Annotated in this window: 58 protein-coding genes (2 of these 58 cut by a window edge); 35 read left to right on the top strand and 23 right to left on the bottom strand. The window is 58.6% G+C overall.

Going from position 1 to position 55,765, the window contains the following annotated elements; translation table 11 throughout:
- On the bottom strand, positions 1-76 hold the 5' end (the start) of the coding sequence (locus BLO49_RS10280) for a 2OG-Fe(II) oxygenase family protein (RefSeq protein ID WP_090647945.1). 605 nt of this gene lie to the left of the window's left edge; 76 of the gene's 681 nt are visible here — the first part of the coding sequence; its start codon is at positions 74-76; its stop codon lies off the left edge, out of view.
- Positions 77-256: 180 nt separating this feature from the next.
- The gene (purB, locus tag BLO49_RS10285) at positions 257-1,558 is read right to left on the bottom strand and encodes an adenylosuccinate lyase (protein ID WP_090647948.1); all 1,302 of its coding nucleotides are present in this window, start codon (positions 1,556-1,558) and stop codon (positions 257-259) included.
- Between the two features lie 234 nt (positions 1,559-1,792).
- On the opposite strand from purB, the gene BLO49_RS10290 reads away from it, so the two are divergent.
- The 4 genes from BLO49_RS10290 to BLO49_RS10305 all read left to right on the top strand — a co-directional run bounded on the left by BLO49_RS10290 (position 1,793) and on the right by BLO49_RS10305 (position 6,975).
- A complete protein-coding gene (locus BLO49_RS10290; RefSeq protein WP_090647951.1) occupies positions 1,793-3,082 on the top strand; it encodes a peptidoglycan-binding domain-containing protein in 1,290 nt (429 codons plus the stop codon).
- A gap of 89 nt (positions 3,083-3,171) precedes the next feature.
- Complete coding sequence (galA, locus tag BLO49_RS10295) at positions 3,172-6,036, top strand: beta-galactosidase GalA (RefSeq protein WP_090647953.1); 2,865 nt, start codon at positions 3,172-3,174, stop codon at positions 6,034-6,036.
- Between the two features lie 65 nt (positions 6,037-6,101).
- Positions 6,102-6,545, top strand: a complete 444-nt coding sequence (locus tag BLO49_RS10300) for a hypothetical protein (protein ID WP_090647956.1) — start codon at positions 6,102-6,104, stop codon at positions 6,543-6,545.
- Between the two features lie 166 nt (positions 6,546-6,711).
- Positions 6,712-6,975 carry a hypothetical protein gene (locus BLO49_RS10305; RefSeq protein WP_090647958.1) on the top strand — a complete coding sequence of 88 codons (264 nt, stop codon included), beginning with the start codon at positions 6,712-6,714 and terminating at the stop codon, positions 6,973-6,975.
- On the opposite strand, the gene radC is transcribed toward BLO49_RS10305, so the two are convergent.
- Genes radC through map form a run of 3 tightly spaced genes read right to left on the bottom strand, consistent with a single transcriptional unit; the run spans position 6,972 to position 8,720 of the window.
- On the bottom strand, positions 6,972-7,715 hold the full coding sequence (gene radC / locus BLO49_RS10310; protein ID WP_090647961.1) for a RadC family protein: 744 nt from the start codon (positions 7,713-7,715) through the stop codon (positions 6,972-6,974). The two genes, BLO49_RS10305 and radC, sit on opposite strands and share 4 nt — an antisense overlap.
- Complete coding sequence (locus BLO49_RS18415) at positions 7,715-7,882, bottom strand: hypothetical protein (RefSeq protein ID WP_170828293.1); 168 nt, start codon at positions 7,880-7,882, stop codon at positions 7,715-7,717. Before BLO49_RS18415 ends, radC begins: the two co-directional genes overlap by 1 nt.
- Positions 7,883-7,901: 19 nt before the next feature.
- Positions 7,902-8,720, bottom strand: a complete 819-nt coding sequence (gene map / locus BLO49_RS10315; RefSeq protein WP_090647964.1) for a type I methionyl aminopeptidase — start codon at positions 8,718-8,720, stop codon at positions 7,902-7,904.
- Between the two features lie 160 nt (positions 8,721-8,880).
- On the opposite strand from map, the gene BLO49_RS10320 reads away from it, so the two are divergent.
- Both BLO49_RS10320 and BLO49_RS10325 read left to right on the top strand, forming a co-directional pair.
- Positions 8,881-9,732, top strand: a complete 852-nt coding sequence (locus tag BLO49_RS10320) for a division plane positioning ATPase MipZ (protein ID WP_090648311.1) — start codon at positions 8,881-8,883, stop codon at positions 9,730-9,732.
- Positions 9,729-10,187: a J domain-containing protein gene (locus BLO49_RS10325; RefSeq protein WP_090647966.1), complete on the top strand. Its 459-nt coding sequence runs from the start codon at positions 9,729-9,731 to the stop codon at positions 10,185-10,187. The genes BLO49_RS10320 and BLO49_RS10325 overlap by 4 nt, the downstream gene beginning before the upstream one ends.
- 165 nt (positions 10,188-10,352) lie before the next feature.
- Here BLO49_RS10325 and BLO49_RS10330 read toward each other — a convergent pair whose 3' ends face one another.
- The gene (locus BLO49_RS10330; RefSeq protein ID WP_245678976.1) at positions 10,353-11,765 is read right to left on the bottom strand and encodes an SPOR domain-containing protein; all 1,413 of its coding nucleotides are present in this window, start codon (positions 11,763-11,765) and stop codon (positions 10,353-10,355) included.
- A gap of 552 nt (positions 11,766-12,317) precedes the next feature.
- Here BLO49_RS10330 and BLO49_RS10335 point away from each other — a divergent pair.
- The 3 genes from BLO49_RS10335 to clpA all read left to right on the top strand — a co-directional run bounded on the left by BLO49_RS10335 (position 12,318) and on the right by clpA (position 15,847).
- The gene (locus tag BLO49_RS10335) at positions 12,318-12,755 is read left to right on the top strand and encodes a phasin family protein (protein ID WP_090647971.1); all 438 of its coding nucleotides are present in this window, start codon (positions 12,318-12,320) and stop codon (positions 12,753-12,755) included.
- 275 nt (positions 12,756-13,030) lie between these two features.
- Entirely contained in the window at positions 13,031-13,360 is a 330-nt protein-coding gene (gene clpS, locus BLO49_RS10340; protein ID WP_090648314.1) for an ATP-dependent Clp protease adapter ClpS, read from the top strand.
- A gap of 174 nt (positions 13,361-13,534) precedes the next feature.
- Positions 13,535-15,847, top strand: coding sequence for an ATP-dependent Clp protease ATP-binding subunit ClpA (clpA, locus tag BLO49_RS10345; RefSeq protein WP_090647974.1), 2,313 nt, complete (start codon positions 13,535-13,537; stop codon positions 15,845-15,847).
- 193 nt (positions 15,848-16,040) lie between these two features.
- Here clpA and BLO49_RS10350 read toward each other — a convergent pair whose 3' ends face one another.
- Complete coding sequence (locus tag BLO49_RS10350; protein ID WP_090647976.1) at positions 16,041-17,354, bottom strand: hypothetical protein; 1,314 nt, start codon at positions 17,352-17,354, stop codon at positions 16,041-16,043.
- Positions 17,355-17,483: 129 nt separating this feature from the next.
- On the opposite strand from BLO49_RS10350, the gene BLO49_RS10355 reads away from it, so the two are divergent.
- Positions 17,484-18,479 carry an LLM class flavin-dependent oxidoreductase gene (locus BLO49_RS10355; protein WP_090647979.1) on the top strand — a complete coding sequence of 332 codons (996 nt, stop codon included), beginning with the start codon at positions 17,484-17,486 and terminating at the stop codon, positions 18,477-18,479.
- On the opposite strand, the gene BLO49_RS10360 is transcribed toward BLO49_RS10355, so the two are convergent.
- On the bottom strand, positions 18,476-20,251 hold the full coding sequence (locus BLO49_RS10360) for a DUF4153 domain-containing protein (RefSeq protein ID WP_245678977.1): 1,776 nt from the start codon (positions 20,249-20,251) through the stop codon (positions 18,476-18,478). The genes BLO49_RS10355 and BLO49_RS10360 overlap by 4 nt on opposite strands.
- Before the next feature lie 109 nt (positions 20,252-20,360).
- On the opposite strand from BLO49_RS10360, the gene BLO49_RS10365 reads away from it, so the two are divergent.
- Complete coding sequence (locus tag BLO49_RS10365) at positions 20,361-20,975, top strand: hypothetical protein (protein WP_139159666.1); 615 nt, start codon at positions 20,361-20,363, stop codon at positions 20,973-20,975.
- Positions 20,976-20,987: 12 nt separating this feature from the next.
- Here BLO49_RS10365 and BLO49_RS10370 read toward each other — a convergent pair whose 3' ends face one another.
- Positions 20,988-21,614, bottom strand: coding sequence for a histidine phosphatase family protein (locus tag BLO49_RS10370; RefSeq protein ID WP_090647987.1), 627 nt, complete (start codon positions 21,612-21,614; stop codon positions 20,988-20,990).
- Positions 21,614-22,045 (bottom strand): HIT family protein, encoded by a 432-nt coding sequence (locus tag BLO49_RS10375; RefSeq protein ID WP_090647990.1) that lies wholly within the window; start codon positions 22,043-22,045, stop codon positions 21,614-21,616. The genes BLO49_RS10370 and BLO49_RS10375 overlap by 1 nt, the downstream gene beginning before the upstream one ends.
- 76 nt (positions 22,046-22,121) lie before the next feature.
- On the opposite strand from BLO49_RS10375, the gene BLO49_RS10380 reads away from it, so the two are divergent.
- Genes BLO49_RS10380 through BLO49_RS10395 form a run of 4 tightly spaced genes read left to right on the top strand, consistent with a single transcriptional unit; the run spans position 22,122 to position 24,970 of the window.
- The gene (locus BLO49_RS10380; RefSeq protein WP_090647992.1) at positions 22,122-22,526 is read left to right on the top strand and encodes a fluoride efflux transporter FluC; all 405 of its coding nucleotides are present in this window, start codon (positions 22,122-22,124) and stop codon (positions 22,524-22,526) included.
- Positions 22,523-23,527, top strand: coding sequence for an RluA family pseudouridine synthase (locus tag BLO49_RS10385; RefSeq protein WP_090647995.1), 1,005 nt, complete (start codon positions 22,523-22,525; stop codon positions 23,525-23,527). Before BLO49_RS10380 ends, BLO49_RS10385 begins: the two co-directional genes overlap by 4 nt.
- Positions 23,524-24,222 (top strand): HAD-IA family hydrolase, encoded by a 699-nt coding sequence (locus tag BLO49_RS10390; RefSeq protein ID WP_090647998.1) that lies wholly within the window; start codon positions 23,524-23,526, stop codon positions 24,220-24,222. The genes BLO49_RS10385 and BLO49_RS10390 overlap by 4 nt, the downstream gene beginning before the upstream one ends.
- A 1-nt stretch (position 24,223) precedes the next feature.
- Positions 24,224-24,970, top strand: coding sequence for an ATP12 family protein (locus tag BLO49_RS10395; RefSeq protein ID WP_090648000.1), 747 nt, complete (start codon positions 24,224-24,226; stop codon positions 24,968-24,970).
- 60 nt (positions 24,971-25,030) lie between these two features.
- Here BLO49_RS10395 and BLO49_RS10400 read toward each other — a convergent pair whose 3' ends face one another.
- Genes BLO49_RS10400 through BLO49_RS10410 form a run of 3 tightly spaced genes read right to left on the bottom strand, consistent with a single transcriptional unit; the run spans position 25,031 to position 27,050 of the window.
- The gene (locus tag BLO49_RS10400; RefSeq protein WP_090648003.1) at positions 25,031-25,360 is read right to left on the bottom strand and encodes an Mpo1-like protein; all 330 of its coding nucleotides are present in this window, start codon (positions 25,358-25,360) and stop codon (positions 25,031-25,033) included.
- A 31-nt stretch (positions 25,361-25,391) separates the two neighbouring features.
- Positions 25,392-26,534 (bottom strand): GNAT family N-acetyltransferase, encoded by a 1,143-nt coding sequence (locus BLO49_RS10405; protein WP_170828294.1) that lies wholly within the window; start codon positions 26,532-26,534, stop codon positions 25,392-25,394.
- Between the two features lie 45 nt (positions 26,535-26,579).
- Positions 26,580-27,050, bottom strand: coding sequence for a RidA family protein (locus BLO49_RS10410; protein ID WP_090648008.1), 471 nt, complete (start codon positions 27,048-27,050; stop codon positions 26,580-26,582).
- 246 nt (positions 27,051-27,296) lie between these two features.
- Here BLO49_RS10410 and BLO49_RS10415 point away from each other — a divergent pair, with 246 nt between their 5' ends.
- Together BLO49_RS10415 and BLO49_RS10420 are read left to right on the top strand one after the other, a co-directional pair.
- A complete protein-coding gene (locus tag BLO49_RS10415) occupies positions 27,297-27,665 on the top strand; it encodes a response regulator (RefSeq protein WP_090648316.1) in 369 nt (122 codons plus the stop codon).
- A gap of 9 nt (positions 27,666-27,674) precedes the next feature.
- The gene (locus BLO49_RS10420) at positions 27,675-29,048 is read left to right on the top strand and encodes a PleD family two-component system response regulator (RefSeq protein WP_090648010.1); all 1,374 of its coding nucleotides are present in this window, start codon (positions 27,675-27,677) and stop codon (positions 29,046-29,048) included.
- 283 nt (positions 29,049-29,331) lie between these two features.
- Here the strand turns inward: BLO49_RS10420 and rpmG are convergent, their stop codons facing one another.
- The gene (rpmG, locus tag BLO49_RS10425; protein WP_018079812.1) at positions 29,332-29,499 is read right to left on the bottom strand and encodes a 50S ribosomal protein L33; all 168 of its coding nucleotides are present in this window, start codon (positions 29,497-29,499) and stop codon (positions 29,332-29,334) included.
- A 212-nt stretch (positions 29,500-29,711) separates the two neighbouring features.
- Here rpmG and BLO49_RS10430 point away from each other — a divergent pair, with 212 nt between their 5' ends.
- The gene (locus BLO49_RS10430; protein WP_090648013.1) at positions 29,712-30,281 is read left to right on the top strand and encodes a hypothetical protein; all 570 of its coding nucleotides are present in this window, start codon (positions 29,712-29,714) and stop codon (positions 30,279-30,281) included.
- 366 nt (positions 30,282-30,647) lie between these two features.
- Here BLO49_RS10430 and rnr read toward each other — a convergent pair whose 3' ends face one another.
- Positions 30,648-33,041, bottom strand: a complete 2,394-nt coding sequence (gene rnr / locus BLO49_RS10435; RefSeq protein ID WP_090648015.1) for a ribonuclease R — start codon at positions 33,039-33,041, stop codon at positions 30,648-30,650.
- Between the two features lie 51 nt (positions 33,042-33,092).
- Positions 33,093-33,563 (bottom strand): response regulator, encoded by a 471-nt coding sequence (locus BLO49_RS10440; RefSeq protein ID WP_090648017.1) that lies wholly within the window; start codon positions 33,561-33,563, stop codon positions 33,093-33,095.
- A 188-nt stretch (positions 33,564-33,751) separates the two neighbouring features.
- Here BLO49_RS10440 and BLO49_RS10445 point away from each other — a divergent pair, with 188 nt between their 5' ends.
- The gene (locus BLO49_RS10445; RefSeq protein WP_170828295.1) at positions 33,752-35,257 is read left to right on the top strand and encodes a sensor histidine kinase; all 1,506 of its coding nucleotides are present in this window, start codon (positions 33,752-33,754) and stop codon (positions 35,255-35,257) included.
- 23 nt (positions 35,258-35,280) lie between these two features.
- Positions 35,281-35,736, top strand: a complete 456-nt coding sequence (locus BLO49_RS10450; protein WP_090648019.1) for a response regulator — start codon at positions 35,281-35,283, stop codon at positions 35,734-35,736.
- A 2-nt stretch (positions 35,737-35,738) separates the two neighbouring features.
- Here BLO49_RS10450 and BLO49_RS10455 read toward each other — a convergent pair whose 3' ends face one another.
- The gene (locus tag BLO49_RS10455) at positions 35,739-36,014 is read right to left on the bottom strand and encodes a hypothetical protein (protein WP_090648022.1); all 276 of its coding nucleotides are present in this window, start codon (positions 36,012-36,014) and stop codon (positions 35,739-35,741) included.
- A gap of 60 nt (positions 36,015-36,074) precedes the next feature.
- On the bottom strand, positions 36,075-36,770 hold the full coding sequence (locus BLO49_RS10460; protein WP_090648025.1) for a DUF1345 domain-containing protein: 696 nt from the start codon (positions 36,768-36,770) through the stop codon (positions 36,075-36,077).
- Positions 36,771-36,866: 96 nt separating this feature from the next.
- On the opposite strand from BLO49_RS10460, the gene BLO49_RS10465 reads away from it, so the two are divergent.
- From BLO49_RS10465 to BLO49_RS10485, 5 genes are all read left to right on the top strand, one after another.
- Positions 36,867-37,313: an SRPBCC family protein gene (locus BLO49_RS10465; protein ID WP_090648027.1), complete on the top strand. Its 447-nt coding sequence runs from the start codon at positions 36,867-36,869 to the stop codon at positions 37,311-37,313.
- 306 nt (positions 37,314-37,619) lie between these two features.
- Entirely contained in the window at positions 37,620-39,722 is a 2,103-nt protein-coding gene (locus BLO49_RS10470) for a S9 family peptidase (RefSeq protein WP_090648030.1), read from the top strand.
- Positions 39,719-40,666 carry a class A beta-lactamase gene (bla, locus tag BLO49_RS10475; RefSeq protein ID WP_090648032.1) on the top strand — a complete coding sequence of 316 codons (948 nt, stop codon included), beginning with the start codon at positions 39,719-39,721 and terminating at the stop codon, positions 40,664-40,666. The genes BLO49_RS10470 and bla overlap by 4 nt, the downstream gene beginning before the upstream one ends.
- A gap of 2 nt (positions 40,667-40,668) precedes the next feature.
- Positions 40,669-41,592 (top strand): glutaminase, encoded by a 924-nt coding sequence (locus BLO49_RS10480; RefSeq protein ID WP_090648035.1) that lies wholly within the window; start codon positions 40,669-40,671, stop codon positions 41,590-41,592.
- A 114-nt stretch (positions 41,593-41,706) separates the two neighbouring features.
- Positions 41,707-42,369 (top strand): hypothetical protein, encoded by a 663-nt coding sequence (locus tag BLO49_RS10485; protein ID WP_090648038.1) that lies wholly within the window; start codon positions 41,707-41,709, stop codon positions 42,367-42,369.
- 58 nt (positions 42,370-42,427) lie between these two features.
- On the opposite strand, the gene BLO49_RS10490 is transcribed toward BLO49_RS10485, so the two are convergent.
- Both BLO49_RS10490 and BLO49_RS10495 read right to left on the bottom strand, forming a co-directional pair.
- Positions 42,428-43,813 (bottom strand): protein adenylyltransferase SelO family protein, encoded by a 1,386-nt coding sequence (locus BLO49_RS10490; protein ID WP_090648040.1) that lies wholly within the window; start codon positions 43,811-43,813, stop codon positions 42,428-42,430.
- Positions 43,813-44,181 carry a cystatin domain-containing protein gene (locus tag BLO49_RS10495; RefSeq protein WP_090648043.1) on the bottom strand — a complete coding sequence of 123 codons (369 nt, stop codon included), beginning with the start codon at positions 44,179-44,181 and terminating at the stop codon, positions 43,813-43,815. The genes BLO49_RS10490 and BLO49_RS10495 overlap by 1 nt, the downstream gene beginning before the upstream one ends.
- A gap of 56 nt (positions 44,182-44,237) precedes the next feature.
- Between BLO49_RS10495 and nhaA the strand changes: the two genes are divergently transcribed.
- Positions 44,238-45,449 (top strand): Na+/H+ antiporter NhaA, encoded by a 1,212-nt coding sequence (gene nhaA, locus BLO49_RS10500; RefSeq protein ID WP_245678978.1) that lies wholly within the window; start codon positions 44,238-44,240, stop codon positions 45,447-45,449.
- A 213-nt stretch (positions 45,450-45,662) separates the two neighbouring features.
- Here nhaA and BLO49_RS10505 read toward each other — a convergent pair whose 3' ends face one another.
- Positions 45,663-47,468 (bottom strand): long-chain-acyl-CoA synthetase, encoded by a 1,806-nt coding sequence (locus BLO49_RS10505; protein ID WP_090648048.1) that lies wholly within the window; start codon positions 47,466-47,468, stop codon positions 45,663-45,665.
- Positions 47,469-47,674: 206 nt separating this feature from the next.
- On the opposite strand from BLO49_RS10505, the gene BLO49_RS10510 reads away from it, so the two are divergent.
- The 5 genes from BLO49_RS10510 (at position 47,675) to BLO49_RS10530 (ending at position 50,315) form a co-directional block, all read left to right on the top strand.
- Complete coding sequence (locus tag BLO49_RS10510; RefSeq protein WP_170828296.1) at positions 47,675-48,106, top strand: glycine zipper domain-containing protein; 432 nt, start codon at positions 47,675-47,677, stop codon at positions 48,104-48,106.
- Positions 48,107-48,367: 261 nt separating this feature from the next.
- Complete coding sequence (locus BLO49_RS10515; protein WP_090648053.1) at positions 48,368-48,775, top strand: helix-turn-helix domain-containing protein; 408 nt, start codon at positions 48,368-48,370, stop codon at positions 48,773-48,775.
- A gap of 76 nt (positions 48,776-48,851) precedes the next feature.
- Positions 48,852-49,511: a response regulator transcription factor gene (locus BLO49_RS10520; protein ID WP_090648056.1), complete on the top strand. Its 660-nt coding sequence runs from the start codon at positions 48,852-48,854 to the stop codon at positions 49,509-49,511.
- Positions 49,512-49,519: 8 nt separating this feature from the next.
- Positions 49,520-49,870, top strand: coding sequence for a hypothetical protein (locus BLO49_RS10525; protein WP_245678979.1), 351 nt, complete (start codon positions 49,520-49,522; stop codon positions 49,868-49,870).
- Positions 49,871-49,880: 10 nt separating this feature from the next.
- Complete coding sequence (locus BLO49_RS10530) at positions 49,881-50,315, top strand: hypothetical protein (RefSeq protein WP_090648060.1); 435 nt, start codon at positions 49,881-49,883, stop codon at positions 50,313-50,315.
- Here the strand turns inward: BLO49_RS10530 and BLO49_RS10535 are convergent.
- Entirely contained in the window at positions 50,273-50,605 is a 333-nt protein-coding gene (locus BLO49_RS10535; protein ID WP_139159667.1) for a hypothetical protein, read from the bottom strand. The genes BLO49_RS10530 and BLO49_RS10535 overlap by 43 nt on opposite strands.
- Positions 50,606-50,784: 179 nt before the next feature.
- On the opposite strand from BLO49_RS10535, the gene BLO49_RS10540 reads away from it, so the two are divergent.
- Positions 50,785-52,542 carry an ATP-dependent nuclease gene (locus BLO49_RS10540; protein WP_090648064.1) on the top strand — a complete coding sequence of 586 codons (1,758 nt, stop codon included), beginning with the start codon at positions 50,785-50,787 and terminating at the stop codon, positions 52,540-52,542.
- Between the two features lie 49 nt (positions 52,543-52,591).
- Positions 52,592-54,094 (top strand): Asp-tRNA(Asn)/Glu-tRNA(Gln) amidotransferase subunit GatB, encoded by a 1,503-nt coding sequence (gatB, locus tag BLO49_RS10545; RefSeq protein ID WP_415499972.1) that lies wholly within the window; start codon positions 52,592-52,594, stop codon positions 54,092-54,094.
- Positions 54,095-54,270: 176 nt separating this feature from the next.
- Here gatB and BLO49_RS18175 read toward each other — a convergent pair whose 3' ends face one another.
- Positions 54,271-54,489: a hypothetical protein gene (locus tag BLO49_RS18175; RefSeq protein ID WP_139159668.1), complete on the bottom strand. Its 219-nt coding sequence runs from the start codon at positions 54,487-54,489 to the stop codon at positions 54,271-54,273.
- Positions 54,490-54,645: 156 nt separating this feature from the next.
- On the opposite strand from BLO49_RS18175, the gene BLO49_RS10555 reads away from it, so the two are divergent.
- Together BLO49_RS10555 and BLO49_RS10560 are read left to right on the top strand one after the other, a co-directional pair.
- Positions 54,646-55,566: an ABC transporter ATP-binding protein gene (locus tag BLO49_RS10555; RefSeq protein WP_090648073.1), complete on the top strand. Its 921-nt coding sequence runs from the start codon at positions 54,646-54,648 to the stop codon at positions 55,564-55,566.
- Positions 55,559-55,765, top strand: partial view of an ABC transporter permease gene (locus BLO49_RS10560; protein WP_090648076.1) — the beginning only. The gene runs 1,131 nt beyond the window's last position; 207 of the gene's 1,338 nt are visible here — the first part of the coding sequence; it begins with the start codon at positions 55,559-55,561; the stop codon falls past the right edge of the window. Before BLO49_RS10555 ends, BLO49_RS10560 begins: the two co-directional genes overlap by 8 nt.

The following is a 55,765-nucleotide window of genomic DNA, read 5'->3' on the forward strand; positions in this document are numbered from 1 at the left end:
GACGAATACGGCCCTTGCCGGTGAAGCGGCTTTCATAACCTTTGATATCGTACTGATCGGTGAGCAGGGTGGGCATGGGATGATCTCGCGTGGGTGGTCCCCTCCGTCTCGACGCGGCCTTCGGCCTTGCGCGACACCTCCCCCGTACGCTGCGCTACAGGGGAGGAGGGGGGGGATTTCTCCTCCCTTGCAAGCCCTTGGGCGAAGCGGGGGAGGTGGCGCGGCGCAGTCCGCGACGGAGGGGGCCTCTTTAAGCTTACCCAAACACGCGGGCGAAAATCGTATCGACGTGTTTGGTGTGGTAATCGAGATTGAAGAACGGCTCCAGTTGCGAGCGGGTGAAGAACTTCGACACGTCTTCATCGGCGGCCAGGAAATCGAGGAAATTGCCTTCGCCGCGCCACACCTTCATGGCGTTGCGCTGGACGGCCGCGTAACTATCCTCGCGCGACATGCCCTTCTGGGTCATGGCCAGCATGACGCGCTGGCTGTGCACTAGGCCGCCGAGACGGTCGATATTCTTCTGCATGTTTTCCGGATAGATCAGCAGGTTATCGACCACATTGGCCAGGCGGCGCAGGGCGAAATCGAGGTGGATGGTGGCATCCGGCGCGATGCCGCGCTCGACGGAAGAGTGCGAGATATCGCGTTCGTGCCACAGGGCGACGTTTTCCATGGCCGGCACCACGGCCGAGCGGACGAGACGGGCGAGGCCGGTCAGGTTTTCGGTCAGGACCGGGTTGCGTTTGTGCGGCATGGCCGACGAGCCCTTCTGGCCAGCGGAGAAGAATTCCTCGACTTCCAGGACTTCGGTGCGTTGCAGGTGGCGGATCTCGGTGGCCAGGCGCTCGACCGACGAGGCGACAACACCTAGGGCGGCGAAGAAGGCGGCGTGGCGGTCGCGCGGGATGACCTGGGTCGAGACTGGCTCGATTTCCAGACCCATCTTTTCGGCGACGTAGGCTTCGACTTCCGGCGAGACATTGGCGAAGGTGCCGACGGCGCCGGAGATGGCGCAGGTCGAGATTTCCTCACGGGCCACCACAAGGCGCTTACGGGCGCGGGTAAATTCGGCATAATAGCCGGCCAGCTTGAGGCCGAAGGTTACCGGCTCGGCGTGGATGCCGTGCGAGCGGCCGACAGTGGGGGTCAGCTTGTGCTCCATCGCGCGTTTTTTCAGCGCGGCCAGGACGAAATCGACATCCTCGATCAGCAGGTCAGCCGACTTTTGCAACTGCACTGCAAAGCAGGTGTCGAGCACGTCCGACGAGGTCATGCCCTGGTGCAGGAAGCGCGCTTCCGGGCCGACGATTTCCGATACGTGAGTAAGAAACGCGATGACGTCGTGCTTCACGGTGCGCTCGATCTCGTCGATGCGGTCGGCATCGAACTGCGCGTCCTTGCCCTTGGCCCAAAGAGTTTCGGCGGCCTCTGTCGGGATGACGCCGAGTTCGGCCATCTTGGTGGCGGCGTGGGCTTCGATCTCGAACCAGATCTTGTACTTCATCGCCGCATCCCAGATGGCGGCGGCTTCCTTGCGGGCATAACGGGAGATCATGGGCGATACCTTTGGGCTTGAAACGATGGTCTTGAATTATTGTGGGGTGGCAATGGGAATATGGGGCGGCAATGTCAAGCCCAAAAGCATCCGCAGGGCATAAACAGCAGGCGTCTGATACGCCAGCCAAACACGGTTAATTTACGCGTTGCGGGTGTGCGGACTTGGCGCAGGGGTTTATAAAGGGTTAATTTTCGGGCTGATTGCGAATCTGAGAAACTTGAGGGTGCTGCTGTGCGTAAGCTTTTTCTGAAAACGGGTGTGGCCTGTCTGGTGGTGGCCGGCATCGGTATGGCCATGCCGGTCATGGCGCATACGCACAAGCCGGCGCATAAGCCGACCGTTAGCCCGGTATCGAAACAGTTCGACCAGGCGTCGCGCGTCACGGCTGAGCGGACCGTCACGGTCATCCAGACCGGCACCAGCGCCGCGGAGCCGGCGCAAGGCGATATCGGACAGATCATCACCATGAGCGAAGCGGTGCCGGTGGCCTGCCCCAGCGGCCCGGTCGGCTCGCCCGAATGGGAGCAGGTGCCGGAAGAACTGCGCAAGCACGCCATTCCCGGCCAGTGTTTCTCGCGGCTGCTGATGCCGCCGAAGACCGAACGCTATGTCGAGCATGTCATGGTGTCGCCGGAGCGTGTGGAGACCCGCCGCATCCCGGAGGTTGTCGATATGGTCGATGAAGACGTCATGGTCCGGCCCGAACGCGTCGAGCGCCGCCTGATCCCGGCCGTCACCCATGTCGAGACAGTGACCGAGGTCGTGCGTCCGGCCAGCTTCCGCGAGGAACGCATTCCGGCGCAATACGAGATGCGTACCGAACATGTGATGGTGCGGGATGCGCGCCGCGAATGGGTGCGCACCGATGGCATCCCGACCGATGCCCCGATGGTGACCGCCGGCGATCATCAGCCGGTTGATTATCGCGCCGATGGCAGCCTGAGTTGGCCGGGCAAATATGCGGAAGGCACGCCGGAAGACGCCTATTACGAGCGCGATCCCTCGATCTGGTGTCTGAAAGTGGTGCCGGGCGTCTATGAAGATCGCAGCTACCGCGTTGAGGTCGCGCCGGCCAGCGTGCGCCGCATCGAGATTCCGGCCGAGACGCGCCAGGTGCGCCGGACGGTGATCGACCGGCCGGAGCGCTATGAGCAGGTGGTCATTCCGGCTGTGATGGAACAGCGCCGCATCCGCAAGGTGATGCAGGAAGCGCGTACCGAAACCTATACCGTTCCGGCCGTTTATGATGACGTGACGCGCGAACGCGTCGTCGGGGCGCCGCAGTCGGTGTGGCGTGAGGTGATCTGTGGCAAGAACACTTCGCAAGCCAAGATCATGGAGGTCCAGCGCGCCCTGGCCGCCAAGGGCTACAACCCCGGCCCGATCGATGGCCAGTTGGGCCGCCAGACGGTCAGCGCCATGCAGAAGTTCCAGGCGGATAATGGTCTGCCGCAGGGCCAGCCTTCGGTGGAAGCCGTACAGATGCTGGGCGTGCCTTTGGTGCCGCTCAATCGAAATTAAATAATACAAAAAAGGGGCGAATGGCGCGTTTTGGGGTTCAAAACGCGCCATTTCCATGTCTAAGCTCTGAAAAAATCGGGAGCGGACATATGAATCGTCGGGAGTTATTCAAAAGCGCCAGCGCGCTGGCGGTGGTGGGTTTACTGCCTCAGGTCGCTATTGCAGGCACCAACGGGCCCGATGCCGCGGATAAGGGGCCGCGCGAAACCCTGTTGCTCGACAAGGGCTGGCGCTTTCACGATGGCGATATCGCCATGCCGGTACTGATTACCCACGACCAGACCTATAATGCCGCCAAGGCCGGACGTGCGCTTGGCGCCGCCAGTCCGGCCTATGACGACAGCGACTGGACGGAAGTCACCCTGCCGCACGATTTCGTCAGCTTCCAGCCGATCGAGAACGGCACCAATGTCGATCAGGGTTATCGCCGGCGCGGCATTGTCTGGTATCGCAATCACCTGAAGTTTTCCGACGCTGACCGTGGCAAGCATATCGAACTGCAACTCGACGGTATCGCCACCTTCGCCACTATCTGGTTCAACGGCACGCTCGTGGCGCGCAACTGGAGCGGCTATAATTCAACCTATATCGACCTGACCCCTTACGTCACCTATGGCGACAGTGACAATGCGCTGGTGGTCCGTGTCGACGCCACGGCGATGGAAGGCTGGTGGTATGAAGGCGGCGGCATCTACCGTGACGCCTGGATCGTCAAGCGCAACCCGGTCCATATCGTGACGGATGGCGTATTTGCGCATCCCGTGAAGGAGGGGGATGAGTGGAAAGTCCCGATTGAGGTGACGCTGAACAACAGTGGAACCAAGGACAAAACCGTTCAGATTGTCTGCACATTGTTGGATGCCGAAGAAAGAAAGATCTCGGAAGGTTTTATAGATTTAACTGTGCCGAAGCTTGGAAATGCCGTCGGCAAGGCATCCATGCCGGCCCTTTCCGATCCTGAACTCTGGTCAATTGAAACGCCTTATCTTTATAGAGTTTTGACGCGTGTCACTGAAGGCGCGGAAGTTTGGGACGAAGTCACCACAACCTGCGGCTTCCGTACCGAGCGCTTTGACGCCCAAACCGGTTTTTATCTCAATGACAAGCCGCTGAAGATAAAGGGCGTGTGCCTGCATCAGGACCATGCCGGGGTTGGTTGCGCGGTGCCGGAAGGCGTGCTCGATTTCCGCCTGCGCAAACTGAAAGAATTGGGCGCCAATGCCATCCGCTTCTCGCACAATGCCCAGAACAAGGCCCTGATGGACGCCTGCGACCGCCACGGCTTCCTGGTCATGGCCGAGAACCGCAATTTCAACGCCTCGACTGACTATCTCGAACAACTTGAATGGCTGGTGCGCCGGGATCGCAACCATCCCAGCGTTTTCCTGTGGTCGGTGTTCAATGAGGAACCGATGCAGGGCACCGAGCAGGGCTATGAAATGGTCCGCCGCATGAGCGCGGTGGTGAAAGCGCTCGATACATCGCGCCCCGTTACCGCCGCCATGAATGACGGCCTGTTCACCGCGCTCAATGTCTCCGATGCGGTTGATGTCGTCGGCATCAATTACCAGCAGCACCAGTATGATGCTTTCCATGCGGCGCACCCGGATATCCCCATGTTTTCATCGGAGGATACCTCGGCCTTCATGACGCGCGGCGAATATAAAACCGATGCTGTCAAGCACATCATGGCCAGCTATGATGATGACGCTGCGCCGTGGGGGGAGACGCATCGTGCCGCCTGGAAGGAAATTTCAGCGCGGCCATTCGTCGCCGGCACTTTTGTCTGGACCGGTTTCGATTATCACGGCGAACCGACCCCGCACACCTGGCCGACCAACAGTTCCTTCTTTGGCATTATGGACCTGTGCGGGTTTGAAAAGACCGCCTTTTACATCCATCAGGCGCAGTGGATCGATGACAGGCCGGTGCTGGGGCTGGTGCCGCACTGGAACTGGCAGAGTGGCGATAAGGTGCGGGTCATGGCCTGCGCCAATCTCGATGAGGTCGAGTTGTTCGTCAACGGCAAGTCGGCCGGCAAACAGGCGGTTGACCGGCTGAATATGAACTATTGGACGGTCGATTATGCGCCGGGCTTTATTGAGGTGCGCGGATATAGAGGCAGCAAGCTTGTCAGCAAGGTGCGTAATGAAACGACCGGCAAGGCCGTTGCCCTGCGGCTGGTAAAGGACCGCCCGACCCTCATCGGCGACGGCCGCGATGCCATGCCGATCCGTGTGGAAGCGATCGACGCCAAAGGGCGCGTGGTGCCTGACGCCAATCACAAGGTCACCTTCGGCGGGACGGCGGCGATCATTGGCCTTGGCAATGGTGATCCCAACTGCCTCGAAGCCGAGAAAGGTGATACACGGTCTCTGTTCAATGGCCTGGCACAGGTTATCATTCAGGCGCCGGAAATGGCGGGTAATGCGGCGGCCGTCATCAATCTCACGGCCAGGGCTGAAAGCTTGAAGCCGGCCAATATCGAAATTCGGCTCGACGCCCCCAAGGCCGCAACCCCGCGCCAGCCGACCATGTTACCGATGATGGTGCTCGATAGCTGGTTCCGTGCCCCGAATGCGACGGCGCATCCTGATCCTAATCAAAGGGCCGCCGATACCGATATGAACTCCTGGGCCTGGTTCCGGCCGGGTGAGCTTTTCGGTGCGGCAAAGACCGATGGATACAGCCTCGTGGCCGCAAATTACACGCCGTTCGCCAGTATTCAGAAAAATGGCGGCAGGGTCGTCTTCACCAGCATTACAGGCACCTGCGACATCTATCTCGATGGCCAGGCCATAGGCCGCAAGGATGATCCGGCGCCGTCAGCGATGACGGTTGCCATACCCCCATTCGGCGGTTCGCGCCGGTTGAGCGTCGTATTCAAACTCAAGGCGGGTGAACCGTTCGGCTTCGGAGGGTTGATCCGCATAGGCGGGCCAGAAAAGACGTAAAACGCATCGCATTTTGACGAATGCCTGCCTTACCCCTGAGGTGTAATACTTAGGGAGTGTAATGCATGTTCGATCTCAGCAGCCTTGATCCGTTCGCCGGATACTGGTCCGGGGAAAGCGTCGTCGGGCCCAATCCGTGGACGAAAAGCGGTCCGAACCTGGGGCGCTGGGGTTTCCGCTTCGATGATGCCCGCAAAAACCTGATTTTCGATTATGAACAAAGCGGGCCGGATGGCTCAGGGTTTGATGGCCACGGGGTTTTCTGCGCCGATCCGGATTCGGAAGACCTGTGCGGGTTCTGGTTCGATGACCGGGGCTTTCCGCCTTTCCATCCGTTACGCGGGCAGTGGAGCGATAACCGCCTGATTCTGCTCAATACCACGCCGCGCGGGCAGGGGCGATGGACGCTTCATATCGAAAATGGCGTGCTGAACTATCTGATCGAGGGGCGTCTGTCGGCCGAAGAGACCTATTCAGCGGTATTAAGTGGCCAGTATCATCTGACGTGATGGCGTGTGAAATGCTATATAATTCAGTATATTGCCGGTAATTTCGGTGCTGCCTTCATGTCCGGGGTGAATTTTTTGTGTCCTGTTTTGGGTGGTTTGGCTATCGCCAGCGCGTCAAATCCGGGCTAAAGTCTGCCTTGCCGGACCAGATTTGATGAGGACGACTGTGAGCACCAGATTATATGATACGGCCTGGGTCAGTGTTGAAGGCGTAGAGCAACCGCTTCAGGTCCAGAAGGACCGGCGCAATCCGGCGGCCTTTATCGTCGGCGATTATCTTTATGATATCGATGGCCGTCCGCTGCCTTCGCAAGGCGTCGTGCCGAAAATCCTAAACCTGCACAGCCTGCAATCGGCGCGGGAAGCCGGCCTGCGGATCAATCTCGATGTTGGTGCCGCCTATCCTGAACCGCGCGAGTTCCTGAGCTAAAAAGCACCTATCTGCTTCAGACTGGCCACGCCTTCGCGGCCGACGATCAGGTGATCATGAATAGTGATCTTGAGCGGCTTGCCGGCCGCCACAATCTGCTTGGTCATATCGATATCGCCCTGCGATGGCATAGGGTCGCCACTTGGGTGGTTATGGACCAAAATAACCGAACTCGATGACAACTCCAGCGCGCGGCGCATGATCTCGCGCGGATAGGCCGGCGCATGATCGACTGTGCCGTGGCCCATGATTTCATCGGCGATCAACTGGTTTTTCTTGTCGAGGAACAGGATGCGGAACTGTTCGCGCGGTTCGTGGGCGAGCGTCACCTTGAGGTAGGAGACCAGAGCCGACCAGGAGGAGATGACGGTGGTGCGCTTCAGCGGCTCGGCCACCATCCGGCGGGTGGCCTCGAACATCAGCGCCAGATCGAGCGCAATATCGGCGGTCATGCGCAGGGCCTTGCCCTTGTTATCCATCGCCGAGACTTGGAGCATGTCTTCCAGCGGTGCCGAAAGCGCGGCCGGCAATGAGCCGAAGCGCGCCAGAAGCGCCTTGGCCAGCGGCTTGACATCGCGCTGCGGGATTGAGCGGAAGAGGAACAGTTCCAGCAGTTCGTAATCGGGCAGAGCGGAGACGCCCCCCAGCCGCGCGCGATGGCGAAGACGGTTACGATGACCGCCATGATCGGGCAGGATCGGATCTGAATTCACATCAAAGGCAACTGAGGCTTCTTCCATCAGAGTTCCGCCTGAGCCAGTTTCAATAAGATGTCCGCTAGCTCAATAGCTTCCGCTTCTGAAAGTTCAGCAGGATCATTGTTCGCATTTTCAATTTTCAGATGAATGCCACCATCCAACCATACGGAGACTTCGCCACTTGATGTTGTGAAAACCTCTCTTTTCATTGTCCCCCCGACTTGATCTTTAACCCAGAACCGGCGCCGGTTTGAACTGACCGGTGGGCGAGGCGGTAAACAACTCCACGCCGTTTTCTGTTACGCCACAGGAATGCTCGCACTGAGCGGTCAGCATCTTGTCGCGCGTCACGGCGGTCCAGCCATCATTCAGCACCTTCACATCCGGGCGGCCGAGATTGATCATCGGCTCGACCGTGAAGAACATGCCTTTTTCGAGACGCGGGCCGGTGCCGGCCTTGCCGAAGTGCAGGACATTGGGATTGTCATGGAAGACGCGCCCGACGCCGTGGCCACAGAAATCGCGCACCACCGACATGCGATGGCTTTCGGCGTATTTCTGGATAGCCGCGGCGATATCGCCAAAGGTATTGCCTGGTTTGATCTGGGCCAGGCCCAGCGCCATGGCTTCGTAGGTCACATCGATCAGGCGTTTGGCCTTGGGCGCCACCTGGCCTACCTCATACATGCGCGAGGTGTCGCCGTGCCAGCCATCGACAATGCAGGTGACATCGATATTGGCGATGTCACCTTCGCGCAGGGTCTTTTCCGAGGGGATGCCGTGGCAGACCACATGGTTGGGCGAGATGCAGACCGTATGCTGGTAGCCGCGATAGAACAGGCAGGCCGACAGCCCGCCATGATCGGCAATGAACTCGCGCGCCAGGTCATCGAGATACGAGGTCTTCACCCCCGGCACCACATAGGGGATCAGTATGTCGAGGCATTCGGCGGCGACGCGGCCGGCCTTTCTCATGCCTTCAAAATCCTCGTCCGTATGGATGCGGATGGTTTCGGAGCGGAGCATATAGTCGGAATCTGTGGTCATGGCGGCAATATAGTCGTGTCGAAGCGCTAAATCCAGTAGAGGATGCGACAACTTACCCACGCTAAAATTTAACCGTTCGTTAACCGGCCTCTGGCGGGAGGACACGGATCAGCCTAAATGAGGCGTTACCACTGGGGAGTAAGGTGGGCGGGAGTGAATGATGTCTGATACGCGTATTCTGGTGTTCGGGAATGAAAAGGGCGGGGCGGGGAAGTCCACCGTGGCCATGCATGTGGCCGTGCATCTGCTGCATCTCGGCAAGCGCGTGGCTTTCATCGATCTCGACCTGCGCCAGCGCTCGCTTGCCCGCTTCTTCTCTAATCGTGCCAAGTGGGCGGCGGCCAATGAAAAGGCGTTGCCGATGGCCTTCGAGCCGCACCTGCATGACAAGCCGGCTTCTCTGCTGACCGTGCCGGAAGCCGAGGCGCGCCAGGCTTTTGACCGCGCGCTCGATGAAGCCATTGAGCAGGCCGATTACATCATCATCGATACGCCGGGCGGTGATCACGTCCTGTCGCGCCGGGCCCACGCCGTGGCGCACCTGATCATCACGCCCATGAATGACAGCTTTATCGATTTCGACCTGCTGGGCGAGGTTGATCCCGTGACGCTGGATGTCAAACGGCCGTCTATCTATGCTGAAACCGTGTGGAATTCGCGCAAGCAGCGCGCCGTGTGGGATGGCAAGTCGATCGACTGGATCGTGCTGCGCAATCGCCTGGCTGCCAATGAGGCGCGCAACCGCAAGCGGGTCGATGAGCGCGTGCAGGCCCTGGGCAAGCGCGTTGGGTTCGAGGTTCTAGCCGGGTTGCGTGACCGGGTCATTTATCGGGAACTGTTTCCGTTTGGCCTGACCGTGGCCGACCTGTCGGCGGAAATCCGTCCGGTAGCCGTATCGCTGACCCATATCGCCGCGCGGGCCGAACTGCGGGCATTGATGGGCTCTCTGGGTCTGGAGGCCGGCGAGGAGGTGCCGCATACCGCCGAAGACCTGGAAACGACGGACGCATGATCTGGGTTGCGGGCGCCATTGCGGTGTTTCTGTTCCTGGCCTGGGTCGGGAAGCAGTCGCGCCTGGGGCGCCTGAAAGCCGGGCCGTGGATAAACCAGTTTCGTACTCTGCGCAGCGTCATCAGCATGGGGCTGGTGGTGCTGGGTATCACAATGCTGTTGCGCGGCCTGGTCTGGCAGGGGCTGGCGGCGTTTCTGGTGTCGTTTATCCTGGGCGGCAGCGTGCGCTACCAGACCTATTTTCGCCAGTCGCAGGAACCGGCCGCCGCCAGCTATAGTTCCGAAGAGATCAGAGCTTACAATACGCTGGGCCTGGCCATTGGCGCGGATCGCAAGGCCATCAAGGAGGCATGGAAGCGGTTGATGAAAGCCGCGCATCCGGATCAGGGCGGGGATGTCAGCCGCGCCAGTGCTCTGAATGCGGCACGGGATGTGTTGTTGAAGCGGAGGCGATAAACTTACGGGGCGTGGGTTTGGCGCCAGCGAAACGCATGACGTTTCGCCAGCCATGGTGACCCCACAAACCTTGCCTTATTCAAAAGAAAAACCCGGCCCTTAAGGGCCGGGTTTTTCTTTTGAAAGAGAGAAGACTTGGGGCCGCAGGCCCCAAACCCCGTAAATTTACGCGTCCGGCTTGATCACCATGCAGTCCAGGTGCTTGGCCGAGATATCCTTGCAGGCGGCCGAAGCCTGCGCCTTGGTCAGGGTGACGAAGCGTGTGCGATACCAGCCATTGTCGTTCTTGCTGATGTCGGTGGTGCCGCTGGCCAGATGGCTGCTGAACTTCGTTTTCATCTTCTTCGCCCAGTCATTGGCCAGGCTCTTGTCCTTGAAGGCGCCGATCTGGATGGCATAGACGGCCGTCGGATCTTTCTTTTTCTTACCCTTAGCCGTCTTGTCGGCCTTGTCCGCCAGCTCAGCTTTCTTTGATTTGGAGGTCGGCTTGTCGGCCGCGGCCACCTTGGTCGCCGGCTTCTTCACCAGCGCGGCCGTGTTGGTGGCGGCGCTAAGGGTCTGAGCCACGTCCGGCGCCTTGATGGTCGCACTGGCGCGCTGAACATCGACATCAGACGCATTGGCCTGTTCGCTGCCCTCAAGCGTTTCGCGCAGTTGCGCGTCGCTGAGCGGCACGTTGCCGCCCACCATCTCGCCATTATCCGCCAGTATGGTGTAGGGTTGCGGACCTTCCGGCATCCGGGCCTCGGCGTCCATGGCGCGGGTGAATTCATTCTGCGCGATCTCGATCCGCTCACCGCGGTCACGGCGGGCAATGACGTCGAAGCCGGTATTCATCAGGGCTGTGACGTGTTCGCGGCGCTGGGTTTTGTTGGAGCCGCCCAGCATGACCGCGATCAGGCGGTGATTGTTGCGCACGCCGGAAGCCACCAGGTTGTAGCCGGCGGCATTGGTGAAGCCGGTCTTCATGCCGTCGATCCCCGGCATACTGCGCAGGGGGTTGTGGTTGACGTAGGTGCGGCCACGGAACTCCTGCGAGGGCAGGTTGAAATAGTCATAATACTGCGGATAGTCGCGCATCACGGCGCGCGCCAAAATCGCCAGGTCGCGGGCCGAGGAAATCTGGCGCGGATCGGGCAGGCCGTTGGCATTGACGAAACGCGTATGGGTCATGCCGAGTTCCTGCGCCTTGATCGTCATCATGGCGGCGAAGCGTTCCTCGGAGCCGCCGCCGATCTTTTCAGCCAGGGCCACGGCCAGGTCATTGGCCGAATAGAGGGCGATCAGACGCATGGCGGTATCGACATCGATGGTATCGCCCGGCCGGAGATAGACCTTCACCGGCGCCTGAGACGTGGCGTGGGCGCTCATGGTGATCTGGTCGGTCGGCTTCAGGGTGCCGTGCGCCAGGGCATCGAACGCCATGTAGAGGGTCATGATCTTGGTCAGCGAGGCGGGATAGCGGGCCGAGTCGGCGCGCTGGGCATAAAAAACCTCGCCGGACTGGGCATCGACGACGATAGCGGCATAACGGGCGTTATCGGTCAGGTCCTGGGCAGCGGCGGGCAAGGCTATCACGAAAACAGCCGAAGCCGTAAGAACAGCGGCTTTCAGCCTCTTGTTCCCGTTTGATAATGTCTCGCCAGCCCGTTTAAATATCCGCCCGATCCTACGCATCAAAAGCTATCCTCAACTCGTTACACACACGATTGCACATTCAGATTGCCGCCGGACGCCCAAATGAGAAACGTAAAAATAAGAAAACAATGTGTTCTCAATGTGAGCGCTATAACATCATAACGTCAGAGACTTAGTCTGTCGTGAATTTTCCTTAAGCAAACCTTAAGCTCACCGTAACGTGACTGTCAGCTTCGCATTTCGCGCTGGTTATGCGCCTTTCACCATGCGAGACAACCAACACGTTCATGAGTATGCCAAGAATCTCCCATATAGGGGGAATTATGTTGTTTCGCCGTTTGTAACATTTTTGTGCAGCGCAACATAAAGCTTGACCATATGCTGCACCTGCGTTATAGAAGCGTCATCCGGGCAGAAGGTCCGATGTCCAAGTTCAAGCGTTCAGGGATGTCGGGGATTGGCCCACGCATCATATGAAAAAAGGAGTTACCCATGTCGGAAGCTGCTGAAACCGTAAAAGCCACTGTCGAAAAGTTCACCACCGCCGGTAACCAGGCGTTCAAGGACACGGTCGAAAAGACCCTGGCCGGCATCAATGAAGCCAATGGCCTGGCCAAGGGCAATGTTGAAGCCGTCGTCGAAAGCCTGACCGCCGCTACCAAGGGCGCGGAAACGGTTGGCGCCCAGGCCATCGCCTTCTCCAAGAAGAACTGGGAAGAAGCCGTGACCGCCGCCAAGACGCTGCAAGGCGCCAAGAGCATCCAGGAAGTCATCGAGCTGCAATCGAAGTACGCCAAGTCCTCGATGGAAGCCTATGTCTCGGAACTGAACCAACTGACCGAAACCCTGTCGGCCTCGTTCAAGGACACCTTCAAGCCGATCAATGCGCGCATGACCGCCGCCGTCGAGAAGTTCCAGTCCTATCGCTAAATAAATCCGGCCTTCGGGTCTGATGATTTTTTAAAACCCCGTGCCATCAGGCGCGGGGTTTTTTCATTTGGCGGCGCCGCAAAAAATCCGCCTGCCGTTTTTAAATTTTGACTCTTAACAGGCGCTCAATTGGACTATCTTGTGCTGTGGTTCGTATTGCGGCTTGCAATCAGGCGACTCCGTCATATCTATTAGCGGAGAGTGCGCAAAGCACCGAAGGCACAGAACGTATTGAGATGAGACGGATTTTGACAGACCTACAGCAACAGGTGGTCATGGCGGCCGACAAGGGCACGGTGACTCGCCCCGGACAGACGCCCGGCCTGCTGATCGACACCAAGCCGAAGGCGCAAAAGCCCTCACTTTATCGTGTTTTGATCCTGAACGACGACTACACGCCAATGGAGTTTGTCGTTTACGTGCTTGAGCGATTCTTCAATAAATCGCGTGAGGATGCCACCCTGATCATGCTGCACGTCCATCAAACCGGAGTGGGGGTCTGCGGCGTATATACCTACGAGGTGGCGGAAACCAAGGTGGCGCAGGTCGTGGATATGGCCCGCCGACACCAACACCCGTTGCAGTGTACGATGGAGAAGGACTGACGGAGGGGGTTAAGGACGGCCGGGATTTTATCTGAGTTCTGAAGGGAGAATTCAGATCAGGTTCAGACTGAAGGGACCAGAATGAGCATGGTTAATTTTCTAAACCACGCGTTAAGAATTCGGGTCCAGAGTTTGAGTTGAGTAAAGCGTTTTCAAGTTTTATCGGAGGTCGTCATGCCGTCATTTTCCAGCGCATTAGAAGAGACCCTGCATCGCGCAGTCGGTCACGCCAATGCCCATCATCATGAATATGCGACGCTTGAGCACCTCCTGCTGGCCCTGATCGACGATGTCGATGCCGCGGCCGTCATGAGTGCCTGCAACGTCGATCTGCCCAAGCTGCGCACCGCGCTTGACGCCTATATCGAAACCGACCTGAAATCCCTGGTCGAGCCCAATTCGGAAGAGGCCAAGCCGACCGCCGGCTTCCAGCGCGTCATCCAGCGCGCGGTGATCCATGTCCAGTCGTCCGGCCGCGATGAAGTGACCGGCGCCAATGTGCTGGTCGCCATCTTCTCCGAGCGCGAATCGCACGCCGCCTTCTTCCTGCAGGAACAGGAAATGACGCGCTATGACGCGGTCAACTATATCGCGCACGGTATCGCCAAGAAGCCGGGCGCTTCCGAACCGCGCGTCGTGCGCGGCGCCACAGAAGACAATGCCGGCACGGAAGAGAAGGGCAAGGGCGGCTCCACGGATGCGCTCGCCGCTTACTGCGTCGATCTCAACGAAAAGTCGCGCCACGGCAAGGTCGATCCGTTGATCGGGCGTTCGGCCGAGGTCGAGCGCGCCATTCAGATACTGTGCCGCCGCACCAAGAACAACCCGCTGCTGGTCGGCGATCCGGGCGTCGGCAAGACGGCCATCGCCGAAGGGCTGGCCAAGAAGATTGTCGATGGCGAAGTGCCGGACGTTCTGGCCGGCGCCACCATCTACAGCCTGGACATGGGCACGCTTCTGGCCGGCACCCGTTATCGCGGTGATTTCGAAGAGCGCGTCAAGCAGGTCGTCAAGGAACTGGAAGCGCACCCCAATGCCGTCCTGTTCATCGATGAAATCCACACCGTTATCGGCGCCGGCGCTACCTCAGGCGGGGCGATGGATGCCTCGAACCTGCTGAAGCCGGCGCTTGCGGCCGGCACCCTGCGCTGCATGGGCTCGACCACTTACAAGGAATACCGCCAGCACTTCGAGAAGGACCGCGCCCTGGTGCGTCGCTTCCAGAAGATCGATGTCAACGAGCCGACGCTCGACGACACCATCAAGATTCTGAAAGGTCTCAAGCCCTACTATGAGACCTTCCACCATCTGAAATATACCGACGCCGCCATCAAGACGGCGGTGGAACTGTCGGCGCGCTACATCACCGACCGCAAGCTGCCGGACAAGGCGATCGACGTGATCGATGAAGCCGGCGCGCTCCAGATGGTTCTGCCGGAAAACAAGCGCCGCAAGGTGATCGGTCCGAAGGAAATCGAATATGTGGTCTCCAAGATCGCCCGCATCCCGTCGAAGTCCGTCTCGCGTGACGACACCACGGCCCTGCGTGACCTGAAGGCCGATCTCAACCGCACTGTTTTCGGTCAGGACGAGGCCATCGAGCAACTGTCCACGGCCGTCAAGATGGCCCGCGCCGGTCTGCGCGATCCGCAAAAGCCGGTGGGGTGCTACCTGTTCTCCGGCCCGACCGGCGTCGGCAAGACTGAAGTGGCCAAGCAATTGGCCGCCACCATGGGCGTCGAGCTCCTGCGGTTCGACATGTCGGAATATATGGAGCGTCACACCGTCTCGCGTCTGATCGGCGCCCCTCCGGGCTATGTCGGCCACGACCAGGGTGGCCTCCTGACCGATGCCGTCGATCAGCAGCCGCATTCGGTGGTCCTGCTTGATGAAATCGAGAAGGCGCACCCGGATATCTACAACATCCTGCTCCAGGTCATGGACCATGGCCAGTTGACGGACGCGGTCGGCAAGAAGGTCGATTTCCGCAATGTCATCCTTATCATGACCACCAATGCCGGCGCGTCGGATAACCAGAAGAACTCGATCGGTTTCGGCCGTGAGAAGGTTTCAGGTGAAGACGAGCAGGCCATCAAGCGCCTGTTCACGCCGGAATTCCGCAACCGTCTTGATGCCATCGTCACCTTCAAGCAACTGAAGCCGGACGTGATTTCGCAGGTGGTCCAGAAGTTCATCCTGCAACTGGAAATGCAACTGGCCGACCGCCACATCTCGATCGAACTGACCGACGAGGCCGCCGCCTGGCTGGCCGAAAACGGCTACGACGAACTGTATGGCGCCCGTCCGCTGGCCCGCGTCATTCAGGAAAACATCAAGAAGCCGCTGGCCGACGAAATCCTCTTCGGCAAGCTGGTCAAGGGTGGTCATATCCTGGTGAAACTGGCCGATGGCAAGATCGCCTTCGATATCACGCCGTCGCAAAAAGGCGCCGACAAACCGGGGGCGAAAGCCGAGATAGTTGAGTAAGGGCAGGCAGGGGCACAGCCCCTGCACCCGGATCGTTGACGGCGTGTGTTGATGCGCTGGCGGCTAAATAACCAAAGCCCTTCGGTGCAAACCGGAGGGCTTTTTCTCTTATACCTCCCTGAATTTTGCCTTCAAATTCGGGGAGGGGGGCCGCCGCGTCCCTTGCGCGGTGGTGGTGGGGTTTCTTGCTTTCTTAAAGGATTGGGTAGTGCTGATTGCAGTTGTCGCTCGCTTCATCCGGCAGATAGAGCCTTCCGGCAAATTCAATAGGGCGCCAGGTCGAGGGCTTGAACTCGACCTTTAAATCTTCAAACTTCTGGCCTTCCTCAGCACAGGCTGCATGATTGGCAACTACGGTCCAGCGCCCTTGCTGTACCATCAGCAGGGTAGCCAAACGCCAGGTGCTGACATCCTTACGCACTTCTCGATCGAGAATCACCACGTCGTCGCTGCCGTCGTGATCTATGTCGGCGACCATGGCCATGCAGGCTTTCGGATTGTGGCTCGTAAAACAAGGCGGCAGACCCTGATATGCCGGTTTCATCCCTGTTTCACGCATTGGGGGCTCGGTCGCCCAGGGCAGGACGAGGGTGCGATCGGCGAGGGCGGTTGCCAGGGGGGCAGGGAGTGGCTTTGAAAACGGCGGCCGCGCGATATGTGTGAGGAGCGGTGCCATGGTGCGCGCCTGATCAAGGTTGCCAGCAGGAGACGGAATTGTATTCTCCCGAACCATGCAATCGCTATCGAAGAAATTGACAGCGTGGCCGTTTATCCACAACGTATCCAGGGGCTGGTCGGAAAAGATGATTTGTCCGTCTCCAGCGGTTACCTGTTCGTTCGGACAGAGGCGGAAGCGCGCAATACTTTCCCACCCGCTGCCCTTTGATTGAAAGATAGCCAGCTTGTGCCCGACGGCCGGTTTGATGTATTCCTCCCATTTGCCGATGGTCTGAACGTCAACAATAATCTCAGCTTGGCTATCGCTGGTCAGGTCTGCCATGTGCAGTACGCATTCTCCCGTAGCGGAGGTTTTTGGCGGCAGAAGACAGGGAAGGCGGTAACGCCATTTCTGCCAAAAGCTTTCCGGAATTTGCTGACCGGGTAACAAGTCCTGTAGCAGAGTCTTGCCATCGAGCGGCATTCGCAACTCATTAAACTGGGTTTCTTTCTTCTGTATGACCTCCCAAAAAAGATGTCCGCCGCCGATTCTGGATACATGGCCCGCTTCAAGCCATTGATCCTGAACAGCTACGGAAGCCTGGCGAATTTTATCTGTAGCGCCGTGTATTTCCAGATCTTGTAAGGCATCCAGTCCGGCTTTTCCGGAACGCAGTTTCAGATACCCCCAGTCAGCACGATTGAGAGGAATCAGACGCAGATTAATTCCCAGAACTTCTGCTGGTACGCAGATGGCCGCAATGCGTGCTCTCGGTACATAGTTGGCTAGAACGCCGTAGCCAACACTTAAGACAACAATTACAGCCAGTCCCCGAAGCATCCATTTCATATTATATCCCCCCGATTTTGCAGTATATTACCACAGGCTGATTACGACACCAGATGCGTATTAATTCACACCGAAGCCTCGCAATCGTAACCGCAGCACCTACATAAGCTCCAGCATTAGGAGCGCCGCATGATACCCTTTTCCATCCTTGACCTGTCGCAAATTTCCGATGGCAGCAGCATCAGCGATGCCCTGGCCAATTCGGCGAAAATGGCGCAGGCTGCGGAGGCGGAGGGCTATCATCGCTACTGGCTGGCCGAACACCACGGCATGCCCGGCATCGCTTCGGCGGCCACCGCCATCGTCATCGCCCATGTTGGGGCGGCGACCAAGACCATCCGCATTGGCTCCGGCGGCATCATGCTGCCCAACCATTCGCCGCTGGTGATCGCCGAACAGTTCGGCACGCTCGAAGCGCTCAATCCCGGCCGCGTCGATCTCGGCATCGGCCGCGCGCCGGGCACCGACATGATGACGGCGCGCGCCTTGCGCCGGAACATGGATGCCGGTGTCGAGAGTTTTCCAAACGATATCTTAGAGTTGCAGCATCTTCTTGGCGAACCGGAGGAAGGCCAGCGCATTCTGGCCGTTCCGGGCGCCAATAGCCATGTGCCGATCTGGCTGCTCGGTTCCTCCCTCTACAGCGCGCAACTGGCGGCGCAACTGGGCCTACCCTATGCCTTCGCCTCGCACTTCGCGCCGGAGCTGCTGTTCGATGCGCTCCAGCTCTATCGCCAGCATTTCCGGCCATCGGCGGTGCTCAACAAGCCGCACACCATGGTCGGCGTGATGGGCGTGGCGGCGGATAGCGATGCCGAGGCGGAATATCTCTATACCTCGATGCAGCAGTCCTTCGCCAACCTGCGCCGCAATGTGCGTGTGCCATTCCCGCGCCCCAGCTATGACGCCGTGGCCGATCTCAAGCCGGAAGAAGCGGCCATGATCGACCATATGCTGCGCTATGCCATGGTCGGCTCACTGGCCACGATCGAGAAGCGTCTGGGCAGCTTCCTGGAGCAGACGCAGGCGGATGAACTGATCATCTCCATGCCGATCCACGATATCGCTGCTCGCCTGAAATCGGTCGAGCTTTTCGCCGGCCTGCCGATGATGCGAAAGGCTTAGTCTGAGCCCTTCGCTCGAATGTCGCCAATTTCTCCGCGATACGTGTTGCCAATAGTCAAGTTGTCAAAAGACGGTCTGGCCACCCCAATCTGGCCAATTTTGAATGCAGCGGCGGTTTCATCGGACACATATCTTTCCGCCAATAAACGCCACCGGTTCTCCCTAATATAAATAGTAATATGACGGTTTTCGAGAAGTGCGAATTCATCAACACCGTCATGGTTTAAGTCAATCAATGCTGAGTAACATTTAATGCCACTGGAAGCGCAGTCAGGAAGTCTTTCATTATCGGAAAAAGATTGTGTTAGAAAATCGGCGGGTGGTGTTGTGCCCTTTGGGTAACTGACGATGAACTGTTTGGGATCGGGTGTGCGAGTTTCCAGAATGTCGCCTTCAAGAGGGGAATAACGATCCGTGTCCTTGAGTGCGAGGGCTTTGGCGGCTGCATTTTTGACAGTGGTATTGCCGCTCATGCTCAGACGCTTCAGTTCTTCCAACCCGTAGGTGCCGGTCTCGAAGCGCAGCACGCGCCAGTCGAATTTATCAGGTGTTACTTTTCCACTATCGACACGTGCGGCCTGTGAGGATGCGCTGAGGCGGTAAGGATCGGCAATCGGTGTCAGGACGCATAAACAGATCAGCGCCACGACAAAGGCCAAAGCAATATTGACTGGCGCCAGCAAGGCCAGCCAGTCTTTCGGCATAACGGCCGCCACAGCATATCCCACGCCGTAAAGCATTGCGATGGTGACTCCAACCAGCGCCAGGGTGCGTTCCGGTGTCAGGCCATACTGGTCGATCCGCAGCCACAGCGACCAGGCTGCCAATCCGGCGAAAACCAGCAACAACCCGCAAGCGATGAGCGCAGACCAGCGCAGCACGATATGCACCGACCGCTCTTCATTGCCCTGCTGATAAGCCGCATTGACCAGCAGGACCAGCGCCACGCAACCCGCCAGCAGGGAAGCCGTCGCGGCCTTGGTCTTCCATAACGGTTCCAGTCCGCTGAAACATAACGAGACGGCGAACAAAAGCCCGATCACGGTGATCACCGGCAGCAGCCATGACAGCACGCCCAGCACCAGGGCGCGGAAATTATGCATCAGCTTCGGCTGGACATCGCCGAGATTGACCGAGGCGGCGATGGCCAAACCCGTCACCGGCCACGCAAAATAGGCGTTCATCAGCAAATCCTTGAACCAGTGGAAGCCGATAAAGCCGAGCAGGCCCGCACCGAGAAACAGAATGGCCCAGAACAGGATCGTGAAGAGACCGCTCAAGACCAGTTGCACACCGCGCTTCCACGCTTCGTCGAAATAGAGGGCGTAGGGCGCGATCGGTTTTCCGGCCTGGTCGGCGCTGGAGACCAGTTCGTGGCTGATGAACAGGAACGGATAGATCAGGAAGGACAGGTTGAGAAAGAACGGATTGAAGTTGGCATCGAGGCTATGGGCGGCGCGGTTCCAGGCGATCAGGGCGATCAGGCCCAGCGCAATCACGCTCCAGATAGCGAGGCTGAGCCGCTTCATGGCGCCGGCGCCAGCCCAGATGATAAAGGCGCCCAAGATCAATGTGCTGGTCAGGACCTGCGCCCACAGCGGGATTTGTTTGCCTTCGAGGGCATCGAAACTCTTGATCAGCCAGGCAATGCCCAAGCCGAAAATCAGCCCGACCGCCAGACGGATAATCAGGGTTTCATTGGCTTTCAATGATTGAGTGTTCATCGCATTTCCCCCGTTTTCTTTTGAAGATAACATAAACCATGGTCGCAAACTATATAGCGAAGGGAAAGCCTCCCTCCTGTAACATATTGCAGCTATAACGGGTTGCCTCGATTGGTCTTACTGTTTATAGATTGTACCAGTCGGTTTGGGGAAATGTATGACTAATATTAAATTGAAGATCGTCCGCAGTTGTAATGTTGGTTTCATAGTCGCATTGGCGACTGCTTTTTCGCCTTTGTGCTCATATGCCCAGTCTGGCGGCGTAAGCGTAAATTATGAAGCCAAAGGTAACCTGGCGATTACGCATAAGCTTGCTTGCATGAGTTTAAGCGATATGAAGACGGACTATACGCCTGCGGACATATATCCTGCGTTTGCCGATTGCGTTTCGAAAGAACGTTATGACGATGCGACACAGCTTTTCATGTTGGCAGGTGCCTATGCAAAGTTTGATACTCTGCGCGTAACTGATCAGACGGCACACGAAGCTTCGACGGTTCTTGTCATTGAATCTCTTGCGAATATCGATGAGGCGAAGAAATTGGCATGGAGCGAAAACATCAGCCGTTTTGCAGAGGGGGATGAAAAACAGCATGCAGAGATTTGCGCACATATCCAACATGTAGGTGCTCCGACCTATTATCCCGGATATATGATTCAACATGGCATGAACGCGTTTTCACCTGCCCCTCCGGCACCATTGGTTGAGTCTTTCAATGCCAGCAAAGCGTGGGAAACAACACTAACTGCTTATTTGCAATGCGCAGCCTAAACCACTGAGTCGCTATATCCTGCCCATGGTGGTCTGGGCGTTGTAAATCTGCTGAATCGGCGCGTTGTCCGGATCGAGCGGCACCATCCGCCAGTTGTCGCCGTCCGCTTCGAAGCGCACCGGCGCGGCATTCGGGCTGGAATACATGTCGTTCAGGAACTTGCGCGTCACGGCGCGGAAGGGAATGCCGTGGAAGACGAACAGGCACTTGCCGCCAGCCGCCCGGTATTCGTTGATACAGGCATAGACGCGGCCGATCACCTCCGGCAAGGGCTCGGCATCCCACGGATAGTGCTTGCCGTCGACATCGGCCTGCGGGTTCATGTGTTCGCGCATGTCTTCGCGCTGCTGGTGGACCTCATCGATGGTCATGCCCTCGAACAGACCGAAATTACGCTCGATCAGCCGGTCATCTATCACCGGTTCAATACCTGCGGATGCACCGACGATCCGCGCCGTTTCCAGAGCACGGGAGAGAGGGCTTGCGATGATTTTCGTTATACCTTCACCGGCCAGTATCCGTGCCGCCACATTGGCCTGCGCCCGGCCGGTTTCGTTCAGTGGGATATCGGTCGAGCCCTGGAGGCGCATCTGCACGTTCCAGTCGGTCTGGCCATGGCGAAGGACGTAGAAGGTCATTACAGTTTTGCTTTAATCTGGGCGGCCAGGTCATTCAATTCGTTGAAATCTGCCATTTCGCCGCTGCCATGACGCCGCGGCGGGCTGTCTGCCCAGACGGGCATGATATGGAAGTGGATATGGAAAACCGTCTGGCCCGCTGGCTCGCCGTTGAACTGCATCAGGCGGATGCCATCGGGCGCCAGGGCATCACGGACGGCGCGGCCGATCTTCTGAGTGTGGGCAATCAGGTTTTGCAGATCATCCGGTGCTATATCGAACAGGTTGCACGCCTTCACCTTGGGAATGACCAGGGTATGCCCCTTCGATTGCGGGAAGGCGTCCATAAAGCTCAAAATCCGCGCATCCTCATAGACCTTGGCCGATGGGATTTCGCCGCTCAGGATCTTGGCGAAGATGTTTTTCGGATCGTATTGCATCTGGAGGCTCATGGCTGACCTGTGATTTGTACCGATTCCGAGCTTAAAGGACTATGATAACAAGGTGAAGAGGGGTAATACCCCAACCATGTTGAATATCGTTCTCGTCATGCTGGGCGGTGCCTTTGGGGCGGCCTGCCGTTATCTGCTGGGTCGCGCCTCCGCCGGTTGGTGGACCGGTGAGGGCTGGCCGCTCAACCAGTGGCCGGTCAGTACGTTTCTGGCCAATATCATCGGCGGCCTGCTGATGGGGCTCCTGATGGGGCTTTTGCTGGGACCGCTCAAGGGCATGTTCGATACCGAACGCGCCCGCCTGCTGCTGGGTGTCGGCGTTCTTGGCGGCTTCACCACCTTCTCCTCGTTTTCGCTGGAAACGGTACAGATGCTGGAGCGCCGCGCCTATGGCCTGGCCGCGAGCTATGTCTCGCTGTCGGTCATCCTGTCCATCGCCGCCGTGATGGCCGGCCTGTTCCTGATACGGAAGTTCTCATGAGTAAAGACGTCAAGACCCTCTACATTACCGATGGCGAGGACGGCATCCGCGTCGACCGCTTCTTCAAACGCCGGTGGCCGCATATCAACCATGTACAGCTCAACAAGCTGCTGCGTTCCGGCCAGGTGCGCGTCGATGGCGGTCGGGTGAAGGCCGATACGCGCCTCGCCACCGGCCAGACCATCCGCGTCCCGCCGCTGCCGGAGGCGCCCGATGTCGACCAGCAAAAGCGCGAGCGCGCCATGCTGTCGCCACAGGAAATCCGCTTCGCTCATTCGCTGGTGCTCTATGAAGATGAGGACGTCATTGCCCTCAACAAGCCCTCTGGCCTGGCCGTGCAGGGCGGCACCAAGACTAAGAACCATATCGACCGCCTGCTGTCGGCCTGGGGCGAGGGGCTGGAACGTCCGCGCCTGGTCCACCGCCTCGACCGCGATACCTCCGGCGTGTTGCTGCTGGGCAAGAGCCCGCAGGCCGCTGCGCGCCTGTCCGGTGCCTTCGCGAAGCGCCGTGCCAACAAGACCTACTGGGCGCTGGTCGTCGGCAATCCCAAGCCGGAAGATGGCTATATCGATACGCCGCTGGTCAAGAAGGGCTTTCATGACCGCGAGATCGTTCAGCCGGCCGAACCGAACGAGCCGGGCGCTGAGGTGGCCGAGACGGAATATGTCACCATTTCCCGCGCCGGTCCGCGCGTCGCCTGGATGGCCCTGCGTCCGCATACCGGCCGTACCCACCAGTTGCGCGCCCATATGCAGGCCATCGGCCATTCGATCCTCGGCGATCCGAAATACGGAAGCGAGGAGAGCCAGTCGCTGTCGGCCGGCCTGCAACTGCAACTGCATCACCGTCGTATCGAGCTGCCGCACCCGACCAATGGTACGCTGATCGTCGAGGCGCCGCTCGATCCGGTCATCCAGGCCGGTTTCGACCGCTTCGGCTTCGATGAGCACGAGGCCGAGACCGATCCGTTTGCCAAGCAGAAAAAGAAGAAAAGATGAGCTTGCGTCTCGCCGTATTCGATGTTGACGGCACATTGATCGATAGCCGCTCAAGCATCTTCCGGGCAGCGGTCGAGGCTGCCCATGCGAGCAATATTGATCCGCCGACCTATGACCAAGTGCGCGCCATTGTCGGTGTGTCGCTGTTCGACGCCCTGGCGATGATGCGTCCCGATCTCGATAACGAAACCATCGCCGCCTATACGCATGAATTCCAGCAGGCATTCCTGCGCTTCCACGCCGATCCGGATTTCAGCGAAGACCTCTATCTCGACGCCGAGGAGACCCTGCGCGCGCTGAAGGCCGAGGGCTGGCTGATCGGCATGGCCACCGGCAATTCGCGCCGCGGTGTCACCCGGACCGTGGCCAAGCACGGCTGGGACGATCTGTTCGATGTCACCTTCTGCGCCGATGACGGCCCTTCCAAGCCGCACCCGCATATGCTTCAGCGCAATCTCGATGCCCTCGGCGTAGCGACGCACGAAGCGGTGATGATCGGCGACGCCAGCCATGATATGAAGATGGCCCGCAGCGCCTGCGTCCGGGCGGTCGGCGTTTCCTGGGGCTTCCATACGGTCGAGGAACTGCAACTGGCCGGCGCCCACGATATTGTCCATGATTTTACCGAGCTGAAGGCGCTGCTGAATGACTTCAATCCGGAAGTTCTGCCTGAAGCAAAACGCGCAAGTTACTGATATGACCTACAAAGCTGAAGCGCCCGACAAGAAATCCGACAGCCTGGGCTTCCGCCCCAAACGTTTCTGGGGTGGCACAGCCACCTCTGAAGTTAAGGATGGGTTCGCCGTCACCCTCGATGGCCGGCCGGTCAAGACGCCCAAGGGCAATGTCATGGTCCTGCCCAATGCCGCCCTGGCATCGCTGGTAGAGGCCGAGTGGGCGTCGGTGGGCGAATACGTCGATTACGAAGCCATGCCGCTGACTCGCCTGGGCTTTGCCAGCGTCGACCGCATGGGCGAGGTGCTGGACGAGACCCTGGCCGAGGTGACGCGCTATTCCGAAACCGACCTGTTGTGCTATCCGTCTGAATATCCGGCCGCCTTGCAGGCGCGCGAAGCTGAAGCCTGGATGCCGGTGCTGGTCTGGGCCGATGCGGCGCTCGATCTCCAGTTCCACCAGAACCAGAGCATCATCCACCAGCCTCAGCCGAAGGAAACCATCCGGCGGATTCAATCATTGATCGCCAATGCCACGTCTTACGAGCAGGCAGGGATCATGCTGGCCATACCACTGCTGGGTTCGGTGGTGCTGGCCATTGCCCTGTGGCGCGGACATCTGACCGGCGATGCGGCGTATCAATCCTCACGCATCGGCGAGGATTTTCAGTCGGAGACCTGGGGCGCCGATGCCGAAGCCGCCAAACGCGCCGCTGGTATGAAGGCGCAGGCCCAAAGCCTCGATATCTGGTTCAGGGCACTGGTCTAATTCTCCTCCCCTGCGAAGCAGGGGGAGGTGGCGCGGCTTGTCCGCGACGGAGGGGGCTCTTCAGATCAATCCGGCCTGTTTTCGCTTTTTATCCAACTGGCCCGTCAGCCACAGAAAGAACATGTGGTAATCGCCAGCGAAGGACCACAGCGGATATTTGAAGGTGGCCGGACGATTGTGCTCGATAAAGAAATGCCCGATCCAGGCGGAAGCGTAGCCCGCCACCAGTCCGGCCGGAATCCATAGCGGATTGCGCGTGGCAATCGTCAGGATCAGGGCGAGGATGCCGAAGGTCGAGCCGAGATAATGCACGGCGCGTGTCGCCGGCTTGCTGTGCTCGCTCAGGTAAAAGTCGAAGAAGGCGGAATAGGTTTTGTAACGCTCGGCCATTGGTTTCGTTCCTTTGACGCATAATAGCACATCAGCCACCTTTCTTGAACGGCGAAGCCTCTTCCACCAGAAACAGCATTTGTTCCGCTACGGCCTCGCGTTCACGCACCAAATAGGCTTCCACCGGCGCGCGCAGGCGCTTGTCGCGGATATAGTGCGCCGAATAGACCGGGTTGGGCAGGTAACCGCGCGACAACTTGTGTTCGCCTTGCGTGCCGGCCTCGACGCGCTTCAGCCCCCGCGCAATGGCGAAATCGATGGCCTGATAGTAACAGACCTCGAAATGCAGGAAGGGCACATCGACCAGCGCGCCCCATTGCCGGCCATAGAGCGTATCCCCGCCGATAAAGTTGATCGCTCCCGCCACGGCTTCAGAGCCTTCATAGGCAAAGACCAGCGCCATCTGGTCCCGCATGGTCTCGCGGATACGGCTGAAGAACGCCCGCGTCAGATAGGGGCGGCCGGTACCCCATTTGCGGTCATAGGTATTCTCGATAAAGCCGTAGAGCTGGTCGAGATGAGCCTCGGTAATCTCAGCGCCGACGATCCATTTCAGATCAACAATTGACTGCACGTCACGCCGCTCACGCCGGATGACCTTGCGACGATTGGAGGATAGGGCGGCCAGGAAGTCATCGAAGGATTTATAGCCCGCATTGTCCCACCAGAATTGCTGGTCCCGACGTTGCAGCAGGCCCATCTCGCCCATCAACTGCCATTCGTCCTCGCGCGGGAATGTGATATGCAGCGAGGACAGCTTGTTACTGTCGCACAGCGAAATCGCCGCCTGCGCCAGGGCCTGCCGCACCTGTGGATCGGGCGAGAGCAGGCGGGCGCCCGTCACCGGCGTGAAGGGAATGGCGGCCTGCAATTTGGGATAATAGCTGCCACCGGCCTGTTCATAGGCCTGCGCCCAGGACTGGTCGAAGACATATTCGCCCATCGAATGGTATTTGACATAGAGCGGCATCACGCCCTGGATGACGCCGGTGTCGTCGCTCAGGCTTAAATGTACCGGCTGCCACCCGCTGGCCTGATTTACACAGCCCGTGATCTCAAGCGCTTCGAGATAAGCGAAGGATGTGAAAGGGTTATCGTCGTCCCTTAAAGCATTCCATGCACTTTCGCCGATCTCTGCGATACGGTTGTGAACTTTAAGCGTGAGGGCGGTCATGACGGCTATATGGGCATCCCTTGTAAAATAGCCATCACGCGCAACCTAACGGCGGTCCATCACCTCGATAAAGGCGTCGATCTCGACGGCGAAGCCGAGCGGAATCTTGTACATGCCGACCGCCGAGCGGGCGTGCTTGCCGGCGTCACCAAGCGCCGCCACCATCAGGTCGGAACAGCCATTGATGACCTGCGGGATATTGTAGAATTCCGGCCCGGCCTGGACGAAGGCATTGAGCTTGATCACCCGCACGACATTGTCGAGGTCGCCGCCGGCGGCCGCCTTCATCTGGGCCAGGAGGTTGATGGCGCACAGGCGGGCCGCTTCCACGCCCTGTTCCACCGTCACATCGACGCCGACCGTGCCCTTGATGCCGCCATTGGCGTCATTGGAGAGCTGGCCGGAGATGTGGACGTGATTCCCGGTGCGGACGAACGGCACGTAGTTGGCGACGGGCGCGGTGGGGACGGGCAGGGTAAGCCCTAAAGCGCGCAGACGGTCTTCACATTTCGACATGAGGGAAAATCCTGAAATTATAACGGGTTTGCGCCTGATGGTGGCACTGGCTGGCCACCGTTATAGCCGATTTGCAATCGCTTCGGCCACCCCCATCTTTACCTTTTGTTACCTTCCCCTTCACCGGAGCTTAAGAGAGTCCGTGTAGGTTGACGCTAGCAAAAGCCGGGCACGCACAGCGACCGATTCGGCGGGAATACGTGATGGGTACGGGGTCAGAGAGCTGACATGTTTGAAGGTTTGGGTATGAATCAAAAGAAAGTTCTCATCGTTGAGGACAACGAACTCAACATGAAACTGTTTCACGACCTGCTCGACGCGCAGGGCTACGAAACCTTCCAGACGGGCGAGGGCCTGTCCGCGCTTACGCTTGCCCGCCAGCATCGCCCGGACCTGATTCTGATGGATATCCAGTTGCCGGAAATTTCCGGTCTGGAAGTCACCAAATGGCTGAAGGAAGACGACGAGCTGTCGCATATTCCGGTAGTGGCGGTGACCGCCTTCGCCATGAAGGGCGACGAGGAACGCATCCGTGAAGGCGGTTGCGAAGCCTATATTTCCAAGCCGATTTCCGTCACCCATTTCCTTGATACGGTTCGCCGTTACCTGGGCTAGGGGGCGCCGATGACCGCCCGCGTTCTGATCGTTGACGATATCGCCGCCAATGTGCGTCTGCTCCAGGCCAAGCTGGAGGCCGAGTATTACGAGACCCTGACGGCGCCCAACGGCCGCATCGCCATTGAAATGGCGATCGAAGACCAGCCGGATATCATCCTGCTCGATGTCATGATGCCGGAAATCGACGGCTATGAGGTCTGCCGCCAGCTTAAAGAACATGCTGAAACCCGCCATATCCCCATCATCCTGATCACGGCGCTCGATGGCCGCGAGGATCGCCTGTCCGGGCTTGAGGCGGGGGCGGACGATTTCCTGACCAAGCCGGTCGATGACGTGGTGCTGATGGCGCGTTTGCGGGCCCTGGTGCGCCTGAAACAGATGGTCGATGACCTGCGCGCGCGGGAATCGTCCTCACGCCGTGCCGGCCTGACCGATCAGGCGGTGTATGACCGGCAGATTTCGGCCACCGGCAATGTGCTGATCCTCGATGACAATGCGCGTCAGGCCGAGCGCCTGATGATGCAACTGGGCGAAGACCACCGCTGCGCCTACGAAACCGATCCCGAAAAGGCGCTGAAGATTGCGGCCGGCCGCGTCGATCTCGTTGTCCTCAACCTGACGGCCAAGGCGTTCGATGCCCTGCGCTGGGTGGCGCACCTGCGCACCCATGAGGCCACGCGCCAGCGGCCAGTGTTGGCCATCATCAATGCCGATGAGCGAAAAGTCATGCTCAAGGCGCTGGAACTGGGCGTTAATGACGTGGTGCCGCGCCCGGTCGATATGTTGGAACTGCGCGCCCGCGCCCGCACTCAGATCAAACGCAAGCGCTATGGTGATTTCCTGCGCAATACGCTGGATCGCTCGCTGGAACTGGCGATCACCGATCCGCTCACCCACCTCAACAACCGCCGTTTCCTCGATCACCATCTCAACCTCGCCATGGCGCGCCATAATCGCGGCGCGGCCGAGGACGTGGTGTCGGTGCTGATGCTCGATATCGACCACTTCAAGCGCGTCAACGACACCTATGGCCATGATGCCGGCGATGAGGTGATCCGCGAATTCGCCCGCCGTCTCAGCCTCAATGTCCGCGCTATCGATATGCCGTGCCGGTTTGGTGGCGAGGAATTTGTTGTGCTGATGCCGGGCACGGACCAGGCCGATGCCCTGCATATCGCTGAACGCGTCCGCTCGCAGGTGGCCGATACGCCGTTTGCTCTGGCGGATGGCCACCTGCTTGATGTCACGGTATCAGTCGGCGTCGCCACCTCGCGCGGCGTGGGGGATTCGCCCGAAAGCCTGCTCAAGCGGGCGGATGAGGGGGTCTACGAGGCCAAGCAGTCCGGCCGTAACCGCGTGATTGTCAGGGCAGCGGCTTAACTTTTAGAGATAGTGACGGGGCTAAGGTCTGCGCCTGACTATTACGCAGACGGTGCCCAAGACCCTGGGCGCGGTCAGCATTACCCTCTGGTGCCCCTTGTGGGGTGTCCTTCCCCCCGTCGAGGCTAGTGTAGCTACAACACTTAAGTTTGGCAATTGGACTGCAATTCTCAAACCCCAGACGCAAAAAAGCCGCGCCGAGTATAGGGGGAACTCTGGGCGCGGCTTCCTTAAAAGCCCTCCGGCGGGGGGATGCCGAAGGACAAACGTTCAGAGGCTTAGATTACTTAATCTTGCCTTCTTTGAATTCGACGTGCTTGCGCACGACCGGATCGTACTTTTTCAGCACCATCTTTTCGGTCTTCGTGCGGGCGTTCTTCTTCGTCACGTAGAAGAAGCCGGTGTCCGCCGTCGAGTTCAGGCGGATCTTGATGGAGGCTGGCTTTGCCATGACTTAAAGTCCTTAAGGTTCGGGTGCGGACCAAAAACATCTGTCATGGAACGCAAATAAACGAGAGGGGCGGAAAATACTCACAGAACGTCATAAGTCAATGGACAAATGAAGCTAACAGGCGTTTTTTCGCAGTCAGACCGGCATAGACGCATTTTTGCCGTGAAGGTCAAGCTATCTGCGCGCATCTTTGCTGTTTTCGGGACAAATCCATGAAACGACTTCTCGCCGCCGGTCTTGTTATCTCCGGACTGATTCTGGCTATGCCGGCTTTCGCCGCCGACAAGCCGACCGGCTATCAGTCCCCAGTGCCCCTCAGCCTGAGCGCGGCGGCGGGCGAGAGCAATACGGCGAAGTCCGATCCGCTGACCGATGTCACCCGTGTCGATCTGGTCGTGCGCCTGAAATGCGCCGATGACAATTGCGCCACGGCGGCGTTCGGCCTCTCCATCGATGACGAGGCGGGGGAGGCAGCGGCCCTGACCTTTACCGCCACCGAGGACGGCAAGCTTCAGGCCGGGGTCACCAAGGTTGGCGGCACGGGCGAGGAGGCGGTGCAGGGCTATAAGATGTCGCCCAAGCCGGGTGATGATTTCGACCTGCGTATCCACTGGACCAACGGCAATCGCGTCACCTTCGATCTTTATGGTAAGAACCCGGTCACCGGACTGGAAGCCATGGAGAGTCACGACATACAGCTTGATGCCGGCATCAAACAGCTCTCCATGCGCGCGTCGGGCGGTGATCTGACCCTGGAAAAGCAGAGCTATACGTTCCGGTAAAACGACTCTCTGCGAAGCGGAAATGGTCCACTCCACTCTCCGGCGATAGCGGTAGCGTGTGATGATCCTGAACATCTGTGTAATCTGTGGATCAAAAAACGGACTACCACGCGCGCTCCGACGACCGCAGGAAGGGTATCCACAGATGACACAGATGTTCTTTCCGGTCTCATGCTACCGCTATCGCCGGAGACGAGTTTCAGGCGAGAGAAGATATATCCGCAGATTACGCAGATTGCGCAGATTTTTCAGTGTCTTAAGGTGTAACCTATGGAACTGCGCGAGGCGCCTTCGGCGTAAGGAATCCGGCCAGTTGCATGTGAAGCACTGAAAAATCTGCGCAATCTGCGTAATCTGCGGATAGCCCTACCGATTCTTCTTTTTCTTCATGTTCTTGACGCCATGCTTCGGGCCGCCGGACTTCATCGTTTTGTCGCGGAAGCCGGCCTTCTGAGGGCCTTTCCCGCGCGTCTGATAGCCTGGTCCCCGGCCACGCACGCCCAGGCGCGGTTTCGGCGCATTTGGATCGGCCGCTTCCGGTTCGCTCAGCATTTTGAAAACCAGCCCACCGGTAATCGGCATGGCCTCGATCAGTTCCACCTCGATCTGCCGGCCCAGGCGCCAGCGTTCGCCACTGCGCTCGCCGATCAGGGCGTGCTGCACATCGTCATGGACGAAATAGTCGTTACCCAGAGATGACACGGGGATGATCCCGTCGGCGCCAGTATCGGTCAGTTTCACGAACAGGCCAAAGCGCGTCACCCCGACGATACGGCCGGCGAAGGTGGCGCCTACCTTGTCATGCAGGAAGGCGGCCACATAGCGCTCTATGGCCTCGCGCTCGGCCTGCATGGAGCGGCGCTCGGTGGCGGTGATGTGCTCGGCGGTATCGGAGAGGGTCTTGATCTCGTAGTCGGTCATGCCGTCATCGCCCAGTTTCAGCGCTCGGATCAGGCCGCGATGCACGATCAGGTCGGCATAGCGGCGGATCGGCGAGGTGAAGTGGGCGTAGTTGTCGAGATTGAGCCCGAAGTGGCCGTAGTTTTCCGGCGAATAGTGCGCCTGCATCTGGGTGCGCAGAACGACCTCGTTGATGATCTCGGCGTGCGGTCCGTCCTTCTGGCTGTCGAGTAGGGCGTTGAAGCGCTCCGTGCGTGGCGGCTCGCCCTTGTTCCAGGGCAGACCGATAGTTTGCAGGAAATCGGCCAGGTTGCCGACCTTTTCCAGCGAAGGCGTTTCGTGGACGCGGTAGACCAGCGGCGTTTTGTGTTTTTGCAGTTCCTCGGCCGCCGAAACATTGGCCTGGATCATCATTTCCTCGATCAACTGCATGGCGTCGAGCGAGACGCGCTGTTCGATGGAAATGACATTGCCGTCGGCGTCGAGCTTTACACGGCGCTCCGGCGAGGTGATGTGCAGGGGCTGGCGGATATTGCGACCGCGCGTCAGGCAGGCATGGGCGGCCCACAATGGCTTCAACAGGGCATCCAGGATCGGCCCGGTCTTGTCGTCCGGATTGCCGTCGATGGCGGCCTGCGCCTGTTCATAGGAAAGCTTGGCGGCCGAACGCATCAGGCCGCGCAAGAACTTGTGGCTGATCTTCTTGCCGGCGGCATTGAAGACCATGCGCACGGCAAGCGTGGCGCGGTTCTCGCCTTCCTGTAGCGAGCACAGGCCAGAAGAGAGGACGTGCGGCAGCATGGGCTCGACGCGGTCGGGGAAATAGGTCGAATTGCCCTTGTCGCGGGCATCGCGGTCGAGCGACGAACCGGAGGTGACGTAGGAGGCGACGTCGGCAATGGCCACCCAGACGACATGACCGTCCGGATTGGCGGGATCGTCGTCGGCGTGGGCATAAACGGCGTCGTCATGGTCCTTGGCATCCACGGGGTCAATGGTGACAAAGGGCAGGTCGCGCAGGTCGGTGCGCTTGCCAAGCGTCGGCGGTTCGGCGGTTTTCGCCTCGTCCTCGGTGATGGACTGGAAGCCGATGGGCAGGCCGTGGCTGTGGATGGCCATGACCGAGGCGATTTTCGGACTATCCTCCTTGCCGATGACCTCCAGCACGCGCGCGGGCTTCGGGCCATATTTGTGGACGCCGCCGACCGGCGCGGCGATCACCACGTCGCCATCTTCCAGCGTGTCGAGATTGCCGCCGGTCAGGGTGAAGCTAGACTTTTCCTTGCGATTGACCGATTCTAGGCGGTATTCCTTTGGCCCCTTGCGTGACCGGCCGATGCGCACCACCCCGACCAGCTTGGGCGCGCCCTGGTCGAGCACCTTGATCAGGTGGGCCACCCAGCCATCCGAGGTCTGCTCGAAGCGGACATAGATGCGGTCGCCCATGGCCGGCGGCGTCTGGGCGGCCGACGGCTTAAGGGGCGCCAGTCGGGCCAGCGGTGACGGGTTCTTGGGGTCAGTCTTGCCCCAGCGTACCCACAGTTCGCCATCGATATCGCGCTCGACCACTTCGCAGACGCCGGTATCGGGCAGGGCGCCCAGGGCACCGAACGATTTGCGGCCGCTTTTGTGCAGGCGGCCTTCCTCGCTGAGTGCCTTCAGGCGCTGCCGCAGGGCCCGCCGATCATCGCCCTTGAGACCGAACTGTTTGGCCAGATCGCCGACATTGATCTCAGTTGAAGCTGCCAGGGCGTCAAGCAGGGTCTGGTCGTCAGGCAGGCCCTTGGAGGGCCGGAATACGACAGGTTTTTGCGGATGAGGGGCTTTGGCGGCGCGTGGAATGCGGGGGAGCTTTGTCATTGCCTCTAATGTAAGCGAGACTCAAACGGGACACCATCCCCCGTAAAAGATTTAACTATAGGCCGGCGGCGGCTGGTCGGGCGGCAACTGCATCAGGGTGAACCAGTACTGTTCGATGCGTGTTACGATATCGTCATAGGTGTCGGCATCCAGCGGCTTGGTGATGTAACCATTGGCATGATGGTCGTAGCTGTCGGTAATATCCATGTCGGCGCTGGAACTCGACAGCACGATCACGGGGATACGCTTGAACGACGGATCTTCTTTGACGGTTTGCAGGAAATCCTGGCCGTGCATGTGCGGCAGGTTGAGGTCGAGCAGGATCAGGTCGGGCCGGGCGGCCTCGGCGTGTTCGCCTTCGCGGCGCAGGATACTCAGACCCTTTTCGCCGGTCTCCGCCACCAGGATGTCGCTGGCCAGGTTGGCGCGTTTGAAGGCCCGCCGGGTGAGCACGGCATCACCGCGGTTATCCTCGACAAGCAATACCTGTGCAGTGCGCGCCCTGTCTGCGATCCGGCTCATGCGACTCTGTCCTCCCCAGTCCAGTTTGGCCGAAGGTGTCCGATTTTCGACAGGCCCGCAAGCGGTAATCCATTAACCTTGTGCATTCAAAATCAGGACTTACCCTCAAAGAGCGCTTCGGCGTAAACCTGTTTTTTAAGCGCAAGGCTTGCGTTCATGTTATGAAGGCGTGGGAAGAGGCGGACTTGATGCCGGGGAAGACATTGGGCGACATCCATCATACCATGGGCACCTTCATGCCGCACGGCGCCGGTTTCCTGTGGCAGCCGGGCATATTGTGGCTGCATGTGCTGTCCGACCTCGGCATCGGGCTTTCCGCCTTCGGGTTGGGCTGGGCGCTTTTATATATCCGCACGAAGCGCCGCGACCTGTCGATGCGCAACCTTTACATGATCTTCGCGGTCCTGAGCGGATTGGCGGGGGTGCTGGCGCTCAGTGATATCTGGCTGATCTGGCACACCGATTACCTGGCCTCGGGCCTGTTCCGGCTCATCTATGCCGGCATTTCGCTGTGGTGCCTGGTGGCGGTTCTGCTCACCGTGCCGCGCGCCCTGACCCAGCCCAGCCCGCAGCAGCTTTCCCAGGCCAATGAGGCCCTGGAAAGCCTCTACCGACAGACCGAGGAAGCCAGCCGGGCGGTGATCGACAATGTGCTGGACGGCGTCATCACCATTGACGAACACGACCGCATCCACAGCTTCAATGCCGCCTGCGAGGATATGTTCGGTTATCAGGCCAGTGAAGTGATCGGCCGGCCCATTTCGCTGCTGATGCCGGACCCGACCTATACCGAGCACGACCGTTATGTCAGCGAATATCTGCCGATCGATGCCGGCGCGCGGGCCGTACAGGCAAGGCGCAAGGACGGTACGGCCTTTTCCGCCGACCTTTCGGTCAGCGCCTTCGAGGTTGACGGCAAGCCGCACTATACCGGCATCATCCGCGATATTACCAAGGCCAAGCAGGCCGAGGCGGCGCGGCAGAAACTGCTGAAACGCCTGACCGATTCCAATACCGAGCTGGAGCGCTTCGCCTATGTCGCCTCGCACGACATGCAGGAGCCGCTGCGCATGGTGCTCAATTTCAGCCAGATCATCGCCCATGACTATGCCGACAAGCTGGATGACGACGGCCGCGAATACCTGAAGATCATCGGCGATTCGGCAGGGCGTATGCGCGACATGGTCCAGGACCTGCTCGAATATGCCCGGCTCGACAAGGATAGCGGACGCTACGATAAGGTCGACCTGCGCGTTGAACTGGCCCATGTGCTGGAGAATTTGCGCACCCTGACGAAGGAAAGCCAGGCGGTCATCACCTATGACCCGCTGCCTGTCATTTGTGGCAATGGCGTGCAACTGATGCGCCTGATGCAGAACCTGATCGCCAACGCCATCAAATACCAGAAACCGCGGCGGCTGCCGGTCGTTCATGTCGGCTGCGAGGACGATGGCGATTACTGGCGGATATCCGTGCGGGACAACGGCATGGGCATAGAAGACGCCTTTATCGATCAGATATTCGAGCCTTTCCGACGGCTGCATAGCTGGGAAGGCATTCAGGGCTCCGGCCTGGGCCTGTCGGTGTGCCGGAAGATCGTTGAAAGCCATGGCGGCCGCATCTGGGCGGTTTCCGAGCCGGATACAGGCAGTACCTTCTTTTTCACCATTCCGAAAAATCCGAAATCCGAGTAAGCTGCGCATCTGGGAGATAGACGATGGCCAATCTGCTTATTCGGGAAGGGCGTCCGGCCGAGATCATGCTGGTCGAGGACAATCGCGGCGATGCTCTGCTGGCGGCGCGCGCCTTTCGCCAGGCCGAGATCGAGAACAATCTGACCGTGGCCGAAACCGGTGAGAAGGCCCTGGCCATGCTTAGGCGAGAAGGGGAATATGCCGGCCTCCGCCTGCCGGACATCATCCTGCTCGATCTCAACCTGCCGATGATGAGCGGCAAGGATGTGCTGGCGGAGATCAAGACCGACGACGTGCTGCGCCATATCCCGGTGATCATTCTCTCCAGTTCATCGGCGCCGCCGGATATTGCCGGGAGCTACGGCCTTCACGCCAATGCCTATATCGTCAAGCCATTCAATCTGGAAAACTTCAGCGATGTGGTGCGGTCGATCGAGCAGTTCTTCTTTGTGCTGGCCGTGCTGCCTTCGCCGGAATAGGCTCAGGCCAGAATATTGATCTGTGCGCCCGGTCCGGCCGCCGAGATTGAGGGTGCTGGTGCGCCGCCCTGTGATGGCTCGATACCTGACAGTCCGCCGCCGAAATGAAAGGCCGTCTCGGTCTTGACGGTCGGGTCCGTTTTCGCATTGACGCCGTAAGGGCCGGACTTCGGATGCGCCGGGTCGATATGCTTTCTGGCGTAGTCAACGTCCGTGCAGTTCTTGCAACTATAGCCATTGACCGTCACCGGGTGAGGGTAATCTCCGCTGATCGCCATTCTGTTCGCTCCGAGATCCGATCGTTGTAATACGCCGGAGGTATCGAAAGGGTTACAGTGTTATTTCGATATCAGTGATGCGGCGATATTTATGGTCAGCGCCAGGACGGTGGCATTGAACAGATAGGCCGAAACACAGTGGATCAGGCCGATACGCCGCATGTCGGTGGTGGCGAAATCGACATCCGCTGTCTGGCCGGACGTGCCGATCACGAAGGCGAAATAGAGAAAGTCCATATAGTGCGGAGCATCCGTACCTGGAAATATCAGGCCGGCCTTGCCTTTATTGCGCGGCAGTTCGGCATAATAGCCGTGCGCGTAGTGGAAGGTGAAGGCGAGGTGGATATAGGTCCATGAACTGACAAGGGTCAGGCCGGAGAGGGCGATATGCCACGCCTTGACCGGATTGCTGACGGTCTGCGTGGTGGCCAGTTCGCCGACGATGGCGACGAAGCTCAATATGACCGCCAGGATCGAGACCAGCAGAATCACCCCTTCGCCGTCGTCGTAAAGGTGGGCGTGGCTTTTCAGGGTCTCATGGTTCGCCGTCATCATGGCGTGCAGCGAGATGAGGATATAAAATACGGCAAAGCTGTTCCAGGCGATCAGGGAGGCCGTGATGCCGTTCAGCGGCGTCAGAAACAGGCAGCCGGCCAGTACGGCAAGCCCCATGGCGACCGACAGGAGCAATTGCGGCTTGTGGCGCAGATAGCGGATGACATGAAGATCGAAGAAGCCGGTTTTTGCGGGTGTCATGAGACTCTAAGCACTTGTCAGTTGGCCGGCCTATGTTAGGCTCTCCGATCCGGCGTTTGTCAATTTTACCTTTCCGGGGAGGAACAGGGTCCGTTCATGGCGATCAGTTTTCAGCATGGTATCGATTTGCCGCAATCCCCGCATCAGGTGTTTACGCTTCTGGCCGATTATTCAAAAGTGCCGCTCTGGCTCAAGCGTTGCGAAGGGGTGGCCAAGCAGGGTTCGGGCCCCAACAAGGTGGGCGACAAGCTGCGTTACGCCTATTGCGAGGGCGGTCGCCACGGCCTGATGGATGGCGTGATCACCGCCTATGAAGAAGACCGCCATATGGCCTATCGCTATTATGATAAGATGATGCAGGTCATTGTCGAATTCCGCATGGAGCCCAATGGCGAAGGCACGCGCCTGACGCACCATATCGACATCACCCCGCATTCGTTCATGGCCAAGCTGATGTCGCCGATGTTCAAAATGAAGCTGCCGAAACAGACCATCCAGACCATGGAAAACATCCGCGCCCTGCTGGCGAAGGAAGCGGCTTAGAAGGTTTATATCTCACGCCGACGGGTTATAGATGCAGCAGGCACCGGTGATAGCGGTAGCGTGAGATGATCCGGGACATCTGTGTAATCTGTGGATAGCCATTCTGTCAGCGGCAGGGCGCGCAAAAAGTCTTGTTTTTTAATCCACAGACGACTCAGATATTGAGGATAACCGCATGCTACCGCTATCGCCGGAAGAGCGGCAGCCAACATTAAAATTCGGCAATGTTTTCGCCCCGGCGCTCGACAAGTCGGCCAAAGGGGTCTTTAACACGTACCAATCGTAACAAACGACACAGGTTGGTCCATGTTCCTCAAATCCAAATTCACGGCTGTGCTGCTGGCCGGTTCGGTTTCGCTGGCTGCACTGGCGGGAGTCGCGCTTCCCGGCGTTTCTTTGGCCGCCCCCCTGACCTACAGCGAGATGATCAAGCTGGACCGGATCAACAGTTTCAAGCTCGATCCGACCGGCCGCTACGCCGTGCTCAGTATTCGCGTCACCGATATGGACAAGAACAAGGGCGTCAATTCGATCTGGCTGAAGGACTTGAGCCAGCCTGCCAAGCCGGAAATCAAGCTGGCGGTTTCCGAAGGCGGCGCCTCCAATGCCCAGTTCGGACCGGATGGCGCCATCTACTTCATCTCCGGTCGCGGCGAGGGCGGCACGGACCAGGTATGGAAGACCGACCTGACCGGTGCCACCGCCACCCAGGTCACGCACCTACCGCTCGACGTGCAAGCCTACCAGATTGCCCCGGATGGTAAGGGGCTCGTCGTCGGTCTCGCCGTCTTCCCGGAATGCAAGGGCCAGGAGATCGCCTGTACCGTCCAGAAACAGACCGACCGTAAAGCGGACAAGTCCTCCGGCACGGTCTATGACAAGATCTTCGTCCGCCACTGGGACACCTGGGCCGACGGCACCCGCAACCACCTGTTCTACGTGCCGATGGCGGGCGGCGATGCCGTGGCCCTGACCGACGGCTATGACGGCGACGTGCCTTCCAAGCCTTATGGCGACGAGGCCGACTACACCATCAGCCCGGATTCCAAGACCGTCTGGTTCTCGGCGCGCGAAGCCGGCAAGTCCGAACCATGGAGCACCAATTTCGATATCTATTCGGTGCCGATCACCGGTGGCGCGCTCACCGACCACACGACCGATAACAAGGCCTGGGACGGCACGCCGCGTGTCTCGCCCGATGGCAAGACGGTGGCCTATCTCGCCATGAAACGCCCCGGCTTCGAGGCCGACCGCTTCGGCATTATGCTGATGGGCGAAGACGGCCAGGCCCGCGAACTGGCGCCCGACTGGGATCGTTCGGTCGCCGGGATGCAGTGGTCGAAGGACGGCAAGAGCCTGCTGGTCGATGCCGATGACGTTGGCAAGCACATCCTCTTCCGCGTCGACGTCAAGACCGGTAAGGTGACCCCGCTGACCAAATCCGGCCATACCAGCGCCTATGCCGAGACCCCGCGCGGTATGGTTTTCCTGCAAGACAGCCTGAACCGTCCCTCGACCTTCTATCAGGCCAAGCCGAAGGCCGCCTTCATCGATGACGGCGCCACCAACCTGACGAAGTTCGATGCTGTGCTCGACGGCCTGACCACCGGCCAGTACCAGCAGTTCAGCTTCAAGGGCTGGAATAACGAGGATGTCCACGGCTATGTCATCAAGCCGGTTGACTACGAAGAGGGCAAGTCTTATCCGGTCGCCTTCCTGATCCACGGCGGACCGCAGGGCTCCTTCGGTGACGGCTGGTCCTACCGCTGGAACCCGCAGACCTATGCCGGCGCCGGCTATGCGGTGGTGATGATCGATTTCCACGGTTCGACCGGCTACGGCCAGGCCTTCGAGGACGCCATCTCGCGGCACTGGGGCGACCGTCCGCTGGAAGACCTGCAAAACGGCTGGGATTACGCGCTGGCCAAGTATGCCTTCCTGGATGGCAACCGCGCCTGTGCGCTCGGCGCCTCCTATGGCGGCTTCATGGTCAACTGGATCGCGGGCAACTGGAAAGAGCCTTGGAAATGTCTGGTGACGCATGATGGCGTCTTCGATTCGCGCTCGATGGGCTATTCCACCGAAGAACTATGGTTCGAAGAATGGGAACATGGCGGCATCATCTACGATGATCCCGCCAAATATGATGACTTCAACCCGGCGCTACATGCGAAAGACTGGTCGGTGCCTATGCTGATCGTCCATTCCGACAAGGATTACCGCATACCCGTCGAACAGGGCATCGGCGCCTTCACGGCGCTCCAGCGCCAGGGCATCGAGTCGGAATTCCTGCGCTTCCCGGATGAAAACCACTGGGTGCTCAAGCCGGCCAATTCGCTGAAGTGGCATGACACAGTCTTCAACTGGCTCGATACCCACATCGGTGCCAAGTCCGAAGGTGCAAAATGATCTCCCGGCGCGGTCTTATCGTCAGTGGCGGGGCCGCGCTGGCCCTTGGCGGTTCTTTGAGTGGCTGTTCTGAAAAGGTGACGCAGGCGCTTGGGTTTGCCCAGCGCATGATCGAGATCCAGAAACGCCACGGCGGCCGGGTCGGGGTATCTGCCCTGACCGGCACCTCGACCGCCAATGCCGAGGCCAATGGCTCTTTGAGCATTCAGTCAAACGATCACTTCGCCATGTGCTCGACCTTTAAATGGGTGCTGGCGGCGGCCATCCTCCAGCAGGTCGACCAGGGCAAGCTCAACCTGTCCGATCCGGTCAGGTACGGCAAAAAGGATTTGCTCGAATACGCCCCGACCACGACGGCCAATGTCGCCAAGGGCCAGATGACCATTGGTGAGCTGTGTCTGGCGGCGGTCTCTCTGAGTGACAATACGGCCGCCAACCTGCTGTTTCCCCTCATTGGCGGTCCGGCTGGACTGACCACCTTTGTCCGGGGGCCGGGTGATACGGTCACGCGCTTCGACCGCACCGAGCCCTCGCTCAACACGAATATCGACGGCGACGAGAAGGATACCACGACGCCGGAAGCGATGAGCACCTTGCTGCGTATGGTCTTTACCGGCTCGGTTCTCAAGCCCGAGAGCCTCAAATCGCTGAAAGACTGGATGGTCGCCACCTCTACCGGCGATGCCCGCATCCGCGCCGGCGTGCCCAAAGGCGCGGTGGTGGCCGACAAGACCGGCACCGGCGCCAACAACGCCACCAATGATGTCGGGGTCATCTGGCTGCCCAATAGGCCGCCGGTCTTCCTGTCGATCTATACCTCCGGCGGCTCGCTCGATGCCGATGGCCGCAATGCGGTCATCGCCGACATCACCAGGCTCGTCTTTGATACTCTGAATTTCGTCGAAACACTGGACAAGGCGGACGCATCCAGCGCATCGTCCTGACCATGAAATCAGGCGTTTCGATCGACGATGTGCTGGCCGAGGTGGCGCTGATGGTGCGGCCGCAGTTCGGCAAGGGGCGGCCGGCCGACTATATTCCGCAACTGGCTGGTGTCGATCCGAACAAGTTCGGTATGGCGGTCTGCACCGTCTCCGGCGGCGAGCATGTCATTGGCGATGCCGACGAACCGTTTTCGGCGCAATCGATCACCAAGCTGTTCGCGCTCGGCCTGGCGTTGAACCAGATCGGCGATGAGGTGTGGACGCGCGTCGGCAAGGAGCCTTCGGGCACGCCTTTCAACTTCCTCTCCCAGCTCGAATACGAGCACGGCGTGCCGCGCAATCCCTTTATCAATGCCGGTGCCCTGGCGATCACCGATATCCTGCTCGATACGGTCAAGGCGCCGGAACTGCTGGTGCGCGATTTCATCGGCATGTTGAGCGGCTCGCAGCTTGAGATCGACGAGGCGGTGGCGCAGTCGGAGATCGACACCGCCCACAAGAACCGCGCCATCGCCAATCTGATGCGCGGCGCTGGCACCATAACGCACGAAGTCGAGGCGGTGATTGCCGCCTATTGCCGGCAATGCGCCATCACCATCTCCTGCCGGCAACTGGCACGCGCTGCCCTGCCTCTGGCGGCGGATGGCTTCTCGCCCATTGCCGAGGAGACCATCTTTCCCTCGCGCCTGACCCGCAGGCTGAATGCGCTGCTGTTGACCTGCGGCACCTATGACAGCGTCGGCTCCTTTGCCTATCGCGTCGGCCTGCCGGCCAAGAGCGGCGTCGGCGGTGGTATCCTGGCGGTGGTGCCGGGACAGGCGACCATCGCTGTCTGGTCGCCGGAACTGGACAGGTTCGGCTCGAGCGTGGTCGGCACGGCGGCGCTGGAATATTTCGCGCAACTGACCAACTGCTCTGTACTGTAACTTTGCCAAACCTTTATGGTTGACCCCGCCATCGGGATGCCAATCTTACAGAGCCGCGCCTAAACTCTCCTGACATCTGAGGACATACGCGGATCAGGCGATCAGGAGACTCCCATGCCCAGAAACTACAACATCAACGACAACACCGGCGGCACCAATATGGTCGGCCGCGCCTATACGCCCCAAGTCGCGCCGTGGAACAGGGATGATGACGATGTCAGCGTCCAGCGCAGCCTGAGGGATGATCCCCAGGAATGGCGCGACCGCCGTGATGACCGTGACATGCGTTCCCTGGACAGGGAATATGATTATCGCAACCGTGACCGTTATGACCGCGAGCCGGATGCCTATTACCGCCGCGACCTTGTGCCGGGTTATGGCGACGAGCGCCGGGGCTTCCACAATGCCGGTAGAAATGATCATGAGTATCAAAGCGACGACCGTACGTATTATAATCAAATGGGGTATCGGGATGAACGCGATGATGAGCGTCGCGCCGGTCATCGCAAGCATTGGGAAAATCGTGAACCCGATTATCGCTACCAATATAACGACTACCAGCGTGCCGATGAACGCGAAATACGCCGAGGCAATCAGGCTCGCTACGCCAGGCAAGAGGATGCCAGCGGCTATCGCTCCCGAAACGATCGGGATGGCTGGATGAGCCGCGAGCGTTCCGATTACGGCCGCGAGGATTATGACCGTGACCGTTATAACGACCGCGAGCGCTATTACGCCCGCAATGGCGAAGAACGCGGCCGCTGGAACCGTCGCTGACACCCTTGAGAGGGCAAGCCGAAAAGACGCCGGATGAAATGACTATCCGGCGTCTTTTTTACAATGCCAATGACTGCCGGTACTCTTCGATGGCGGCCAGTTTGGCCTCGAAGGGCGCCCAGTCGTCCTCCAGCGCAATCTGCGCCCAGATGGCTTCGATTTCGTCAATCAGCAGGGTTTCCGGATCGGCCTGTTTGAAGCGCGGATGATCAAGCTTTTCCGGTGCGGCTGTATCATAGGTTTTCAACATGTCATGGAAGGCGGTGAAAACCTCGCCGGTGTAGCTGGCGGCGCGTGGACCGGAAAGGGCGCGCATTTCGCTCAGGATGCCACCGAACCAATCGTAAAAAAGGCCCTCGAAGCTGCCGTCACTGCGCAGCGTGGCAAGGAAATCATATAAGGCGGTAGCCAGTAGGGCGTTATCAGGCTGAGGTGTCAGATTTAGCCGCCGGCAGATGGCCAGGCCCAGTTCCTGTTCATAACGCCTATTGAAATCATTGAAGCTGGCAATCAGCGGTTCTAGCTCGCTGATCAGGGTCAGGCAACGGCCCAACTGGCCGAGGTTCCACAGCACGGCATCGGGCTGGCGGCCATAGGCGTAAAGCCCGCTATGATCGAAATAGGCGGCGGTGAAATTTGGATCATAATACGGCAGGAAGCGGTAGGGGCCGTAATCGAAGCTCTCGCCGGTGATGTTCATATTGTCGGTATTGAGCACGCCATGGACAAAGCCGGCCGCCATCCAGCTTGCGGTCAGTCTGGCAGTCTGTGTCACCACGGCATCGAATAGTGTCGCCGCATCGCTGCATTCGGGATAGTAATTGGCCTGGACAAAGGCGACCAGGTCGCGCAGGGTTTCGATCTCATTGCGGTAGGCCAGGCGCTCGAAGGTGCCGAAGCGGACATGGCTGTGGCTCAGACGAACGAGCACCGACGAGCGCGTAGGCGAGGGCTCGTCTCCACGCACCAGTTGCTCGCCGGTCTCGATCAGGGAAAACGACTTCGAGGTCGGAACGCCGAGCGCCTCAAGCATGGCGGTGGCCAGTACTTCCCGCACCCCACCTTTCAGGGTCAGCCGGCCATCGCCGCCACGCGAATAAGGGGTAGTGCCGGAGCCCTTGGTGCCAAGATCAAGCAGGCGATCATGATCATCCAGCAGTTGCGCGAACAGGAAGCCGCGGCCATCGCCGAGATCGGGATTATAGTGGCGGAACTGATGGCCATGATAACGCAGGGCCAGTGGGACCGGCTGATTGTCGGGCAGAGGCTGAAAACGGCCGAAATGGGTGATCCATTTGGCATCGCTCAAGGTTTCCAAACCGACCGACTGCGATGCCCGCTGGTTGCGGTAACGCAGAATCGTCTGCGGGAAATTGGCGGCAGCGACCGGATCATGCAGGGCAAGCGGGCTTTGTTCCAGCCGGGGCGCGGGGCGGTAAGACATCAGTTGCAGGTTTTCACGGCCTGCCAGGACGTCAGTTGATAATTCCGGTTCAGGTCGCGGAACACCTTGGCGGCCACGAATTTACCTCCGGCGAGCAGGCCGATCCTTTCCGGCTTGACGCTCAGGCACAGGCTGTAATTGACGCCGGCGACGATCTGCTGGCGGGCTGAAATGATCTTATCCAGCCTGACCTTTTTCGGTGCGGCGGAGACGGCGAAATCAGCGACGGCCCTGATTTCGGCATCCTCAATGGAAGCCTTCTGAAAACCGCCGACGATCGGGAGTGGTTCTTGCGCCGGTGTTTGGGAATTGGCGGCCGTGGCGATCAGCAGGGCGGGTAATATCAGGGTCAGGCGCGGTAATATCATGGTTTTTGCATCCGGTTTTGCTTGGATATAACGCCTGCGGCTGTTAGAAATCCATCATGAAAATGCCTGCCCCCAAAAACATAGTCCTGAACAAGTCGCTGCTCGAATTCCTCAAGACCGAGGCCGGATCGGGCTCGATTCTGGCTATCTGCGCCATCGTGGCTGTCGTCTGGGCCAACTCACCCTTCGCAGAAAGCTATTTCGGCTTCATCCACCACCATTTCACCTTGTCTGTCCCCGGCTGGAGCCTCGATGAGAGCGTGCTCGAATGGACGAAGGAAGGGCTGATGGCCATCTTCTTCTTCGTGGTCGGACTTGAGATCAAGTACGAGATTTTCCGGGGGGAGCTTTCGAGTCCGCAGAAGCTGGCCCTGCCAGTGATCGCGGCCATCGGCGGCATGGTGGTGCCAGCCCTGGTCTATGCCGGGATCAACCTCCTGCCGGGCGGCGACCTGCGTGGCTGGTCTGTGCCCATGGCGACCGATATCGCCTTCGCCCTGGCCATACTCGGACTGGTGGGGAAAAGCCTGCCGGCCTCTCTGCGCGTCTTCCTCCTGACCCTGGCGATTGTCGATGACCTCGGCGCCGTCATGGTCATCGGCATATTTTACAGCCATGGATTCCAGGTGGGATATCTGGTGGCGGTAGCGGCATTACTGGCGGTCATGGCGTCGGTGAAATTCGTCAGCCGGTCGCCCTTCGTGCTTTACCCGCTTTACGCGGTCCTGTTCGTGTTGATCTGGGCGATGAGCATCAAATCCGGCCTGGGGCCATCCCTGGTCGCAGTCATGGCCGCCTTCTGCGTCACGCTCGATCCGGGAAAGAACGGCGAACCGGTGCTGAAACAGGTGCTGCACTATGTCCACCCTTACGTCGCCTTTGGCATCCTGCCTTTCTTTGCCTTTACCGCCTCAGGATTCTCACTGGCGGGCGCCGGCGTGGACAGCCTGACCGATCCGCGCTTTCTCGGCGTCACCCTGGGGCTTTTCGCCGGGAAGCAACTAGGCATCTTCTTCGCCGCCTGGCTGGCCATGCGCCTGAAACTGGCCGCCATGCCGGAAGGGGCGACGGCCTGGCAGCTTTACGGCGTCTGCCTGCTGTGCGGCATCGGCTTCACCATGAGCCTCTATCTCGGCGCGCTGGCTTTTCCGGCGGGTGATGAAGCGGCCCAGATCGCGGTCAAGTCGGGCGTGGTGCTGGGATCGCTGCTGTCCGGCTGCGCGGGGGCTTTGTGGCTGTCGCGGAAAAGATCGCAGGAAAAAGGTTGATCCACAGATTACGCAGATTACACAGATTTTTCAGTGCCTTGCCGGTTAATTTATAAGTAGGGGCCAGGTTAGAAGCCGGTGCTTTGCGCCGGAAGCAATCCACACCATCTTCAAATCCATGTCAGTGAAGTTCTGAAAAAATCTGCGTAATCTGTGTAATCTGTGGATACCCTTATCTGGCATAGCGTCTGCCCCCGTCATCGGAGGCAGATTTTAAAGCCGCAGCTTGCCCGTGGTGATATCTTCGATCATCTCCGCCGTCAGCGGCACATAGTCGTCGCCATGGCAGACGAAGATCGGATCGGTGGTCTGCGTGATATCATAGCCCACCTTGATCAGGTCCATCTTCTTGTATTTGAAGGTGCCGGTGGTCTCGACATCGTGCAGCATACGCACGAATTTCGGCCGCGCCCACACCGGCAGCTTTGAATCGACGAAGTTCTTAAAGATCTTCAGGTCGAAGCCTTCGCGCGCGATAATTGCCGCCATGCCGGCCTTGCCGTCGTGGTTAGGTACCGGCACGCCATAGATGATGGCTTCTTCGACGCCGGGCGCCGCGGCGGAATATTCCGCCACTTCCGAGGTCGAGACGTTTTCGCCCTTCCAGCGGAAGGTATCGCCGATGCGGTCGATGAAATAGAGATAGCCGGCCTTGTCTTGGCGCATCAGGTCGCCGGTACGGAACCACTGGTCGCCCTTTTTGAAGACATCGGTCAGGATCTTCTTTTGCGAAGCGGCCTTGTCGGCATAGCCGGAATAGGCATGACGGGCATCCCCGGCGATCTGGCCGATAGCCTCGCCAATCTCGCCGGGTTTACATTCGTAGCACAGGCCGTTTGGCTGGCGATCGGGCATTTCACTTTCCACATCAAAGCGTACCAGCCGGACATTAAAGCTCTTCTTGAGCATTTTAGGCACCCGGGCAATGGCGCCGGAATGGCCATCCAGGTTGAACAGCGACACATTGCCCTCGGTCGAGCCGTAGAACTCCATGACCTCTTTAATGCGGAAGCGCGATTTGAAATGATCCCAGACTTCCGGCCGCATCCCGTTGCCGAAGGCCATGCGAACCTTGTGTTTCGTCTCGTCTTCCGGATTGGGCGCCGGCGGCGAATTGACTAGGTAGCGGCACAGCTCGCCGATATAGACGATATGGGTGATGCCCTCGGCGCGGACATCACTCCAGAACTGGCTGGCGGAAAACTTGCGCTTCAGCACCACGCCGGCGCCATTGAGCAGAGCAGCGCCCACGGCGCACAGCCCGCCGGTCGCATGATAAAGCGGCAGGACGCAATAGACCTTTTCGTTCGGCTTCATCTGGGTCAGGCCGGCGAACGCCTTCATGTAGAGCTGGGCGCGGGCGTTGGATATCTTCGCCGCCTTGGGCAGGCCGGTGGTGCCGGAGGTATAGATATAGAGCGCGATATTATGGGCGGTCAGGCCGCTGCGGAAGGCGCGATCGGGCCTCACGCTGGAAACGCCCTTCAGCGCGGCATCGAGGCTGCGGCAGTTCTCGGTCTCGCTTTCGCGCGGCAGGTCAAGCACCCACAGGGCCTGATGGCGCTCAATCTGGCTTTCGATTTCCTGGAAGGCAGCCCGCGTCGTCTGGTCGACAATGGTCAGGCTGGCCACCGAAATATTGATGCAGTGGGCGAGGCCTGCGCCGGTCAGGGAATTGTTGATCAGGGCGGTGATGACGCCGATCTTGTTGAAACCCAGCCAGATGGCCAGATAGTCCAGCCGGTTGGGCAGGAAGAGCGCCACCGTATCGCCGGCTTTCAGACCCCGCTGGCGGCCCCAGTGGGCGTAGCGGTTGGCCATTGTATCAAGCTGCTGGTAGGTAAGGGACTTGCCCTCGAATTTTACCGCCAGGTTGTTGGGCCACTTCGTCGCCACGGCTTCGAAATCATCGCACACTAGGTCGTGCGAGTCGGGATTGACCGGCTTGACCCATTTCAGGATGCGCAGCAGGCGCTTCATGAAGATGAAATCACGCTTGATATTGGCGGCAAGACCCATGCGCTTAAGCTCCCGGTACATTCGCTCTAGGCGTTACTATAGAAGATAACCTATAGCCGAATCGTTACCGGTAAAGCGCAAATTCGTGTCAGATGGTATTTTCTCTGACGCAGCCGTAACGGAAAGTCAGGATATAATGTCATGCAATTACCATAATGTTTTCCGATATCTCGCCGCCAATAGCCAATTTACGAATGGAGTTTCTGATGTCCCTCAAGGTTTTCGCCCTGGCCGCCGGCGCCTTATCGCTGATCGCGGGCGCGGCCGCCCCTCTGGCCGCCTCGGCCCAGAGCTATGACGGCTACTGCTACGTCAAGAAGTCGGACCTGGCCGGCAAGGACGCCGCCATCGGCGCCGTGGCCGGCGGCATCGCCGGCAATCTGCTAGGCAAGAAGGGCGACAAGACCAAGTCGACCGTGGTCGGTGCGGCGGTCGGCGGCGCGGCCGGTTATGTGATCGGCAAGAACTCGCACGAAAAGGTGCGCTGCCGCGGCGCCAACTATTATGTCTACACCAAGGGCTATTATGAGCCGGCCCCGCGCGCCGATCACAAGGTGGTCTATTTCGAGGACCGCCCGGCGGGCATGAACTACTACTATATCTCGAAGGGAAAGGTGCTGCGTTATCGCGGCCATTGATTTCCGTCAGCCGGATATGCCTTTGGCCCCTTTCGTGGACACGCGGAAGGGGCTTTTGTTTGAGCGAGCGGGAAGGGGTTGTTCTCCTCCCCATCGTGGTGGGGAGGTGGCACGCAGGCCGCCCGCCGCTGTTCGAGGCGTCAAGTCGGCGAGGCTGTCATCCATCATGTCCATAACGGATATGATGCGGTGATTTTCAGGGGAGAGGATAGATTGTGGGAAATCGATTGCCTGCTATCGAAGGCTGTGTAAATTTAAACTATGACCCAGAAAGTGCTCAAGACCGTCAGCGTATCTAACGCTGTTGATGTTTATGTAGGTAGCCTCGTGCGAAAACGCCGTAAAGAATTAGGTGTGAGCCAGGGGGATTTGGCGAAGGCTTTAGGTCTGACTTTCCAGCAGGTCCAGAAATATGAGCGTGGATCAAATCGCATCTCGGCATCAAAGCTTTATGAGATTGCAGACTTTTTGAAAAAGCCTGTTGGCTATTTCTTTGACGGTCTGCCGTCCGAGTTGGAAGACGATCATATTTCATCAAGCGAGGCCAATGCAGGCGCATTTTTGACAAGCGCCGAAGGCCAGAGACTGGCTGCCGCCTTCGCCAAGCTGTCGCCTTCCAAGCGCAAAGGCGTAATGAATCTCGTTCGAGCCATTTTGGCTGACGATTGATTCTAAGCCTATGGCCTGCGCCCGTTTTTTTCGTTAACCTTACGGAGGTGGCGAATATTCGGGGAGGATCGATCAAATGCCTGTTGGCCTGCAAGGCGTTGAAGCTCTTTCAGAACGCCAGAAGGAAATTCTGCGGCTTGTGGCAAAGCATTATCAAGCCAAGGAAATTGCTCGTCTCCTGAACATCAGTGAGCATACCGTAAAAACCCATACCGATGAAGCGAGACGCCGGCTCGATGTCTCGACGAGCCGTCAGGCGGCTCGTATTTTGGTGGATTACGAAGGCGGCACCGGCCTCCCCCTTGAAGAGCCTCCCCCGCGAATGGGGATGCCTGATGCGCCCCTGAGGCTGTCAGTATCAGGCCATGAACAAGCCCTATCTACCCCGCAATCAATTTCTGACCATCAGCTTCCAGGAACTGGAGACAGTCTGGGAAATGCTGGCAGCTCACAACAAATTTGGCGACATCAAGGATTCGGTGGAAGCCGTTCGGGCACTGAGCATGACGTGCAGTCCAATGAAGGCATTGCATACAATGTTAGTCGCCACGGCCTGGTTAGCGGACGATGGGACGAGTTCAGGCGGAGACTGAAAAGCCTTCCGGCGATACAGCTTCTGGGGCTTATCGTTTTAGCGGCTATTGCGCTGGCGTTCATTGCCGGCATGATGGCTGGCACGCTTTTGGGAATGGTCGAAGTCGTCCACAAACTCACCATATACGCCGGCTGGAAATAGTCGGAGAAATGAAGGACGAAGTGAAAAGACAAGAAATGGTACTTCACGGCGCAGAACAGCTTTTTATTGCCGAGCGCTCTATCAAGGCCGCGATGTGCGATACGGCTGCGCTGATCAGCAGCTTGAGTCAGATGAGCACCAATGGTGTTTCCGTGATGATAGGTCAGGAAGCTTTTGAAGAAGCCGCGGCAACTTTTACGGCGCTTACCACGGCCCGTGGCGCTATTGTCCGGACGCACAACGCACTAGATGAAGTAAAGACTCAGTTGGGGTGCGGTGCTATGGCGGCCGGCATTACTGAAGCAAAGCCGCCGAAAACCGGTGACGCCATCATGATTGAGCCCCGTCGGGCGGCATAAAAGAGAAGTGATGTATTACACCTGGGCCTATGTCGGACTTGTAGTGAGCATTCTGGTGTCCGCTTATGCCCTGGTGCGTGGCGGCCCCGCCGAAAGGTATGGGGCCGTTATGTTTTTGATAGCCTGGCTGGCGACGACCCTGGTTCAGAAGCGGACATTTGACGGTATTGAATGGGGTATCGTCGTTGTGGATACGCTCCTCCTCATCGGCTTTGTCATCTTGTGTTTGTCGGCGCGAAAGGTCTGGACGGTCTTAATCGCTGCCTGTCAGTTGAATGCCGTCATTTCTCATTTCGTGCCCTTGCTGGCGCCGAAATTCAACTATGTGAGCTATATCACCGTCATTGCATTTTGGGGTGGCTATGGTCTGCTGGCATGTCTTGCGGTCGGCACCTATAGCCATCAGCGGGAATTGCGGCTTAAACGCGCTGTCGCTGAAGTATGAAGTACGGGCGGTCTCGTCATCATCGAAAGCATAGATGAGCGGGCTTTCGGCGGACGGGCCACGGGCGGCATGAAGTTCTGCTGGATTTGCTGCTGGCGGCCGACCTTGTTGTAAATCTGGATCAGCATCCGGTCGCACGCCGTGATGGCGCGTAAGGAACGTTCGCCTTCGAGCGCGGTCTTGGGCATGGGCAGGGCTTCGACGGCCTTCAGCACGCGGTCGGCATAGGCCCGCAACCGTATCCGCCGCTGTTCGAGCGGCGTCAGGTCGGCGAGGCTGTCATCCATCATGTCCATAGCGGATATGATGCGGGCGTTTTCAGGGGAGGGGCTAATAAAGAATATAGAACAGTCCTATGGCTGTTGCACATCCAGAAGCTTCAAGGATTTGAAATGGCAGCTTCAAGTTGACCCTAGGAGGGTAAGGGGAATCTATTTAAGCAGAGGCCTAAACAGTGAGCGGGGCAAAAATGATAAAACGTGTTGTTTTGAAAAATTTTAAAAAATTTCGCGAGACTACATTTAATCTTCTGCCAAATGGTGTGACGTTTTTGGCCGGTGGAAATAACTCTGGAAAATCGACGTTATTGCAAGCCTTGGCAATTTGGGAATTTTGCCGGGGCGTACTAGAAATGGAACGAGGCCGCCAAAGTTTGCTGACTGGATACACTAAGCAAGGGCTAGGCCTTTCTGATGATGAATTTTCCCCTATAGCAATAGCTAGTTTAAAACATCTTTGGACAAATTTAAAAACACAGGCTCCAGGTGTGGATGGATATTCGCTCACTATAAAATGTGAGTGGGATGATATTGTTGGTGCTGAAAAACATCTGATGATTTCTTTGGCGCTCGCCAACGATAGACTATTTATTAAAGCTGGTTCTACGAATTTAACAGTAGAAGATGAAATCCCGACCTTAGCTTATTTGCCTCCATTCGCGGGAATCGGTAGTAGAGAAAACTTCATGTCTGGCGCGGAACGCCGGGCGATGACTGGTCGAGGTTTAGCGGGGGGTGTCATTAGAAATTTATTGCATGATATGCACAGGGAAAATGAAGAAGAGCGATCTCGTTTAAAAGTAGGTCGCACAAAGATTAAGAATAGTGATCTTGCTAGATTGCGAGCAGAAAATTCATGGGAAATTTTGCAAACAAATTTGGCGCAAATATTTCGAACTCAATTAGAGGTGGTTCCATTTAATTCTATTTATCACAGCTACATAAAGGTTAATTGCATAAAAGGGGCATTTGATGGTGTTAAATTTTCTAGATATAAAGGATATAATGCGCGTGATTTGATGGCTGAGGGAAGTGGTTTTTTGCAATGGTTAAGTGTGTATGTTCTTGCACTGAATCCCTCTGTTTCCACTATTCTACTTGATGAGCCTGATGCACATTTGCATCCGTCACTTCAAGCTCAACTTATTGATAGGCTGCAGAAAATTGCTATCGAAAAAGGAAAGCAAGTCTTGTTGGCAACGCACAGTACGGAGATACTGCGCTGGGCCGATCATTTGCAAGTGATGTCTTTTTCAGGAGGTGGGGCGAAATATCTTACGGCTTCAGATCAAAAGGTAGGCCTATTCCTAGGTCTAGGTAGCGATTACGCTCCTAAAATTGATCCGTTGCGACGAACTCGCCGGTTGCTCATCGTGGAGAATATCAGCGATGAGAGAATGCTAAAAAAATGGGCAGAAAAAATTGGATTGAATTGGCCGCAAAATATTATTGCTTGGCCATGGACAGGCGGGAATTCCGAACGCAAACAGTTATTTTTACAGCTTAAGGCAGAGATACCAGAATTGCGAGCGATAAGTATAAGAGATCGCGATGATCAAGCGTTAAATCAAGTTGATCAAGAAAGTCTTCGAGATAAAACGGTTGATAACGCCAATGAAGACCTAGTTCTTCGTGTGTGGCGTAGGCGGCATATTGAAAACTATGTCCTCTTTCCCCCTGCAATAGCTCGAGCTTCAGCCAGAAATTTGCACGAAGTCGATCAATTAATGGCCGAGCATGCTTTAGTGGTTCCGCAAAATTTCGTAGCGAAGGATACCGCCTTAGCTATGCTGGATGCGCGAGGCAAAGAAATTTGCGGTAAGGGCAATCAAAGTATTAAGGCTGTGCTTGGCGTAACGCCGCTTCAGATCGCTAGCGCGATGGAGCCTGAAGAAGTGCCAGAGGACGTCAGGACTTTGATTGAACAAATTATTGCTCTCTGCGCATAGCTCATTCTTGCCTCTTCCCTAGCATTCGCCTTCCCGCTATATCCACCCTATGACAAACACCGCTTCTCCTCTCGATTCCGGCCGCGTGGCCGATCCCAGCAAACTGATCCAGGGCCGGACCGGGCCGTGGGAAATCGTCATGGGCCTCGAAGTCCATGCGCAGGTTGCCTCCAATACCAAGTTGTTTTCTGGCGCCAAGGTCGGCTTCGGCGCTGGTCCCAACGAGCAGGTCTCGCTGGTTGACGCCGCCATGCCCGGCATGTTGCCCGTGCTGAACAAGTACTGCGTGGAGCAGGCGGTGAAGACCGGTCTTGGCCTGAAGGCCGAGATCAACCGTTTCTCGCGCTTCGACCGCAAGAACTACTTCTATCCCGATCTGCCGCAGGGCTACCAGATCTCGCAGCTCTTCCATCCGATCGTGGGCGAGGGCGAGGTGCTGGTCGAACGCGACGATGGCTCCAGCTTCACCGTGCGCATCGAACGGCTGCACCTGGAGCAGGACGCCGGCAAATCGATCCACGATCTCGACCCCAATGCCACCTATGTCGACCTGAACCGCGCCGGCACAGCGCTTATGGAAATTGTCTCGAAGCCCGATCTCAGGTCTTCGGACGAAGCCGTTGCTTATTTTAAGAAATTGCGTACCATCCTCGTCTATCTCGGCACCTGCGACGGCGACATGGAAAAGGGCAATATGCGCGCTGACTGTAACGTCAGTGTGCGCCGTCCGGGCGAAAAGTTCGGCACGCGCTGCGAGATCAAGAATGTCAACTCGTTCCGCTTCATGCAGCAGGCGATCGAGTTCGAGGCGCGCCGCCAGATCGAAATTCTGGAAGACGGCGGCACGATCGAGCAGGAAACGCGCCTGTTCGACGCCGTGAAGGTCGAGACGCGCTCGATGCGTTCCAAGGAAGAGGCGCACGACTATCGCTATTTCCCCGATCCGGACCTGTTGCCGGTCGAGCTGGAAGAGGCGTGGATTGAGAGCATCCGCCAGCATCTGGTGGAACTGCCGGACGATAAGAAGGCGCGTTTCATCAGCCAGTACGGCCTGTCGGCCTACGATGCGCAGGTTCTGATCAGCGAGCAGGCGCGGGCGGATTATTACGAAGCCGCGGCGAAAGGCCGTGACGCCAAGCTGGTGGCCAACTGGGTAACCAACGAACTGCTGGCGCGCCTGGCCAAGGACGGCCACGAGATCGTCGATTCGCCCCTGCCGCCGGCCCATATCGCCGGGCTGGTGGAGCTGATCGAGACCAATGTCATTTCTTCCAAGATTGCCAAGACGGTCTTCGAGCACATGTGGGAAGGCAAGGGGATCATGACCCCGGCCGAGATCGTGGAACAGCACGGGCTGAAGCAGGTGACCGATACCGGCGCCATCGAAAAGGCGGTGGACGAGATCATTGCCGCCAATCCGGACAAGGCCGCCGAAGTGGCGTTGAAACCTCAAGCTTTGGGCTGGTTTGTCGGGCAGGTCATGAAGGCCACCGGCGGCAAGGCCAATCCGGCGGCGGTCAATGAGTTGCTGAAGGCGAAACTGGGGGTTTAATTACCTGATCTCCCCCTGTTGCAGGGGGAGCTTGGATTTGGCGCAAAGCGACAAAGACAAGAGGGTAGCCGCCGTCGGTTGTTACCCCTCCGTCAGCGACTACGCGCTGACACCTCCCCTCCAAGAGGGGAGGATTTCAGGGATTTGCCCCCGGTCGTGAGATCGGGGGCTTTTCGTTAGTGGCTCATGCTGGAAGACGACATGGGAGCCATCGCATCCGACGACATGGATGAGGACGACATGGCCATATTGTCGCCGCTGGCCATAGGCGCCATGGCTTCGGAGGAAGAGGACGACATTTCAGACATGGCATTGTCGCTTTTCGGCGGAGCGGAGCAGGCTGTGACGGTGACGAAGGTCAGGGCAAGAGCGGCGAAAGCGAGTGTGCGTTGCATGGGAATTTCCTCAGATGGGGTTGGCGACAGCCGGGCGCTGTCATCAGGGATACGCGGCAGGAGCGGCGGCGGTTACAGCGGCGCTTTTTAATTTGCCTTAATCTGGTGCAATCGCGCAGCGATTGGGTATAGTGCGGCAAAACCGGGAGGGGACAGATGGAGAGTGCCTTAAGTCTGGCGGGGGTGAGCAAGCGCTTCGGTGATTTCGAGGCGGTGCGTGATCTCAGTTTCGAGGTGAAGCGCGGCACGATCTGCGGTTTCCTGGGGCCGAACGGGGCGGGCAAGACCTCCAGCGTGCGCATGATGCTGGGGCTCTCGGAGCCGACGGCCGGGCGCATCACCATACTGGGCAAGGCGCCGGGGCAGTCGCTGGAGCGCATCGGCTTCATGCCGGAAGAGCGCGGGCTTTACCGCAAGATGACGGCGATCGATGTCATCGTCTTCCTGGCCGGCCTGAAGGGCGTGAAGGCTTCGGTGGCGCGGCAGCGGGGCAAGGCCATGCTGGAGGCGCAGGGGCTGGGGGCGTTCGCGGGTAAGCAGATACGGTCGCTCAGCAAGGGCATGTCGCAGAAGGTGCAGCTTATTTCCTGTCTGGTGCATGAGCCGGAACTGGTGATCCTTGATGAGCCGTTTTCGGGGCTCGATCCGGTCAATCAGCAGGGGCTGGAGCAGGTGATCCGCGAACTGGCGAGGCGTGGCGCGACCGTGCTTTTCTCCACCCATGTGATGCAGCACGCCGAGCGCCTGTGCGAACAGGTGGTGCTGCTGGCCAAGGGGCAAAAGGTCTTTGAAGGGACGCTGAAAGAGGCGCGGGCCGCCGCGCCGCGACATCTCGATCTGGAAGGAAATTTAAGCGAGGCCGAACTTCTGGGCCTGCCGGGGATTGCCTCGGTGGCCGATATGGGGGCGACGGAGGATGGCGCGCGTCTGTGGCAATGTCATTTGCAGGCGGGGCATACGGCTAATGAGGCGCTGAAGGCGGCCTTCCTGCGCGGGATGGATGTGCGGCGGTTCGAGGCGAAAGAGCCCAGCCTGCATGAGGCATTTATCGTCTTGACAGGGAGCAACCATGAATAAGACCCTCCTGATCGCCCGGCGGGAATACCTCGCCTTTGTGCGCACGGTCGGCTTCTGGCTATCCATGCTGACCCTGCCGCTCATCATCGGCGGCAGTATCTTCATTCCGTTATTGATGCGTCATTCCGCGCCGGTGGAGACAGTGGCAGTGCTAGACCTGACGGGCGACCACATCGAAGGCGCGGTGGTCGAGGCCATT

This window comes from Asticcacaulis taihuensis, from assembly GCF_900100255.1.
GTDB classification, from domain to species: Bacteria; Pseudomonadota; Alphaproteobacteria; order Caulobacterales; family Caulobacteraceae; genus Asticcacaulis; species Asticcacaulis taihuensis.

Coding starts and splice junctions, on each gene's coding strand:
- BLO49_RS10480 (WP_090648035.1), top strand. CDS start 40,669: ATGAAATCAGGCGTTTCGATCGACGATGTGCTGGCCGAGGTGGCGCTG.
- BLO49_RS10490 (WP_090648040.1), bottom strand. CDS start 43,813: ATGTCTTACCGCCCCGCGCCCCGGCTGGAACAAAGCCCGCTTGCCCTG.
- BLO49_RS10450 (WP_090648019.1), top strand. CDS start 35,281: ATGGCCAATCTGCTTATTCGGGAAGGGCGTCCGGCCGAGATCATGCTG.
- bla (WP_090648032.1), top strand. CDS start 39,719: ATGATCTCCCGGCGCGGTCTTATCGTCAGTGGCGGGGCCGCGCTGGCC.
- BLO49_RS10415 (WP_090648316.1), top strand. CDS start 27,297: ATGAATCAAAAGAAAGTTCTCATCGTTGAGGACAACGAACTCAACATG.
- BLO49_RS10495 (WP_090648043.1), bottom strand. CDS start 44,181: ATGATATTACCGCGCCTGACCCTGATATTACCCGCCCTGCTGATCGCC.
- BLO49_RS10470 (WP_090648030.1), top strand. CDS start 37,620: ATGTTCCTCAAATCCAAATTCACGGCTGTGCTGCTGGCCGGTTCGGTT.
- BLO49_RS18415 (WP_170828293.1), bottom strand. CDS start 7,882: ATGAAAAGAGAGGTTTTCACAACATCAAGTGGCGAAGTCTCCGTATGG.
- BLO49_RS10325 (WP_090647966.1), top strand. CDS start 9,729: ATGATCTGGGTTGCGGGCGCCATTGCGGTGTTTCTGTTCCTGGCCTGG.
- BLO49_RS10510 (WP_170828296.1), top strand. CDS start 47,675: ATGTCCCTCAAGGTTTTCGCCCTGGCCGCCGGCGCCTTATCGCTGATC.
- radC (WP_090647961.1), bottom strand. CDS start 7,715: ATGGAAGAAGCCTCAGTTGCCTTTGATGTGAATTCAGATCCGATCCTG.
- BLO49_RS10440 (WP_090648017.1), bottom strand. CDS start 33,563: ATGAGCCGGATCGCAGACAGGGCGCGCACTGCACAGGTATTGCTTGTC.
- clpA (WP_090647974.1), top strand. CDS start 13,535: ATGCCGTCATTTTCCAGCGCATTAGAAGAGACCCTGCATCGCGCAGTC.
- BLO49_RS10400 (WP_090648003.1), bottom strand. CDS start 25,360: ATGGCCGAGCGTTACAAAACCTATTCCGCCTTCTTCGACTTTTACCTG.
- BLO49_RS10350 (WP_090647976.1), bottom strand. CDS start 17,354: ATGAAATGGATGCTTCGGGGACTGGCTGTAATTGTTGTCTTAAGTGTT.
- BLO49_RS10385 (WP_090647995.1), top strand. CDS start 22,523: ATGAGTAAAGACGTCAAGACCCTCTACATTACCGATGGCGAGGACGGC.
- BLO49_RS10390 (WP_090647998.1), top strand. CDS start 23,524: ATGAGCTTGCGTCTCGCCGTATTCGATGTTGACGGCACATTGATCGAT.
- BLO49_RS10380 (WP_090647992.1), top strand. CDS start 22,122: ATGTTGAATATCGTTCTCGTCATGCTGGGCGGTGCCTTTGGGGCGGCC.
- BLO49_RS18175 (WP_139159668.1), bottom strand. CDS start 54,489: ATGCAACGCACACTCGCTTTCGCCGCTCTTGCCCTGACCTTCGTCACC.
- BLO49_RS10520 (WP_090648056.1), top strand. CDS start 48,852: ATGCCTGTTGGCCTGCAAGGCGTTGAAGCTCTTTCAGAACGCCAGAAG.
- map (WP_090647964.1), bottom strand. CDS start 8,720: ATGACCACAGATTCCGACTATATGCTCCGCTCCGAAACCATCCGCATC.
- BLO49_RS10370 (WP_090647987.1), bottom strand. CDS start 21,614: ATGACCTTCTACGTCCTTCGCCATGGCCAGACCGACTGGAACGTGCAG.
- purB (WP_090647948.1), bottom strand. CDS start 1,558: ATGATCTCCCGTTATGCCCGCAAGGAAGCCGCCGCCATCTGGGATGCG.
- BLO49_RS10525 (WP_245678979.1), top strand. CDS start 49,520: ATGAAGGACGAAGTGAAAAGACAAGAAATGGTACTTCACGGCGCAGAA.
- BLO49_RS10335 (WP_090647971.1), top strand. CDS start 12,318: ATGTCGGAAGCTGCTGAAACCGTAAAAGCCACTGTCGAAAAGTTCACC.
- gatB (WP_415499972.1), top strand. CDS start 52,592: ATGACAAACACCGCTTCTCCTCTCGATTCCGGCCGCGTGGCCGATCCC.
- BLO49_RS10485 (WP_090648038.1), top strand. CDS start 41,707: ATGCCCAGAAACTACAACATCAACGACAACACCGGCGGCACCAATATG.
- BLO49_RS10530 (WP_090648060.1), top strand. CDS start 49,881: ATGTATTACACCTGGGCCTATGTCGGACTTGTAGTGAGCATTCTGGTG.
- BLO49_RS10505 (WP_090648048.1), bottom strand. CDS start 47,468: ATGGGTCTTGCCGCCAATATCAAGCGTGATTTCATCTTCATGAAGCGC.
- BLO49_RS10300 (WP_090647956.1), top strand. CDS start 6,102: ATGTTCGATCTCAGCAGCCTTGATCCGTTCGCCGGATACTGGTCCGGG.
- BLO49_RS10445 (WP_170828295.1), top strand. CDS start 33,752: ATGCCGGGGAAGACATTGGGCGACATCCATCATACCATGGGCACCTTC.
- BLO49_RS10405 (WP_170828294.1), bottom strand. CDS start 26,534: ATGACCGCCCTCACGCTTAAAGTTCACAACCGTATCGCAGAGATCGGC.
- BLO49_RS10355 (WP_090647979.1), top strand. CDS start 17,484: ATGATACCCTTTTCCATCCTTGACCTGTCGCAAATTTCCGATGGCAGC.
- BLO49_RS10455 (WP_090648022.1), bottom strand. CDS start 36,014: ATGGCGATCAGCGGAGATTACCCTCACCCGGTGACGGTCAATGGCTAT.
- BLO49_RS10375 (WP_090647990.1), bottom strand. CDS start 22,045: ATGAGCCTCCAGATGCAATACGATCCGAAAAACATCTTCGCCAAGATC.
- BLO49_RS10320 (WP_090648311.1), top strand. CDS start 8,881: ATGTCTGATACGCGTATTCTGGTGTTCGGGAATGAAAAGGGCGGGGCG.
- BLO49_RS10410 (WP_090648008.1), bottom strand. CDS start 27,050: ATGTCGAAATGTGAAGACCGTCTGCGCGCTTTAGGGCTTACCCTGCCC.
- clpS (WP_090648314.1), top strand. CDS start 13,031: ATGGCGGCCGACAAGGGCACGGTGACTCGCCCCGGACAGACGCCCGGC.
- BLO49_RS10365 (WP_139159666.1), top strand. CDS start 20,361: ATGACTAATATTAAATTGAAGATCGTCCGCAGTTGTAATGTTGGTTTC.
- rpmG (WP_018079812.1), bottom strand. CDS start 29,499: ATGGCAAAGCCAGCCTCCATCAAGATCCGCCTGAACTCGACGGCGGAC.
- BLO49_RS10460 (WP_090648025.1), bottom strand. CDS start 36,770: ATGACACCCGCAAAAACCGGCTTCTTCGATCTTCATGTCATCCGCTAT.
- BLO49_RS10420 (WP_090648010.1), top strand. CDS start 27,675: ATGACCGCCCGCGTTCTGATCGTTGACGATATCGCCGCCAATGTGCGT.
- BLO49_RS10465 (WP_090648027.1), top strand. CDS start 36,867: ATGGCGATCAGTTTTCAGCATGGTATCGATTTGCCGCAATCCCCGCAT.
- BLO49_RS10540 (WP_090648064.1), top strand. CDS start 50,785: ATGATAAAACGTGTTGTTTTGAAAAATTTTAAAAAATTTCGCGAGACT.
- BLO49_RS10555 (WP_090648073.1), top strand. CDS start 54,646: ATGGAGAGTGCCTTAAGTCTGGCGGGGGTGAGCAAGCGCTTCGGTGAT.
- rnr (WP_090648015.1), bottom strand. CDS start 33,041: ATGACAAAGCTCCCCCGCATTCCACGCGCCGCCAAAGCCCCTCATCCG.
- BLO49_RS10515 (WP_090648053.1), top strand. CDS start 48,368: ATGACCCAGAAAGTGCTCAAGACCGTCAGCGTATCTAACGCTGTTGAT.
- nhaA (WP_245678978.1), top strand. CDS start 44,238: ATGAAAATGCCTGCCCCCAAAAACATAGTCCTGAACAAGTCGCTGCTC.
- BLO49_RS10395 (WP_090648000.1), top strand. CDS start 24,224: ATGACCTACAAAGCTGAAGCGCCCGACAAGAAATCCGACAGCCTGGGC.
- BLO49_RS10430 (WP_090648013.1), top strand. CDS start 29,712: ATGAAACGACTTCTCGCCGCCGGTCTTGTTATCTCCGGACTGATTCTG.
- BLO49_RS10535 (WP_139159667.1), bottom strand. CDS start 50,605: ATGATGGATGACAGCCTCGCCGACCTGACGCCGCTCGAACAGCGGCGG.
- galA (WP_090647953.1), top strand. CDS start 3,172: ATGAATCGTCGGGAGTTATTCAAAAGCGCCAGCGCGCTGGCGGTGGTG.